Genomic DNA, 55,538 nt, shown 5'->3' with positions numbered 1-55,538 from the left:
TCGCCGTCGGATCAGACCGCGTCGGCGTCGGTCGATCCGATTGCCGCTCCCAGACCGTTCATCAGCGCGACGAAGCCAGGGAAGCTGGTGTCGATCGCCTCGGCCTCGTCGATGGCGACAGGACGCTCTGCGGCCATCCCCAGGACCAGGAAGGCCATCGCTATGCGGTGATCGAAGCGGGTGGCGATCAGGGCGTCTCCGCGCGGCGCACGGCCCTTGCCGTGGACGATCAGGGCATCGGCCTCTTCCTCGACCACGACGCCGCAGGCGGCCAGCCCGCGCGCCATCGCCGCCAGCCGGTCGCTTTCCTTGACCCGCAATTCGGCCAGCCCGCGCATCCGGGTGGTGCCCTCGGCGAACGAGGCGGCCACCGCCAGGATCGGATATTCGTCGATCATCGACGGTGCCCGCTCGGCCGGGACGTCGATCCCCTTCAGCCGCGAGGCGCGCACCCGCAGATCGGCGACCGGCTCGCCCGCCTGATCGCGCCGGTTCTCGTAGCGCAGGTCGGCCCCCATCTCGCGCAGGGTCTGATAGAGCCCGGTCCGCAGCGGATTGATGCCGACGCCGGGCAGAACGATCTCCGACCCCTCGACCAGCAATGCCGCGACGGTGGGGAACGCCGCCGAGGACGGATCGGCCGGAACCTCGAACTGCCGCCCGGTCAGTTCGGGAAAGCCGGTGACGGTGATCGCACGCCCGCCGCTCTCGGTCGCTTCGACCCGGACGTCGGCACCGAAATTACGCAGCATCAGTTCGGTATGGTCGCGGGTGGCCTCGCGCTCGATCACCGTTGTCTCGCCCGGCGTGTTGAGCCCGGCCAGCAGCAGGGCCGACTTGACCTGAGCCGACGCCACCGGCAGTTCATAGCTAATCGGCAGCGGGCTCGCGGTGCCGACCACCGCCAGCGGCAGCCGTCCGCCGTCGCGGGTGAAGAACCGGGCTCCCATCCGCGCCAGCGGCTCGGTGACCCGGCGCATCGGCCGCGAGCGCAGCGACGCGTCGCCGGTGAAGAACGAGGTGAAGGGATGAGTGGCGACCAGACCCATCAGCAGCCGCGCCCCGGTGCCGGAATTGCCCATGTCGAGCAGGTCGGCCGGTTCGGACAGGCCACCGACGCCGCGCCCGAACAGATGCCAGCGCCCGTCCTCGTGGCGGGTGATCTCGGCCCCCAGCGCTCGCATGCAGGCCGCCGTCCGCAACACGTCGTCGCCTTCGAGCAGACCGCCGACAACGCTTTCGCCCACCGCCAGCGCTCCCAGCATCAAAGCCCGGTGCGAAATCGACTTGTCGCCCGGCACCCGCGCCGAGCCGGAAAGCGCCTGGACCCGTCCGGAATGCAGCGTCTTGGCCATGTTCACCCCTTCTTCCCTGCCGTCGCCGCCGCCATGACGGCGGGGGCCAAAGCTCTATCACAAGCCGCGCCGACGTCATAGACCGGCGGCGGTCGCGGCGGCATCGTCACGAATTGGTTTTGACACAGGGTGGGGAACATGGCAAATGCCCCTCCAGACAGCAAAATCACCGGACAACGTTCTAGGAGGATCGCCAGGTGGCCAAGCCGGAATGGGGACACAAGCGCACCTGCCAAAGCTGCGGCTGCCGTTTCTATGATCTGAAGCATGTTCCGATCATCTGCCCGAAATGTGGCTCGACCGTCGAACCCGACGTGCCCTTCAAGGTGCGGCGCGCCGGTGGCGTCCCGGTCGAGACCAAAGCGGCCATTCCCGCAGCCGTCGCGGCCGAGATCATCGAGACCGAAGCCGACGATCTGGTGGAAAGCGGCGATGACGAGGTCGTCGATAGCGAGGACGCCGCCGAGGAGGATGAGGCCGGTCTGATCGAGGACGCCTCGGATCTGGGCGAAGACGATGACGACATGGCCGAAGTGATGGAACATATGGACGAGGGGCTGGAGGACGAGGTCTAGACCTCGTCCAAACGGCCCGGAACCGGCTGTTTTCGGAAGATGGAAAAAAGCGAAATTTTTCGCTTGCAAGGCCAGCCCGAAGACAATATGTTCCGCCTCCACCGACGGAGCCCCAAACCCGCCGGTCCGAAATAAAAGGGGCCATAGCTCAGTTGGGAGAGCGCTTGAATGGCATTCAAGAGGTCGTCGGTTCGATTCCGTCTGGCTCCACCAAGTTAAAGGACTTAGCTGGGAAACTGGCTAAGTCCTTTCTCTTTTCGCCCAAACCACAACACAACCAACACCGTCGCCGACCGTTATCAGACGGTCGGTGGCGGTGTTGGTTCGACGAATGCCCCGGCTTGGCCGCCGGAGCGGGCTACAGGTACGAAACCAGCGACAGGCCGGTGATCTTGCCCAGCGCCGAGTAAGAGGCCTCCAGCGTGTTCTGAAGCTCGGAGATGTTGACCGAGACCTCGGCGATATCGACCGATTTCAGCGCGCTGGCGCGGTCGGCCAACAGCGACGAGGCGGTATCCTGCCGGGCCTTGGCCGATTCGAGCCGAGAGGAGGACAGCGAGATCGTCCCCTGGGTCGCCAATATCTCCTCCAGCGCCTCGGTGGCGAGGTCGTAGGCCGCCGACACTTTGGCCGTATCGACCTCGTCGGTGGTCAGCCCGGTCAGCATGTTGGCGGCGCGCAACGCCTTCTCGAACCCCGAATCGTCGGCGGTGACGCCATAGGTGATCGATTGCTCGCCCGAGACCTGAAGCGCGGCGAGGTTGGAATCCCCCTGGTAATAGGCGGTGTCGGTTCCGCTCGGCGGCGAGGTCAACAGCGAGACATCGACCGGCGCGGTGTCGGTGCGGCCACCGCTGAACAGATAGCGGCCATCGACCTGGGTGTTCATCAACCCTTCGAGATCGTCGAGCAGATCGCTGCCCAGGGCGGCGTAATCGGTTCCCGAGCTGATGTCCGACATCGCCGTCGTCAGGGTCGAGCGCAGGGTCGACATCTTGTCGGCGATGTCGCCGACGGTGTTGTACATCACCTCGACCCGGTCCAGCACGGTCTGGGCGTTGGTCGACCACGCCTTGGTCTGGGCCATCGTGTCCTCGACCGTCACCAGCCGCGCCGTTTCGGTTGCCCCCAATCCGGTATAGGTCGTGGCCTTCAGGCCCGAGGCGTTTTGCAGCTCGGCCTTGGCCAGACGCGATTGCAGCGACATCGACGAATTCACCATCGTCTGACTCAGCCCGAAGGTCGATACGCGTTCCATGATCAGCTCACCGCTTGCAAGAGGGCATCGAACATCGACTTCGCGGTGCTGATCACCTGAGCCGAGGCGGAATAGGAATTCTCCAGCGCCGAGATCGTCGCGCTTTCCTCATCGACGTTGACGCCGTATTTCGACGAGAACGACGATGTCAGGGTCGATAGGGTGGTTTCCTGGCTGGCGGCCTCGTCGCTGGCCGAGGACAGGCGGCTGGAAACGCCTGACACCATGTTGGCCGCCTTGGTGGTCACCCCCGCCGACGTCAGGGCGTCGGCCAGCGACTGAACCTGCGCCCCGGTGCCGTCGCTGACCGCGACGCCGCCCGTCGTCAACGCCGTCGTGGCGGTGTCGAGGGCCGAGGTCGCCAGCAGCGAGGGCGAGGAGAGAATATCGGCGCGGACCGCGATCGTTTCCGCCCCGGTGCCGATCAGCAGATCGTTCAGCCCCAGCGCGGCGGAAAGCGACTTTTCCGTCGATAGCGCGGTGCCGTTCAGCGAGGTCACCGTGCCGCCCGACAGCGCGATACCGGTCGTCGTATCGTCGGCGGTCAAGGTTACGGCCCCGGTCGTCGCGTCGATATCGGCGGTCAGGCCCAGTCCCGCGCCGTTGATCGCCCCCACCAGCGACCCCACGTCGGAATAGCCCGACAGGTCGAAGGTGGCGGCGTGGACGGTCAATCCGTCGGCATCGGTCACCGCGACCGACAAGGTGCCGGTGGCGGTCAGCTCGCTTGCGCTGTCCAGCCCGGTGACGCTGCCGGTCAGGCTGCTGGGCGGGGGAGAGGCGGTGCTGTCATTGTGGACGCCGTTGAGGCTGTCGGCGAGGCTGGTGGCGATCTCGTCCAGTTCGGTCTGAATCGCGGGCAGGGTCTTGTCGCGCAGGGTCACCAGGGCGGAGATGCTGCCGGTCTTGATCGAACTGGTGATGTCGGTGCCGTCGAGCTTGACGCCGGACAGGGACGCGCTTGAGGTCACCGTCCCCGCCTCGCTGAAGGACAGGGTATGGACCGTCGAATTCAGCAGCGGCGCGCCCCCGCTGGTATAGATCACCATCGCCCCGTTGGCCTGGGTGAAATAGCTGACCCCCATCACCGCGGCCAGATCGGCCACCTTGTTGATTCGCTGGTCTTCCAGATCGGCGGTGGATTGGCCGGACGCCTGGGCGCGGACGATCGAATCGTTTAATTCGTCGATTGCGGTCAGCGCGTTATTGGCGGTCTCGACCGCGTCGGCGATATCGGAATCCGCCCCCTGGCGCAGGCTCTGGACCTCGGACGAGGTCGTCCGCAGCGCCGAAGCGGCGTCGTCGAGATCGCCCACGACCTCGCTTTTCAGGGTGCTGCTGTCCGGCGTCGTCGCCAGTTCGGTCAAAACCGAGGACAAAGACGAGATCGACGACGCCAGGGTGTCGCCGCTGCTGTCGCTGTCAGAGGACAGCGAGCCCAGCGCGTCGCCCAGGCGGTCGAGGTAATCGGCGGACACCGACGCGGATTCGTTGGTCGAGGTCGTGGCAACAATGCTCTTCAACAGCCAGGGATCGGCCTTGCTGACGATCTCGGTGATCGTCGCCCCGGTGCCGATTCCCGCCGTGACGTTGGTGACCTTGGTCGCGGATTTGCGGGTATAGCCCTCGACATCCGCGTTCGACAGATTCGCCGACGCCACCGCCATCTGGGTTTCGATCGTCCGCAGCGACCGCGAGGCCGTGGACAGGGCAACATTGAGCGACATCATCGGCCTCCTTCGCGATTCTTCGCCCGCCCCGGGCCGGACTTAGGCGTGAAAATTGGCCCCGGCGGTGGGGAAATGCGCCAGCAGCATCTCGCCGTCCGACCCATAGGTCCGGCCCGTAGAGGCGTCTTCGTGCAGCGCCGCCAGCGCCGCCTCGACCCGGCGCCGCGACGCCGTCATCGCCGCTTCCAGCCGGGCCAGATTTTCGTTGGCGACTTGGCGCAGATCGCCGACCGCCTGCATCAGCGAGCGGGCGAAATCGGGATCGGCGGCCAGGGCCTGGGCGGCCTCGGCGCGGACCTGATCCCACAAATCGGCATATTCGGCGGTCAGCTCGCCCTTGCGGTCCGAGGTGCCGACCAGACCGGCGGGAAAGCCCGCGGCCAGCAGCCGGTTTTCCTCTTCCATCACGGCGGCCAGTTCGGTCACCACATCGAGCAGGGCATGGGCCGAGGTCTCGACGCGAGCGAGGTCCGAAAGATCGGCGGCGGCGGTCTGAAGCATGACGGGGCTCCTTGTCTCGAAATGGGGCACGGGCGGTATCAGGAACGATGGTCGTTGGCGGTGGTGGAGCCCTGGCGATAAGCCTTGGCGGCGCCGTCATGGTGATTCAGCGCCCGCAGATCCTTTGCCAGCGAGGCCAGATCGCTTTCCAGTTCGTCGATCAAAGTTTCAAGATCGCCGATGGCGACCGAGACGCGGCGACGGACCAGCCGACGCTGGTCGTCGGGCAGTTCGGCGATCTGCCGGGCCAGAATCTCGGCGAGCTGGCGGGCGTCGAGATCGGGATCGACCGATTCTCCCGGAGGCGCGGGAGGAAGAATTTCGCGGATTTCCTCGATCCGGCGCTCGAAGCGGCGCTCGGAGAGGGAGATAACCTGGGCGGAAGCGGGTTTCTTGGTCATGGGAAAGTCCTTTCTCGGCGTTCGGTCAACGGATCGCCGCAATCAGGTCGTCGTACATGTCCTTGGCGGTGTTGATGACCTGCGAGGCGGCCGAGTAAGCCTGCTGGGCCACGATCATCCGGGTGAATTCGTCGCCGGTATCGACGGTCGAGGATTCGAGCGAACTCGACTTGACCGTTCCGGTCCCGTCTTCGCCCGCGACGCAATAGACGTTGTGCTGGCCCGACGAGGTCGATTGCTCGTAGACGCCGTTGCTCATCGCGCTCAAACCGTCCGGATTGGGGAAGGTCGCGATCGCCAGCTTGTAGATCGACACCTGCAAGCCGTTGTCGTAATTGGCATAGATCGTGCCGTCCGAACCGATTTCGACGCCGGTGTAGCTGCCCGCCACCGCGCCATCGCCGACGATGCTGGTGATGTTGATGTCGGTGCCGCTGTTCTGCTGGGTCAGGTTGCCCTCGTCGCCGAGATCGAGGGTAATCGTGCTGGTCGCGGTGGCCCCGTTGGTCCAGGTCGCGGTCAGGTCGGTGGTCGCGTCCGAGGTCAGCTTGCCGGTGCCGTCGAAGGTCAGCGAGATCGTCGCGGGCGACAGCGTGCCGGTCGTGGTGGTCCCGTCGGTGGTCGAGACCAGATCGCCCAGGGTCAGATCCCAGGTATTGGTCCCGGTCTTGGTGAAGGTCATGGCGACCGTGCTCGACCCGCCTTGGCTGTCGAACACCTCCATTGAGGTGGAGAAGGTGTCGCCCACCGCCGCGCTGGACGGAATGTTGGCCTTGATGACCTCTTCCGTCGTCGGGATCGGCTGTTTATCGTTGATGTTGACCTTGACCGACTCGGGATTGGCGATGTTGCCGGTGATGTTGCCATAGGCGTCGGTCGCCGCCCCCTGGACGTAGTAATTGTCGCCCAGAACCAGATAGCCCTCGTCGTTGATCGAGAACTCGCCGTCGCGGGTATAGAAATCCTCGTTACCGTTCTGGCCGTAGCTCAGGACGAAGAAGCCGTTGCCGTCGAGGGCAAGGTCGGTGCTGTTGGAGGTCGCCTCGATCAGCCCCTGGGCATCGACGTTCTGCCGCACCGACGAGGTCACGCCGCCGCCGGTATAGGCCGTGGTGCTGTATTGCTGGGTCACCAAGGTGGCGAAGCTGGTGGTCACCCCCTTGTAGCCGGTGGTCGAGGAATTGGCCAGATTGTTGGAAATCATCGACAGCGCCTGGCTTTGAGCCTTCAGCGCGGAGACGGCGGTGTTCATGGCCCCGGCGAGTGACATGGCGATTCTCCCGGTCAGGCCGCAAGGCGGGTGATGTCGGACAGCGAGACGGAGGTTCCGCCCAGCTCAAGCAAGGTGGTGCCGTCGGTGGAATCCACTGCGGTCACCGTCCCCTTGATCGTCGTGGTGGTATCGATCGCCGCGCCGGACGAATCGAGCGCGGTCACTTTCAGGGTGTAGGTGCCGGCATCGACGGTATCGCCGTCCGAATCGGTGCCATCCCATTCGAGCGCGTGGCTGCCCGCGGCGGTGTCGCCGGTGCCGGTCCACACCGTCTCGCCCGAGGAATCGGTGATGGTCAGCTTCACCGAGGACGCGGCCGAGTCGAGGTCGTAGCCCCAGGTGGCATCGACGGTGCCGTCGGACTGGACGGTGATGCTGTCGCCTTCGGCTTCGACGACATGGCCGAGATAGCCGACGCCACTTGAGAAGGTCGACGTCGACAGCGACGACAGCACGCTGTCGAGCTTGTCGTTGGTCGCGATCTGCTGTTCCAGGTTTGAATACTGGACCAGCTGGCTGGTGAACTGAGTGGCGTCGGTCGGATCGAGCGGATTCTGATTCTCTAACTGAGCGCACAGCAGCTGGAGAAAGGTGTCGTAATCAGCCGAGAGGCCAGACGAGCTGGACGTCGATGTCGTCGAGGTCGTGGATGACGTCGTGGATGTGACCGCTGTGGTCATGGCGCACCCCGTTAGATGAAATCCGGCGACAGTCGATCCGTCGCTCTCTGATTTCTTCTACGGTCGCGCCAGGGATATCGGGCGCAGCATTTCCATATCTTTTAAATACGTCCGGTTTAGTCTTAAGCGGACGCACGAAAACATCCGTCGGGCTGGTCCGGCGGATGTTTCAGTCTTAGCTGTTACGGACGGAAAGGAGGATTCGGGCGGTGTTTCTCGCCCGGCCCGGGCCGAACCCGGCGAACGGGTCGGTGCAACGGTTCGCCGGTCCGTGCCTTAAGGGGTCAGCCGACGCTGCGCTTGATCTGTTCGCTCTGCGGCAGGGGAGCGCCGGAGGCGGCGAGAATGCGATCGACGAGCCCCGGCGGGGCCTTGGGCGGCGCGGCTCGCAGGGCATCGCCCAACGCGACGGCCTGGGCCAAAAGCAAACGGGCTTCGGCCGATTGGGTCAACAATGCTTCGGCGGGGACGCGATGATCGGCGGGCCAGTCCGCGATGCTGTCGCCCAACCGATCGAGGAGATCCGAGAACTCCTCCAGAGTGATCGTTCTGGTCATTGATTACGCCTCGATTTCTTCGTCGGCGGTGATAGGGCGGCCCAAGAGAGCCAGTTACAATTGTACCCCAGTTCGTGCGGCGAAAACAGAGGCTCTTCGCCGCCGGACGATCCCGGCGGCGGCACCTGAGGCATACGACCGGTTCGTCGCTCTCAGCCGGGAACAGCGGCCCGCGGCGACGGATTTTCCGGCACACCGGCGATCTGAGCCCAGGCATTGCGGAGCTGACGCAGTCCGTCTTCGATCCGGCGGCTCATTTCCAGAGCTTCCTGACGGCCGACCGAGCGCATCAGCGCCTTCATGTTGGCTTCGTAGGTCTGTTGCAGCCGCCGGGCGACCTCGCCGCCGCGTTCGTAATCGAGCGCCGACAACAGCCCCCGCAACAGATCGACAGCGCGATTGATTTCATCGAACTGCCTGGCCCAATCGCCCTGTTCGGCGGCGATTCCGGCATTCCTGACCCGGACCAGAACGCCGTCATACAGCATTACCACGGCATGAAGCGGCGGCACGGTCATGCTGGCGGTACGGTAGGCGGCGCTGGCTCGCTGTGCATGGTTCATTGGAGTCCTCCGTCCGAACGATTATGAAGAAGAGCTCTCGGCGTCGTTGAGGGCTTCGAGCAAGTCGAGAACCGATTGGGCCTTGGCCAGCTTCGCCTCGATATTCGCGTACTTATCAAGCAGAAAGTCCCGGTAGCTTTCGGCATTGGTCTCGATCGTCGAGATCCGGGTTTCGAGATCGCTGTTGGTCTCTTCCAGGCTGGTGATCTTGTCGGTGATCTGGCCGTCGTCGCTGTTGGCGACGGTATCAATGGCCTGATAGAGCTGATCGGCGATGCCCTGGCTGACTTTGATCGAGACCGTCTGGGTGGTCTTGCCGGTGAAGACAAAAGACAGCCCTTCGTAGATGCTGCCCTCGGCGCCCTTGATCGTGCTGCCGCTGACGGTGAACAGCGAGGAATCCCCGTCGATCGAGGCCGAACTGATCGACCCCGTCGTCTCATCGACCGTGATCTTGAGATCGAAATCGGCCGAGGTCGGGCCATCGCCGTGCGACAGAAGCTGCAAGTTCCCCGACGAGGTGGTCACCTGATACGAGAACAGCGCCTGGACGTCCGACAGCGAGTTGGTCAGGGCGTCTTCGAGGGTGGAATCGTCGATCACCAGCTTGTTGCTGCTGTCGAGCGTGATCCCGATTGTCGCCAGCGAGGTTCCGTCGATCGACGAGCCCAGAATCGATTGCAGCGACATCGACGTACTCCGCAGCAGCGAATCGCCGAACAAGGTGGCGTCGTCGCTGGCGGCGCCGTCGGTGCCGGTGGTCTGGTTGGTCAGGACCAGATCGCGGAAGGAATTGTAGGCGGTGACGAAGTCGTTGATCTGGGTCGAGATTTCCGACAAATCGTTGGCGACCTCCAGCGTCAGGGTGTTGCCTTCCTCGGCCTTGTAGAGGTTGAGGGTCACCCCGTCGATCGCATCGTCGATCTCGTTGGTCGATCGGGTGATCGGCACGCTATCGACCGTCACGATCGCGCCTTGCGCCGCTTGCAATGGATCGACCTTGTCGCCCGACTCGTCGGTCAGGCCGAGATTGTTCAAAACATCGTCGCCGCTGACAGTTGATAAGGTGATGTCGCGGTCGGTCTCGACCCCCGACAGCACGATCATGTAGGCGGTGTCCGAGCTTTTGACCACCGAGGCGGTGACGCCGGTCGTGGCCTTGGCCGCATTGATCGTATCGACGATGTCGTCAAGCGACATGTCGCTGGTGATGGAGATATCAGTGCTTTGGGTGCCGGTCGTGCTCAACCCGTCGCTGGTCGCTTTCGTCCCCAACGAGAACGTGCCGGTCCAGCCGAGATCCTCGGTGCGGCTTTCCACGCTGCCGCCGCCCAGACGCTCGACTTTGGCAACCTGGGTCACCTCGACATCGTGGGTACCGATATCGGTCCCGTCTTCGACCGTGGCCGACAGAATGCCGCTGGCGGCGGTCGAACTCGACGAGGTCAGATAGGTGGTACGGTTAAGAAAGACGTCCGATGCCTTGCCCGCCGTTCCCGGCGCACTGCGCAGGGTGTCCAGCGAGTCTTCGACCGTCTGCAACAGAGTCTGCATATCCTCGTAGGCGGCGATCTTGGTCTCGTTATTGGTCACGCTGACGTTCAGACTGTCCGCTTTCGCCAGCTTGTCCTCGTAGGCGGCTTCGACCAGAGCGTCGGTGTCGAACTCGTTGCGGTTCTGCGAATAGCTGGTGGTGGTCGAAGTGGTGCTGGATGTCGTGCTGCTGACGCTGGTCATGATGTCGCCTCACCGATGGAGAGCCGCCGGGACGGGCGGAGCCGAAGCCCCGCCCACCCCGTTACCGCCAGCCGGCGGCAGGCCGGATATCCTAGCTCTTCAGCAGGCTGAGCAGATTCTGGGGCATCTGGTTGGCCTGGGACAAAGCGGCGATAGCCGCCTGGGTCTTGACGTCGTCCGACGACAATTGCGACTTTTCCGCCGCGACGTCGGCATCCATGATCACCGATTCGGCCGAGGTCAGGTTTTCCGAGGCGGTCGAAATCGTCTCGGAGCGGAACTCGAACCGCGACATCGTCGCACCGATCTCGGCGCGCGCCTGCGACACCTGCGCAATCGCCTCGTCAAGAGCATCGCTGGCCTGCTGCGCCGCGGTCTGGGTGCTGACCGAGGTCGCCCCGATCTTCAACGTGGTCGAGCCCAACGACCCGGTGGTCACCTCGGCGATCGAGACGTTGATGGTGTCAGAGGTCGAGGTGCCGACCATGAAATCGACGCCGGTGCTGGCGCCGACCAGAGTGCCCGCGGTGTTGATCAGACCGAGCGCGGTGGCGGCATTGCCGGTGCCGTTGGCGATCGTGCTGATCGTCTCGTCGCCCTCGGCTGCGGTCAGAACCAGGCTCTGGAGGCCGTCGGCGTCGGTGGTGATCGAGGCGCGGACGTTGGCCGCCTTCGGCGTCGTGGTATCGCCGGCATTGATCGAATCGGCGATGTCCTGGAGGCTGACGGTGCCGGCGGTGCCATCGTAGGAATCGGCGATGGTGTAGGTCACCGGCGTGGGCGTCGTGCCGTCGGTGGTGGTGATGGTGATGGTGTCGCCATCGGCAATCGCTGACAGATCCGTCGCCTGGGCGTCGGTCATGCCTGCGGTCGAAACCGAGGACAGGCTGGTCGCCGACGCGAACGCGCTGGTGCCGTTCAGCAGCGAGTTGCCGTTATAGGTGGTCGAATCCGAGATACCGTCGATTTCTTCGCTCAGTTCGGAATATTCGGCCTGAATGTAGGTCCGCTCCGAGTCGGTGACGGTACCGGAATTCGACTGGGTCGACAGCGACTTCATGCGCTGAAGAATGTCGGCGATACGCGCCAGGCCGCCATCGGCAGTCTGAAGGATCGAACTGGCCTGCGACGCGTTGGTCGAGGCCTGGCTCAACACCGTCACGTCCGACTGAATGCGGGTGCCGATGGCGAGGCCGGCGGCGTCGTCAGAAGCCTTGGTGATGCGCGATCCCGATGCCAGCTTCGACAGAGTGCTGGACTGGTTCGAGGAATTGAGGTTGAGGTAACGGAGCGCCGAATTCGAGGCGGTGTTAGTCGAAATGACGGGCATGGAATGTCTCCTTCTGATCCTTCATGTTCCCGGAAGCGGGACCGGCCATCGTTCGGAAGGCCTTCTTCGGATGGAACGGATCGGGAGACGGTTTCAGGCGGGAATTTTTACTCCTGAGCGAGAAGCTGGCGGAACTCGAGCTCGGAACCCCGTAAAGAGTGGCGGAGTCCCTGGCGTCCCCGCTTCAAAAGACTTTCCACCGCGCTGACGGTGGTGCCGAGAATCTGGGCGATCTCGCCATTGCCCATCTCCTCGAAATAGGCCAGCGTCACCGCCGCCCGCTGCTGGTCGGGCAATTTGCCGATCGCCCGCTCGAGGCGGCTATAGACCTCGCGCCGATGCAGGGTATCGACCGTGTCGGGCAAATCCTCGGCCGGTTCGGGCACGTCGTCGATGTTGGCGTTGTTGGGCAGACGGCGCAAATCGATGCAGCGGTTGACCACCACCCGGTACAACCATGTGCTGAACCGGGCACGGCCGGGCTCCCACGACTGGCGATGGGTCCAGGCCTTGACCATCGAGTCCTGGGCGACGTCCTCGGCATCGGCGACGTTGCGCAGCATCCGCAGCGCCAGCGCATAGGCCCGGTCGATGTGACGTTCGACCAAAACGCGATACGCCTCGCCGTCGTCTTGTTTCATACGGGCCAGCAGAGTCTCGTCGTCCAGCGTTTCGGGAGGAAGGGGATCCCCACTCCGCAAACTCGTCGACTGAATCATCATCGCCATCTGCCTGTCTCCACCGTCAGGACCGATGCCACCCCATCCCGAGCGCAATCCGTCTCATGTCTTACACGGACGAGCGATACGGGTCAGGCGCTAAAAATGACTTTTTTAACAATGAGTTAATAGGGAATATTTTGCCGACTGCCCGGCAATTCCTGCCCAGTGGGCGGGCGACCATCCGGGCTTGGTGCTTTTTTGCGCATGGATAGCCGATGCATCTCCGTGCAGACAGTTAAGCCTTCGTGTATCTTGCAAAAAACAGGGGCGATTCCATGGTCGAGCGCATCGGCAACACCCCCAGGACCGAAGACCTGCTGGCCGAATTATCGGCGGCGCGGGCCGATCTGGCAAAGGTCGATCACGCCACCCGCCTGGTCCGGGCGCAATCCAGGCTCGAATCGATCTTGCAGGCGGTCCGGCTCGAAGGGGCCTCGGCCGACCCGCACCGGGTCGATGCCCTGGCTGGCGAAGCGATGCGAATCGCCCAGAGCCTGGGCGACGGACTCGCCGCCCGCTATCCCGCCGAGGTTGAACAGGCCCGCTCGCTGGCGCTGCGGATCAAAGACATGGCCAAGCCGCCCGCCGATGGATCGGTCAAGATCGAGGTCTAGATCGCCCGAAACCGGCGCGAATGTCGCTGACTTTAGCCGGAAGGCGCGATCGCGACTTGACGCGTCTCGAAGCCGCCGTCGCGGAGCGTCCAGCGTAGCGTCAGCAATCCCGCACGCTCCACCTTGAAGGAAAACGAAAACATCACGTTGCGGGAAATGCCGGGACCGAAGCGGGCCCGCATCAGGGGACGGCCGTCGAGTTCGGCGTCGAAACCGACATAGTGGGGGATCGGGATACCGTCGGAATCGAATTCGGCGTCCGCGTTGGGCAGGGGGGGAGCCAGGGCCAGCGTCATCACCTCGACAACGTCGCCATGGCGGATGGGATCGGGGAGGCGGATTTTGATTTCGGCCATCGCGTTAGGTCCTGTCCCCATAAACGTCACGGTCGCGACGCGAGGAATTTTGGCGGCCGGGCAGGCGATTGACCCGCCGTGGACCCGTCGTCCACAAGGGGCAAGCAACGAACCCGGCCACCAAAAGGCCCGCGTCCCTTCGGGCTGCGGAAAAAACGACGCACTGGGGCGTCGAAACGCTTGTCCATAGCACCACTATGCCCATCGCGTTTCTCCTGCCATTGCGCCATTTTTTCCAGCAGCGCGGCGCGCGAGGTTTATGAGGACAGGACCTAGGACCTGCACCCGCCGCCGACGGTGACGCGCACCTCGGCCATCGCCCCAACCACCCGGCCATCGCGCAACTGCGCCACCGCCGCAATGGTCTGACTTTTCGACAGACGGACCCGCAAACGCCAGACCGGGCGGACCAGATCGGACAACGGCTCCACACTGGTTAGCACCTGACGGCGGTTGGCCGGAGCAAACAGGTGCAAACGCGTGACCTCGCTCTCTGCGCCAAGCCCGACCGTCACCGGCACCGCGGCACCATCGTCGGCGATGGCCGGGGCGGTCAGGGTGACCAGGGGCGACCAGACAACCGCCTCCGGCACGATCCCGGCCCCACGCAGCGCCTCGGCCAGCGGGCCATCGACCGCCACCGCCGCCGCTTTGGCGGCAAGGGGAAACAACGTCAGCCCGACCAGAACGCTTCGTCGTCCGACCGCCGCCGCCCGGCTATGCCCCGGAAGCACCGCCATCATCCCCCCTTGCGGATTTCGACCGTGAAGACCCCGCCCTCTTCACGCTGGCTGATCAGGGCACTGCCGCTGCTGCGGCAATAGGCGTCGATATCTTGAACCACGGCGGGATCGGTCGCCTGGATTTCGACCACCGCCCCGGGAGGCAGACCCTTCATAGCTTTCTGAGCGTGCAGGACGGGAAGCGGGCAACTGAGGCCAGTGACGTTCAGTACGGTCTTCGACATAGCCTATCCGTTGGGTAGATATATTGATGGACTTCGCTAATTCGAAGTGTAAAATAAACTGTAATAACGATTTTTTCCAGTCTTTTATGGGAGCCGCCGTGCCGGATATCGCCCTCACCAGCATCGTTGGAGCCGGAGCTTTCGCCCTTGCCTTCGCGTTCGGAGCCGTCACTCAGGCCACCGGATTTTGCACCATGGGCGCGGTCGCCGACCTTGTTCTCGTCGGCGACGGGCGTCGCTTCCGCGCCTGGATGCTGGCTCTGGCCGTGGCGATGGCGGGATCGCAGGGACTGGCGGCCGCCGGATGGATCGATCTCGGCCAGTCGTCCTATCTGAGCGGCGGCATACCGCTCGCTGGCGCGATCCTGGGCGGCGTGGCGTTCGGCATCGGCATGGTTCTGGCGGGAGGATGCGGGGCGAAAACCCTGGTCCGTCTCGGCGGCGGCAACCTGAAATCCCTGGTGGTCGTGCTGGTGATCGGGCTGACGGCGATGGCGACGATCAAGGGCGTGCTGGCCCCGCTGCGGCTGGCCCTCGACCGCGCCACCACCGTGCCGCTAAAGGCGACCGGCTTGGCCGCCCCCAGCTTTCCTGCCGTGCTGGAAAAGCTGGGCCTGGAACCGGACCCGGCGCGCTGGCTGCCGGTGGCGGTGATCGGCGGCGGCCTGGTCCTGTGGTGCTTCAAGGACGCCGCCTTCCGCCGCTCGTCGCGCCATTGGGGCAGCGGCCTCGCGGTCGGCGCGCTGATCTGTGCGGGATGGGCGGTGACCGGAATTCTGGGAGACGACCCGTTCGAGCCGGTTCCGCTCGCCTCGTTCTCGTTCATCGGGCCGATCGGCGACAGCCTGATCTATCTGATGACCTATACGGGGGCGACCCTCACCTTCGGCATCGCCTCGGTGGCGGGCGTGGTGGCGGGCGCGTTCGCCGCAGCCCGAACACGCCGCGAATTCCGGTTGGAGACCTTTACCGATCCCGACGATTTGGCACGGCACCTGACCGGCGCGGTGCTGATGGGCGCGGGCGGCGTCCTCGCGATGGGATGCACTATCGGCCAGGGTCTGAGCGGTTTCTCCACCCTGTCCCTTGCCTCCCCCCTCGCCCTGGGCGGCATCCTCCTCGGAGGATTGATCGGGCTTAAACGTCTGGAAGAAGGCTGTTTCACCGCCGCATTGGCGGCATTGCTGAAACACCGGTAACGCGGACGCCCACCCAGGTTTCGATGTGAGGACGCAGACATGCACCAAGCGGGAGTGTTCGCCGACACCGAATCCGGTTTCATCACCCCCACCATCGACGACGACGGACAAAGCGTATCGGGCCGCTTTGCCGGTCTTGTCCTGCGGTCTGTGTTTCAGCCGCTGTTTCGCGCCGACACCCTGCTCCCTGTCGCCCACGAAGCCCTGTTGCGGGTGGTGACCCTGGACGGCGCGGCAATCGAGCCGCCGGACGCCTTCGCCCGCATCGAACGTCTGGGCCGCTCGGTGATGTTCGACCGGCTGTGCCGGATGCTGCATGTGCTGAACTTCCTGCGCCGCTCCGGCATCGACGGCGACCTGTTCCTCAACGTCCATGGCGATCATCTGCTCGGCCTCAGTTCCGGCGAGCACGGCAGTTTCATCGGTGCCCTGATCGCCCACCACGATCTCGACCCGGCGCGGGTGGTGTTGGAAATCATCGAGGACAGAATCGACGATCTGCCCCTGCTGCAATCTGCGATCCAGCATTACCGGCAGCGCGGCCTTCGCATCGCCATCGACGATTTCGGAGCCCGCCATTCCAATTTCGACCGGCTGTGGATGCTTGCCCCCGACGTGGTCAAGCTCGACCGCACTCTGATCCTTCAGGCGATGAGCAACCCGATGGCCCGCCGCATTCTGCCCAAGGTGATCGACATCATTCACGAATTGGGAGCGGTGGTGGTCTGCGAGGGGATCGAGACCGAGGACCAGTTCAAGCTGGCCCGGGAGTCCGGTGCCGACCTGCTCCAGGGGTTCCTGTTCGCGGTGCCCTCGGAGCATCTGACACCAATCAACCTCGATACCGGCCCGTAAGGGCGGCCGATGCACATCCCCTCTTCCGTTCGCCGTGGGAGGCTCGGCGATGTTGTCGCATCCAAACAAACCATATATCTTATAGATTGATGGATATTTAAACCGGAGCCTCCCATGCGCCTCCTTCTCCCTCTTGCCATTCTTGCCGCCACCCTGGCGGTCGGCACCGCCCACGCCGCCGACCTTCCTGCCGCCGCCGCCGTCTGCGCCAATTGCCATGGCACCGACGGGCGCAAGGATGGACCAATCCCCGCCATCGCGGGCAAGCCCGCCGTTCTGATCGCCAGCAAGCTGCGCGACTTCAAGGCCGACAAAATCGCCAACGCCACGGTGATGCCGCGCCTTGTCAAAGGGCTGACCGAGGCGGAAATCGACACGGTCGCCACCTATTTCGCCGCCATCCGCTGAGGGGGACTCTGGTCATGAGCCGTTTCGATCGTCGTTCCTTCCTTGCGCTGGCCGGAGCCGCAGGCATTGCCTCACTGACTGGGGCTTGCGCCTCGGGACCTGTCGGCACCGGGCCGCGCGTCGTCGTGATTGGCGGCGGCTTTGGTGGCGCGACCGCTGCCAAGTATCTCCGCCTGCTTGACCCGACGTTGCGCGTCACCCTGATCGAGCGCAACCGGACCTTCACGACCTGCCCGTTCAGCAACGCGGTGATCGGCGGCCTGCGCGATCCCGCCCGCAACACCTTCGGTTATGACGGGATTCGGTCGCACGGAATCGAGGTGATCCACGCCGAAGTCACCGCCATCGACGTTGCGGCGCGGTCGGTGGTTCTCGACGGCGGCGACCGCCTGCCCTACGACCGGCTGGTGCTGTCGCCCGGCATCGATTTCAAATGGGGCGACCAGGGCTACGACGAAGCCTCGGCCGAACTCGCCCCGCACGCCTGGAAGGCTGGGGCTCAGACCCTCCTGCTGCGCCGCCAGCTCGAAGCGCTCGACGATGGCGGACTGGTCATTCTGTCGGTTCCGGGCAATCCCTATCGTTGCCCGCCCGGCCCCTACGAACGCGCCAGCCTGATCGCCCATTACCTCAAGACCCACAAACCGCGCTCGAAATTGTTGCTGCTCGACGCCAAGGACAGCTTCTCGAAGCAGGGGCTGTTCCAGGAAGGGTGGGAGGCGCTCTATCCCGGCCTGATCGAATGGGTTCCGGCAGCCAAGGACGGCAAGGTCGCCCGGGTCGATGCCAAGACCCTGACGGTCGAGACCGAGTTCGGAACGAAGCACAAGGCCGGTGTGCTCAACTTCATCCCGCGTCAGACCGCCGGAACCATCGCGATCAAGGCCGGTCTGACCGATGCCTCGGGCTGGGTTCCAGTGGTGCCGAAGACTTTCCAATCGACCAAAGCGCCGGAGATCTATGTCATCGGCGACGCCACCATCGCCAATCCCCAGCCGAAATCGGGCTTTACCGCCAATTCCCAGGCCAAGGTCGCCGTCGCCGCGCTGATCGCGTCGCTGCGGGGGGTCGAACCGGCCGATCCGATCTGGATGAACACCTGCTACAGCCTGCTGTCACCCAGCTATGGCATCACCGTCGCCGGTGTCTACCGGGTGATCGACGGCAAGGTGGCCGACGTGCCCGGATCGGGCGGAGTCAGCCCCAAGGGAGCGAGCCCGCAATTCCGCGCCCTCGAAGCCGCCTACGCCGAAAGCTGGTACACCAACATTACCCAGGACATTTGGGGCTGAGAGCACTCCTGCCGACGGCGGAATCCTTGTCCGCCGTCGGCCGTCTTTCCGTCCGTCCTCTACAACTTGCGAACCACCGGCAACGACAACGCCACCGCCGTCAGCGGGCGAGTCAACAGGGTTGTCGTCACCGCCATCAGCAGCAAACCGGAAAATGCCGACGCGCCGATGATCCCGGCATCGCGCAGAATTACCAGTACGATGACCTCCATCAACCCCTTGGTCTGCATCAGCGCGCCCAAGGCCCAGGCCTCGCGCGGCGGCAGTCCGGTCAGCAGGCAGGGAATGGCCGTCCCCGCCAGCTTGCCGACCAGCGCCACCCCGGTGCCGACGGCAAAGACGAGAAGGGTGCCGGAATTGCCCAGCCCGATCTCGGTCCGCAGCCCGGTCATCAGGAAAAAGAACGGCAGCAGCACGATCACCGTCGCCGGTTCGATCTGGCGGCCGATATCGGCGGCGAACTGACGCGGCAGGACCAATCCGGCCAGGAAGCCGCCGAAGACGAAATGCAGCCCGATCAGATCGGCGGCCAGGGCCGAGGTGAAGATCAGCAGCACCACCCCCGCCAGCCTCATTTCCGGCTCGTCGTGGACCCGCTCCAACCAGCGCGGCACCAGCGGGCGGACCAGTCCCATCATCCCGGAGATGTAACCGACCGCCAGAACCAGATCGGTCCAGGGGCTGGCCTCCGGCCGACCATGACCGTAGGCCAGCACCATCGCGGTGAGCAGAACCCAGATCACCGCGTCGTTGCAGGCGGCACAGCCGATCGCCAGCCGACCGAGCGGACTATCATGCATTTCCATTTCACGCAGGATCGCGCCCATTACCGGCAATGCGGTGACGGCGACGCACAGGGCAAAGGCCAGGGCGAACATCGCCGGCGTCCCGTTGGGGCCGACCGCATCGGGCACCAGCGGAGCCAGCCACAGACCGGCGGCGGCTCCCAATCCCAGGGGAACCAGCACGCTGCCCGACGCGGCGGCCAGCGCGGTCTTTTCGTAGCCGCGAAAATCCTCGGCATCGACATGCAGCCCGGTCAGGAAGGCGAACAGCGCCACCGCCAGCCATTGCAACCCCGACAGCGGCGACAATTGGGTCGGGTCGAACACCAGACGCCAGAAATCGGGAAAGAGCTGGCCGAGACCGGACGGCCCCAGGGCCAGACCGGTGAGAATTTGCACCACCACCAGTGGCACCAGCCCAATCCAGCGGAGGCTCCGCCACATCAGGAACGGCAGCCCGACGACCAGGACCGCCTGGATGAAAAAAATCGAAATTTGTGTCATCGCTGGCACTGAAGGGTTGAGCCACCCTTCCCTCCCTGACGTTTTGCACGCCCCAGTCCCGATATAAACGCAAATCGTGATATCTGGCGCGCGCCTCTCTTCTTTCGAAGATCATGCCTAAAAATATTCAACCTTAAAAGAGCGTATCGACCACCACGGTCATGTCCGGAACGCTCCGGCCTCAAGCGGAATATTCGTAAATAATCCAGGCATCGACGACGATATTGGTCGCAATCTGCCCTGTCGCCCGGCGGGGCCGACTCTCCCCCCGACACGGTCACAATCAAGAAAAGGTCACACACGTCGCCGCACTTTTGGCAATCGACTTTGCCTTTTGATTTGAATTGAATCGGGCAATCAAATTACCTCTCATTCCTTCACAATTAAATTGTGTCACTCTATAACTTTTGCACTGCCGGATGATCGCCCGAGATGATCAAAGATTATTTACCAATTTCGACAATTGGAGTCGGGGCGATGTGCTGACAGAGGCCCAATCGTTCGGTTTCTTCCCGACATTTATCGCCACCCAATCAATGTCTTGACAAACCAGATAAACCGGTTCAATTAGCAGATATGAAAGCGCCGCAGGAATTTCGTTTCAATTCTGGACGTCTGTCGCTCGACCTTCCCGCGACGGTACGACGGCGCGCGTCCGTCCCCAACGACGTGCTGGCCCCGCCAGGGGCTCCGGCGCGCTGGCTGCGCGACGCCGCGCTGGTGGCCGATCTGCCCGACCTGTCCCTGGCGCAGGAAACCGCGCTGCGGCGGCTGCGCGAAACCATCTGGTCCCTGGCCGATGCGGTGACGCGGAGCGCGTCCTTGCCGACCGAGGCGGTCGAGCACCTCAACGCCGTCGCCGCCTTTCCGCCGCCGCTGCCCCAACTCGACGCTGCCACCGCGACAATCCACCGGATCGCGACCGACCCGTTCCAGGCGGCGCTGGCGACGATTGCCCAGGACGCGATTGATTTGCTGGGCGGGCCGCTGCGGACCCGGATCAAAGCCTGCGCCCAGCCGGATTGCCGGATGCTGTTTCTCGACATTTCGCCCAGCGCAAGGCGGCGCTGGTGTTCGATGGACCGCTGCGGCAGCCGGGCCAAGGGCGGCGCATTCCGCCTGCGCCTGAAGGAATCCGACCACACCTGCTGAGGGTGCATCTGGACCGAGCGGCATCGCCCCCCTCCTCTCTTTCGATCACGTCGCCACAGCAGACTCCCGCCCGGCACCCGCCGGGCGCTGGGCGTCGGCGGCACTCTGCGACCTGCTACCCGCGATACCTGTGGCACCAGGATCGTTTCGCCGGTTGCTTTACAAAACTATACAAACCGGTTTATATGGTTTGCAAGAGGCCATGGCGGCCCGCTCAACAAAACCGGATCAGGTCCGAACGCGGACCGAAAGGGGGAGGCATGACGATCCAAACGGAAGAAACCCGGTCGGTCGCGGTCGGTCCGCACCATCTGTCGGTGACGCGGCGAGGCAGTGGTCCCTCGATTGTTCTGCTCCACGGCATCCCGACCAGCGCCTTTTTGTGGCGCGAGGTGGTCCCGCCCCTGCTCTCGGCTGGCTTTGAGACCATCACGATCGACCTGCTTGGTTATGGTGCGTCGGATCAGCCGGAAACGGCCGATCTCGGTCTGGCGGCCCAGGCCGGATGGGTCGCCGAGGCTCTCGGCCAGATCGGCTGGACGGGGGGAACCCTGATCGGCCACGATATCGGCGGCGGCGTCGCACAACTGATCACGCTCAATTATCCCACCCTGGTCGGTGCGCTGATCCTGGTCGATTCGGTGATGTACGATTCCTTTCCCGAACCCGGCATCGCCCGACTGAACGACCCGGCCTGGGACGACATCCTTGGCGCGCCCGATTTCGACCTGAAGAAAGGCTTGGCCAAGGGATTCCGTCGCGGTCTGGTGCAGACCGACCGCATCACTCCGGCGCTGATCGACGCCTACGAGCGCCCGTTCGCCGGGATCGAGGGCCGCCGCGCCTATCTGCGGGCCGCCCGCGCCCTGCGGACCGAGGATTTATCGACACGGATGGACGAAATCGAACGGCTCGACACCCCGACCCTGATCGTGTGGGGGGAGAACGACGTGTTCCAGCCGCTGCGCTATGGCCAACGGCTGGTAGCCGCGATGCCCAACGCCTGCCTCGCCATCCTTGATCAGGCGGGCCACTTTCTTCCCGAAGACGCCCCCGAGCGTCTGGTCAGCCAAATCCTCGATTTCCTGCCGCGCTAAGGCTCCGATCTATCGCTTTGGATGTGCGCCAAATCCGCGCTCTCCCTATGATTGACAAAACCTGTTTAACCGGTTTATACAGTTTTCTCACAACAGGGACTTTGCGTCGGGTGACATCACCCCCGCCGTCTGGCGGTGCGTCCAGACGGGTGGGCAGAGGTGAGTGTCGTCGATGCCGATCAGGTTTCCGCCGGAACAATAACAATCAATCCGGCTGATAGAATTAAAAGGGCGATCGACCAATCCAAATCAATTGGTGTGCGTCAGCGTATCAGTGCGTGTCCAGTTCTTGTATCTGCACCGGACGGGGCTCTGCCGTCATGCCTTACGATTTGGAGATCACCGAGACGATACCGCAAGGTCTCCCGCATAAATGTTATCTGGATTCAAACAAGACTCCATTTCGCGAGGGATAACATGAGCATCGAACTCAAAGACACGTCCGAGGCCGTCGAAACCAGATCGCGCGAATTTTATCAAGGTGTCGGCGACGGCATCAGTTCGACCAGCGCTGCCTGGACCTTCGGGGGAGAAATCCCGAAGAAATTCGAAAGTCACGTCGCCCGCTCGGTACCGCGTTACGCCGATGGACACGACATTGTTCTTGAAGTCAGCGACTATTTCGTCAAGGCCAACTCGGTTTGCTACGAGTTGGGATGCTCGACCGGAGCCTTGACCCGCAAGATGGCCGCCCGCCACCCCGAATCCGTCCGCTGGGTCGGCATCGACGTCGAGCAGAACATGGTCGATCACGCCAAGCATCTGCTGCAAAAGGACATGCCGCATATCGGCAATATCAGCTACATCAAAGACGACATCCTGACGCACCCGTATGAACCGTCTGATTTCATCGTGTCCTATTACACGATCCAGTTCGTTCATCCGCGCATTCGCCAGGAAATCTACAACCGACTCTATCAGGCCCTCAATTGGGGCGGTGCGTTCATGCTGTTCGAGAAGGTCCGGGCACCCGACGCCCGCTTCCAGGACATCGCCAGCAGTATTTACGTCAATTACAAGCTGAACCAGGGCTACTCGCCCGCCGAGGTGATCGCCAAATCGGCCAGCCTAAAGGGCGTGCTGGAGCCGTTCTCGACCCATGGCAACCTCGACATGCTGAGACGGGCCGGGTTCAGCGACATCATGACCGTCTTCAAGCATGTCTGCTTCGAAGGCTTCTTCTGCATCAAATAACTGCGCATCTCCGCCGCAAGATTGCGCGCGACCTCCACCGTCTTTCCTCGTGCCGAACGGAGCCAAGCGATGGACCTGAGCCGCTTCAAATCCCCCACCAGCGCCTTTGTCGCGACAATGATTCTCTGCACCGCCTTCATGGGATCGTCCTTTCCCAGCGGCAAATACATCATCAGCGACGTCGCCATGCCCGCCTTCTTCGCTGGCGGGTGGCGCTTTCTGCTTGCCGGACTGTTGATCCTCGCCTTTGCGGCGGCCCGACACGGACTAGCCAGCATCGTCCCCGCCTCGCACGGGTCGATCGTAAAAGGCACCGCGTTCGTGTTCGTCGTCGGCTGCCTCCAGACCGCCGGAACGATGGGCTTCCTCAACCTGTCGCTCGGCACGCTGAGCGCGTCGATGGCGTCGATCCTGCTGTTCACCAACCCGCTTTGGACCGCGATCCTGGCCCACTTCGTCCTGGGCGAGCATCTGTCGCGGCACAAGATCGCCGCCCTGCTGTGCGGCATCGTCGGTGTTTCGATCTGCCTGGGCGTCAGCGCCGACCAAAGCCTGAACGGCATTTTGATCGCCCTGGCCGGGTCGGTCTGCTGGGCGCTGTGCACCCTGGTGTCGAAGAAGCACAAGTTCGACAAGTCGGTCTTCGTCTTCACCGGATGGCAACTGACCCTGGGCGCACTGGTGATGCTGACGATCTCGGCGCTGTCGGGCGAGCATTACGACATCGGCCAGATCAACGATTGGGGCATCGTCTGGTTCGCCTGGCTGGTGATTCCGGCCTCGATCGGATCGTTCAGTCTGTGGTTCCACGCCTTGTCGAGCAAGGGGGCCACCCTGACCAGTTCCTACCTGTTCCTGGTCCCGCTGTTTTCGACGAGCTTCTCGGTTTTGTTCCTGGGCGAAGCGCTCAATTACAAAATCCTGTTGGGAGGCTCGGTGATCATCTTTTCCCTTTGGCTGATCAACGTCCCCCAGGCCAATGCCGCCGTCTGGCGCGAGCGGTTCCGGCAGTGGAAAAGCCGCCGGATCGACTGGCGGGCCGATCCGCGGATCAGTGAGGTTCCCGTCGCCTCGGAATAACCGCGCCGTTTCCTTCGACCGTCCCGTCTTCACCATCCAGAGGAATCGACCTCCATGCCGACCACCACACTTCGCGATGAAAACCACACCCGCTGGACCGCGCTGCACCAGAAATCGACCCAATTGGCCACCCGGGTCACGCCGAGCTATGCCATCAAGCGCATTCTGGCCCATAAGGCGGCGATCCGGACCCAGTCCGCCCGCCGCGAGATCCTTGAAGTCGGATGCGGGTTCGGCCGCAACTTGCTGTACCTGATCGAGAACGGGTTCTGCGACGTGATCCATGGCATCGACCAGACCCCGGTCGCGGTCGAATCCTCCCGCGCCCTGCTGTCCGATTATGTCGAGCGCGGACTCTGCTTCCTGTCGGTGATGGATGCCGGACGCGGGTTGGCGTTCGCCGACAACCGCTTCGATTGCGTCTTCGACATCATGTCGGCGATCACCTTCATTCCCCAACCGGAGGACCGGCAACGCTATTGGTCGGAGATCGCCCGCATCTTGAAGCCGGGAGGAGTCTATATGTTCCTGACGGTGCGGGCCGAAGCCGAGGCGCAGATCAAAGACCGTCTTGCCAGTTCGGTCGAACTCGACACGGGACTGTTCCGGCGCGAGCAGGACGGAATGATCGAAAAGTGCTACACGGCGGCGGAAATCCGCGACCTGACCCAGGGCCTCGACGAGGTCGAGTTATCCATCACCTCAGAACACATTCGAGCCTTTGGCGACGAACATTTCGACCGTCAGGACGGTTTTTGGTTCGGCATCTTCCGCAAGCCCTAAATTGGCGGGGATACGTCAGGCCGCGTTGAGAGAGTCTCATCGCGGCCTGTCACGCCACGACGCCCTCTCGGGACTTATCCCCGGATTCTGTGGATAAGTCCGGGGAGTTCGACGGGACAAGCTGGGGGAATCCCACAAAGCGGGGGATGTCCGGAAATTGCCCGTTTTTCAGGCAGGGGGACGGGCGGCGCCCGACGCATAAGCCAGTCCCCCAGGCCCAGACCGGGCGTCACGCCGTCTTCGTCATGCCGACCATCATCGGCATCCCGTTGCACATCATCATCATCGGCATTCCCATCGCCATCAGCGTGGTGATGCGGTCGCACAGTGCCGTCATCATCTCCATGGTCATGCCGGCGGTCGGCGTCATCTTGCAGACCATCCCCTCGGCGGTCATTTCACAGGTCATCGCGCAACACGGGGTCGGCATCATCATCGGCATCATCATGCCGTTGTTCATCATCGGCATCGTCATGCCGTTCATCATCGGCATCGGCATCATGGTGGGCATTGTCGCAGTCGGCATCGGCATCTGCATCGCGGTCATCATGGTGGTTCCCCTTCTTACCGCTTGCGAACCCTCGGTTCGCTCTGTCTTCGAAACCAAGGTTGCTCCGGTCGGGGGATCGTCTCAACCGAAGGCGGTGCCAGATGGTCGGTTTCCTCCGCTGCCGCATCGGGACGTAAACACATATCTCTAGTGATCTTGTAGATTGACACTGCGGATCGCGGAATGTACTATCTTACTACAGCGCCGATTTGATGTTTTCAGCTTGCGGGCGCTCAAAAAATGCAGCTAAAGAGGTTGGTCCGCCCAGCCGGTATGCTGCGGCGGACGTCCCGAGAGACCGGACCCCGCCTTGACAGAGCATGAGGAGGGGTATGCCATGAGCCGGTCCGCCACCATCATCGATTTCGTCGAAATCCGCCGCCGCCGCCAGATCGAACGGACGGCGCCCCCCTCGCTTCCCGGAATGGTGTGGGTTCCCGTCTGGGTGATTCTTCCCCTGTGGCCGGTCGGCTGAAAGCGGGCGGAGCGATGAACGAATCCGTCTCCCACCTGCCTCCGTCGGCAGCGGCCGAGGATCTGGCGACCAGCGATTTCACCGCACTGGTCGGCGAGAATCTGCGGCGGCTGCGCACCCGCAACGGCCTGTCGCTGGAACGCCTGGCCCGGGCCTCGGGCGTCAGCCGGGCGATGCTGTCGCAGATCGAACTGGGACGCTCGGTCCCCAGCGTCGCGGTGCTGTGGAAGGTTGCCCGGGCGTTGGACGTGCCGTTTTCGGCCTTCACCGCCGCGACCGGCAGCGGCGAGGTCAGCGTGCTGCGCGCCCACCGGGCCAAGCTGCTGACGTCGCGCAGCGGACGGTTTTCGTCCCGCGCTTTGTTCCCGTTCAGCGGGCCACGCCGCGTCGAATTCTACGAGATGCGTCTCGCCCCCCAGACCGTCGAGGACGCCGACCCCCATTCGCCCGGTACCACCGAAAATCTGGTGCTGGCCCAGGGCTGCCTGGAAATCTCGGTTGCCGACGAGCGGTTCCGTCTCGAATACGGCGACGCGATCCATTTCGTCGCCGACCGCCCCCATTCCTACCGCAATGCCGGGCCGATCGAAGCCCTGTTCTATCTGGTGATGACCTATCCGGAACATGCCGAATGACCGAAGCCAGCAAAGTCCGGGGATTGCCCGACACTCTTGAGGCCCTGCGCGGCGAAGCCGACGCGTTCTGGGTCCGTCTGCGCGCCGAAGCGACCGAGGCCCTGGCCCGCTCGCCGATGCTGGCCGGCCTGTTCATCGGCTCGATCCTCGATCAGGCGACGTTCGAAGCGGCGGTGTTCCACCGCATCGCCGGGCGGCTGAAGAACGATCAGGTATCGCAGACCCTGCTGACCGAGACCTTTGCCCGCGCCTTGGCCCACGATCCCGCGATCGGAACCGCGCTGCGCGCCGATATCGCCGCCGTGCTCGACCGCGATCCCGCGACGGTGCGGCTGATCGAGCCGTTCCTCTATTTCAAGGGCTTTCACGCGGTGCAGACCCACCGTCTGGCCCACTGGCTATGGCGGCGGGGCGAGCGCGATTTCGCACTGTACCTGCAAAGCCGCTCCTCCGACGTGTTCCAGACCGACATCCACCCGGCGGCGATCTTCGGGCGCGGCATCTTCCTCGACCATGCCACCGGACTGGTGGTCGGCGAGACGGCAGAGGTCGGCGACGACGTCTCGCTGTTGCAGAACGTCACCCTGGGCGGCACCGGCAAGGATAGCGGCGACCGCCACCCCAAGGTTCGCCAGGGGGTGATGGTCGGGGCCGGGGCCAAGATCCTCGGCAATATCGAAATCGGAGCCTTTTCCCGCATCGCCGCCGGATCGGTGGTGCTGCGCGCGGTTGCCCCCAATTCCACCGTCGCCGGAATCCCGGCGAAGGTGATCCGCACCAGCACGTCGGCAGACACCCGCCCGCCGGGCGAAGTGCTGGGCGCGCTGGCCTACGAATCGTTCGATTATTCCATCTGACGCACTGGGAGACATCGATGCATCCCCCTCTCGAAAGCCTGTCCGCCAGCGGACCCGACCTGTCCGGTCGCCTGATCTTGTATGTCGGCGGCCGCCACCAGCATGTCAGCCACCTGCGCCGCATCGTCGAGGCGCATAACGGCGCCTTCGTCCACCATGACGGCGGGGTCGAACAGAGCCTGAGCAAGCTGTCGGCGCAGCTTGAACGTGCCGACGCCGTCCTGTTCCCGGTGGGCTGCGTCAGCCATGCCGCCCAGGACCGGGTCAAGAGCCTGTGCCGCCGCCTCGACAAGCCGTTCCGTCCGCTCCGCAGCACCGGGATCGCCGCGATCATCGCCGCTCTCGATTCGGTCTCGGCGCGGACCGCCTCCGCTATCTGAGAACCGCCCTCCACTATAGCGGAGGAAACCGACCGGAAGCGCCACTTCCGGGTTCGGCACGGGAGCTATTTGACGAAAATAAAGTGTAGAAGAAACCGCTGTTCAGAGGATTTCGATCCTCACCACTTTCCGAGGGAGTCGTCTGCATGTCCGAGGACAACGAGGTTCGCCGCACATTGAACGAGCAAGCGGCGCGCCAGCTTGCCAACGCCACCAAGACCCGGGCGCAATGGTCGGGAATCACCCCGCGCTGGTTGGTGTCGTTTCTGCCCTGGACCCCGGTCGAGGCCGGTATCTACCGTCTGAACCGCGTCAAGGAAGCCGCCGCCGCCGGAGCCTCCGACGTGACGTGCAGCCCGCGCAACGACGCCGACCTGCCGGAAAGCTACGTTCCCTACGAAGAACATCCCCGCGAATATTCGCTGAACGCGGTGACCTCGGTCCTCGACGTCCAGACCCGAGTCTCCGACCTTTATTCCCATCCGATCGACCAGATTCAGGAACAGCTCCGCCTGCTGATCGAAAAGGTGAAGGAAAAGCAGGAACACGAGCTGATCAACAACAGCGAGTACGGCCTGCTCAACAACATCGCGCCGCAGCAGCGGGTCCAGACCCGCACCGGAGCCCCCACCCCCGACGATCTCGACGAACTGATCGCCCGGGTGTGGAAGGAACCGGCCTTCTTCATCGCCCATCCCCGCGCCATCGCCGCGTTCGGACGCGAATGCACCAAGCGCGGCGTGCCGCCCGCGACGATCAATTTGTTCGGCAATCCGTTCATCACTTGGCGCGGCCTGCCGATCGTGCCGTCCGACAAGCTGACCATCGGCGAGGATGGCAAGACCAATATCCTGCTGCTGCGCACCGGCGAGAAGAAGCAGGGTGTCGTCGGTCTGTTCCAGCCGGGAGTTCCGGGCGAAGTCGCGCCGTCGCTGTCGGTCCGCTTCATGGGGATCAATCGTAAGGCGATCGCGTCGTATCTGATCTCGCTCTATTGCTCGGCGGCGGTGCTGACCGAAGACGCGATCGCGGTTCTCGACGGCGTCGAGGTCGATCACTACTTCGATTACGACAAGAAATTCGCATGAGCGACCCCGTCCCAACCCTTCCCTTCGCGGGGGCGCCCGACCCGGCTTTGATCGCGCAGATGGCCAACGCCTTCTTCGCGGCCTTGCCGGGTCAGACGGCGCCGTCGCTGGGAGTGGCCCCGCCCTCGATACCGCTGGTCGAGACGGGGCCGAGCGGGGGCTTCGTGCCCCCGGGAGCGCCGACCCCGCCCTCGGTCGGCCATCTCACCACCACCCCGACTCTGCCCGGCCTGGGACCGCTGGCGGCCGCCCCCAAGCCGCCACCGGTCAACCCGACCTCGGTTCCGCCCGCCCCGGCACCGGGCAACGGCGATCTGCGCAACGTCCCCGCTTTGCTGGGAGCGGTGCTGTCGCTGGTGCCGCCCGACCACGCCGCCGGTCCGTCGGCCCCAATCGGCAGTCCCGATCTGCCCGAAGCCTCGGCCCCGGATCTGCCCGGACTCCCGGCGGCTCCGGCCTCTGCTCCACCGGTTCCGGCGGTTCCGGCGGTTCCCGACGCCGGGGGCTTTTACTTCATCGACGATGCCGAGGGTGTCAGCCTGCGCGAGGCTCCCACCGCATCGCTGCCGACCCGCGCCGATACGCCGTCGCTGGGGGTCGATCTCGCCCCCTCCAGCGGGGTGCGGGGGTTCGACGCCGCCGCGATCCGCCGTGACTTTCCGATCCTGTCCGAACAGGTTCACGGCAAGCGACTGATCTGGCTCGACAATGCCGCCACGACCCAGAAGCCGCGCGCGGTGATCGAACGGCTGGACCGCTATTACGAGCACGAGAACTCGAACATCCACCGCGCCGCCCATACCCTGGCGGCCCGCTCGACCGACGCCTATGAAGCGGCGCGCGACAAGGTGCGGCGCTTCCTGGGAGCCGGATCGGTCGAGGAAATCGTCTTCGTCCGGGGCGCGACCGAGGCAATCAATCTGGTGGCCAAGGCGTGGGGCGAGCGCACCGTCCGCGAAGGCGACGAGATCGTCGTCTCCTGGCTCGAGCATCATGCCAACATCGTTCCCTGGCAACAGCTCTGCGCCCGCACCGGGGCCAAGCTGAAGGTCGCGCCGGTCGACGATCACGGTCAGGTGATCCTCGAAGAATACGAGCGGCTGTTCACCGACCGCACCCGGATCGCCTCGTTCACCCAGGTCTCGAACGCACTTGGCACCGTCACGCCAGCCGCCGAGATGGTGGCAATCGCCCACCGTCACGGCGCGCTGGCCCTGGTCGATGGGGCTCAGGCGGTGTCGCACATGCCGGTCGATGTCCAGGCGTTGGGCTGCGATTTCTATGTGTTCTCGGGACACAAAGTGTTCGGGCCGACCGGGATCGGCGTGCTGTACGGCCGCAAGGACATCCTCGACGCGATGCCGCCGTGGCAGGGTGGCGGCAACATGATCGCCGACGTCACCTTCGAGAAAACCGTCTATCAGCCCGCGCCGTCCCGGTTCGAGGCCGGAACCGGCAACATCGCCGATGCGGTGGGGCTGGGAGCGGCGATTGATTATCTCGACGGAATCGGGATGGCCAACATCGCCGCCTGGGAACACGAGTTGCTGGGCTATGCCACCGCCGGGCTGCGGTCGATTCCGGGACTGCGCCTGATCGGCACGGCGGCGGAAAAGGCCGGGGTGCTGTCCTTCGTCATCGACGGGTGCCCGCCGATCGAGATCGGCAAGGCGCTTGACCGCGAAGGAATCGCGGTCCGGGCCGGACATCACTGCGCCCAGCCGATCCTGCGCCGGTTCGGACTGGAGGCGACGGTGCGGCCCAGTCTGGCCCTCTACAACACCCGCGAGGATATCGACGCCCTGGTCGATGCCCTGCGCCGCAACCACGGAGCGCGGCGAACGATTTAGTCTCCCGTGAAAAAGTCCCTCGCTGTCGCTCGGTGTACTTTTTCCCGTTGGATTAAAAGGAGAAAAATGGGCTAGGGGCGGCCCAGCGCCCATTTTTCGTGTTATTCGTTTCACCAGCTTTGCGTCACTTATGCGCGCAAAGCTGGTGAAATCCAGCCTCCGAAGCCGTGGGCGTCGCCCATCGGCCTCGGAGGGAAGCAAATCCATCCCCGCGCGGAAAGCTTGATTGAGCACGGGGATTCTTTTTGAACCGGGGAAAAGTACACTGAGGCCAAAGGCCGAAGGACTTTTTCACGACTGACGATTTAGCGGGACTGTGACGGTCGGACAGGGGGAGACGGCAGGGTCTCCCCCTGTCTGGCGCTGGAAAACCCACTTATCCAGTGCTCTTTTGATCTGTTGGACTTGACGTGCGCCGGGTTTCAGCACTATCTACCAATTCGATCTGTTTATAGAGTTCTGGAGTCGTCCCATGTCCCGCGAAGCCGACCCGTTGAAGCACATCGGCGATACCCCGTTGATCGAGCTGACCCGGCTTGATGCCGGGCCGTGCCGATTGTTCGTGAAACTGGAAAACCAGAACCCGTCCGGCTCGATCAAGGATCGCATCGCCCTGTCGATGATCGAGGCGGCCGAGGCGGATGGACGATTGGCTCCGGGCGGACAGATTGTCGAGGCCACCGCGGGCAATACCGGCCTGGCTCTGGCCTTGCTGGCGATCCGGCGCGGCTATCGCCTGACCCTGGTCATCCCCGACAAGATGAGCCGCGAGAAGATCGCCCATTTGCGGGCGATGGGGGTCGAGGTGGTTCTGACCCGCTCCGACGTCGCCAAGGGTCATCCCGACTATTACCAGGATCTGGCCGAACGGATCGCCCGCGACAGCGGCGCCTTCTTCGCCGACCAGTTCAACAACCCGGCCAATCCCGCCGCGCATGAAACCACCACCGGCCCGGAAATCTGGGACCAGATGGACGGCAAGGTCGATGCGGTGGTCGCCGGTGTCGGCTCGGGTGGGACGCTGACCGGTCTGTCGCGCTTTTTCGCCCGCGTCTCGCCCTCCACCGACATCGTTCTGGCCGACCCCAAGGGATCGATCCTGGCCGAATACACCCGGACCGGCGAGGTCGGCACCGCCGGTTCGTGGCTGGTCGAGGGAATCGGCGAAGATTTCGTCCCGCCGGTCTCCGATCTGTCGCGGGTCCGGCACGCCTATACCATCACCGACGGCGAAAGCTTCGCGGTGGCGCGTCAGGTGCTGCGCGACGAAGGGCTGCTGATCGGCTCGTCCTCGGGTACCCTGCTGGCGGCGGCGTTGCGCTATTGCCGGGAACAGACCACGCCGAAGCGGGTGGTCAGTTTTGTCTGCGATTCCGGCAACAAGTACCTGTCCAAGATGTACAACGATTTCTGGATGGCCGATCAGGGCTTGCTGACGCGGCCGCGTCACGGCGATCTGCGCGACATCATCTCGCGCCGCCACGACGAAGGCGCGGTGGTGACGGTGGCCCCCGAGGATTCGCTGCTGGTCGCCTATCAGCGGATGAAGCTCCACGACGTCTCGCAGGTGCCGGTGCTGGCGGGTGACCGTTGCGTCGGCTTACTCGACGAATCCGACGTCCTGATCGCACTCGGCGAATGGTCGGCCGGATTCAACCTGCCGGTCCGGGTGGCGATGACCGGCAATATCGAAACGGTCGGCATCGACACTCCACCGGAACGACTTCTCCCCCTGTTCGATCGGGGTTGGGTCGCCATCGTCGTCGATGGCGAGCGGTTCCTTGGCCTGATCACCCGGATCGACCTGCTTAACCATTTGCGGCGGAAAGTAGCAGCATGACCCAACACGGTATTTCCACCCTCTCCGTTCATGCCGGCCCCGGCCCCGATCCAGCCACCGGGGCGGTGATGGTGCCGATCTACGCCTCATCGACCTTTGCCCAAAGTGCCCCTGGCGTTCATTCCGGCTGGGAATATGCCCGTAGCGGCAACCCCACCCGCGCCGCCTTCGAGCAAGCGGTGGCCCAGTTGGAAGGCGGCGGCTTCGGCTTTGCCTTCGCCTCGGGTCTGGCGGCCGAGACGACGATTCTCGACCTGCTCGACCAGGGCGGCCACATCGTCGCCGGTGACGATCTTTACGGCGGGTCGTGGCGACTGTTCCAGCGGGTGCGCAGCCGCACCTCAGGGCTGACCGTCACCTTTGTCGATCCGACCGACCCCGCCGCGATTGAGGCGGCGATCCGGCCCGAGACGAAGCTGATCTGGATCGAGACTCCCAGCAATCCGTTGCTGAAGGTCGCCGATCTGGCCGCGATAGCCGCCATCGGCCGCAAGGCCGGGGTGCTGACCGTCGCGGATTCGACCTTCGCCTCGCCGGTGGTGCAGCGGCCGCTCGATCTGGGCTTCGACATCGTGGTTCATTCGGCGACCAAGTATCTGAACGGCCATTCCGACATCATCGCCGGAATCGTCATCGTCCGGGATGCCGATCTGGCCGCGAAGCTGGGCTTTCTCCAAAACGCCACCGGGGCGATTCTCGACCCGTTCGCCGCCTTCCTGGCGTTGCGCGGACTGAAAACACTGGCCTTGCGGGTCGGGCGACATTCCTCGAACGCTCTGGCGATTGCCCGCGCCTTCGAACACCATCCCAAACTGACCCGGCTGATCTATCCCGGTCTGGCCAGCCACCCCCAACATGCGGTCGCGGCGCGGCAGATGAACGGGTTCGGCGGCATGGTGACGCTGGTCCTGAACAGCGACGAAGCGGGGGTGACCCGCTTTCTGACCGGGCTGTCCCTGTTCACCCTGGCCGAAAGCCTGGGCGGCGTCGAAAGTCTGGTCGGCCACCCCTCCAGCATGAGCCACGGCTCGATCCCGCCCGAACGCCGCGAGGCGCTGGGCATTACCCCGCACGTGGTGCGCCTGTCGGTCGGGATCGAGGACGAAGCCGACCTGATCGCCGACATCGCCCAGGCGCTGGAGCGGGTTTAAGCGCGAACGCCCGGCACTTCTTGCCGGATCGGCGGGAGCGGGTGGCAGTCACTGCCGCCCGCCTCCTCCTCCCGATCGCGCAAACCTATATAAATCAAAAGGATAGGCACCTCCGCCCACTGGCGCACGGATTGCTTGTTGTCTGGAAAGAGTCCGCTCCTTCGGAGACCCTGACATGAGCACGACCGGAACCGCCGCCCTGCCCTCTTCGCTCGCGACCCTGCTGAGCAAATACGGCAACACCACCGCCAACTCGACCGAGGATTCGTCGTCGCACAGCGCGCCGAAGCCTACCGGCGGACGATTGGGCGCCGATCCGGCCTTCACCCTGTCGCTCAGCACCCAGGACACCAGCGCGGCCCTGGTCGGCTATAACCGGCTGGCCCAACTGGGCGACAAATTCGAGACCGAGGTATCGAAGCTCGAAACCGCCCCGGACACCAAGACGGCGGCATCGACGATAACGGTGACCGTGTCCCAACTGGCCCAGGCGCAAAGCGTCGCCACCAGCCCGATCGGCAATCCGGACAAGGCATCGCTGGGCACCGGCACGCTGACGATCCAGACCGGCACCTTCAATCCCGACACCAACGCCTTTACCGCCGGGTCCAGCGCCCAGGCGGTGTCGATTCCGATCACGGGCGGCACGCTGAACGACATCGCCACGTCAATTAATGCCGCCAAGGCCGGAGTGACCGCCCAAGTGGTCGAGGAAGGCGGCGGCTATGCCCTGCACCTGACCTCGTCCGCGACCGGGGCCAGCAACGCCTTTACCATTTCCGGTCTGTCCGACCTGACCTACGCCCCCGCCAACCCCAACGATTCGGCCCTGGTCACGGTGACCGAGGCCCAGGATGCCCATTTCTCGGTTGGCGGCAAGGATTACACCTCGGCCACCAACAGCAATGTCCCGGTCGCGATCGGGACCCGGACCAATTTCACCGCAATCGGAACCCAGACCGTCGCAACCTCGAGCGCCAGCGATCAGGTCCAGTCGCTCGCCAACACCTTCAACGCGATGCAAAAGGCGATCGTTTCCCTGACCTCGAAAGATGGCGGGCTGGACAAGGATGCCAATCTTGCCGCCGGTCTGTTCAAAAATCTGGGCGATGCGGCGACGGCGACCGTCGATACCGCAGGCCCGTTCAAATCGCTGGCCGACATCGGGGTGACGCTTCAATCCGACGGCACCCTGAAAATCGACCCGACCAAACTGGACGCGGCGATCACCCAGGATCCCGACGGGGTGCAGGCCCTGGTCAATCAGATCGCCAGCACCATCGACGATACCGTCAAGCCCTATACCGGCTCGTCGGGCAGCCTCAAATCCCAGGTCAATCTGCTGAGTACGATGGTCGCGCGCGGCGGCCCCAGCCTGCTCGATTATCTGAACGGCACCGCCGATACCCAGAGCCAGTCGAGCAGCCAAAACGGTCTGGCCTCCCTGCTGGGCGGCAACAGCGCGAGCAGCGGAACGGCGGGGCAAAACAATCTCGCCTCTTACCTCAGCAGCAGCAATGCGACCAACCCCGACCTGTCGGCGCTGTTTTCCTAAAGCGTTTGACCTATCCCCTCGGCCGTGGCCGCAATGGCCGCCGCCGACCTAGGGACTATACCTATTCTGCCGTTTCTGAACCGGAAGTGACGCCGAGATTCATCTCTGGTTCATCATTAGAGGACGACACTCCGACTCATGTTCCAGCATGAGGATGGACCTTCGTCATGAAGAAATACGACTCGCTGTCTCGACTACTCCATTTATTCCTGGCCGCAGGTATTACCACGCAGATGTTTGTCAGTCTGGTGATGATTACACCGAAGCCGGGCAGAATTCCCAATAACTGGTATTCGGTTCATGAAACTCTCGGTATCGTCCTGTTCGCAATTCTGGTGGTCTATTGGCTGCGCGCGGTGCTGAAGACTATCCGCACCGGCGATCCCCTGATGCTGTTTCCCTGGTTCTCGGCCGCCCGTCTTGGCGCGCTGGGCAAGGATATCGGCGCGACCCTGGCCGATGCGGTCCGCTTCCGCCTGCCCCCCGACGGCGATGACATCCGGCCGCTGCCTGCCGCGATCCAGGGCCTTGGCCTGCTGATCGGTCTGTTCCTCGGCCTGACCGGAACCGTGCTGGCGCTGACCATCACCCCCGGCGTGGCCCTGTCGCCGATTCTGCACGACATCAAAGAGCTTCACGAAGCCTTTGGTCCGCTGATGTGGGGGTATCTGGCAATTCACCCGACGCTGGCGATCATTCACCATTTGGCCGGGCACAAGACCCTGAACCAGATGTTCGGCCGCGAGGTCTGATCGTTCGAACGCGGGAGCGGGGCGAGGACTCTCCCCGTTCCCGCCGCGACGAAAGCGGGGCTATTTGCCCGGATTGCGGCTGGTGGCGTAGACGCCGCGCTGCTCTGGCACCGGCTTGAACTTATCCGAGATGCCCAGCACCGTCTCGGCCCCGCCGAGATAGAGATAGCCGTCGTCCGACATCACCCGGTCGATATTGTCGAGCACGCGGCTCTTGGTCGGCTGGTCGAAATAGATCAACACGTTGCGACAGAACACGACGTCGAACTGGCCGAGCGGCTTCAGATCGTGGAGCAGATTGTATTCGCGGAACTGGACCATCGCCCGGATCGCCGGGTCGATCTGCCACATGTCGGCGGTCTTCTTGAAATATTTGACCAGCAACTGGATCGGCAGGCCACGCTGGACTTCGAATTGCGAATACAGCCCGGCCTTGGCCTTCTCCAGCATCTCGTTCGAGAGGTCGGTGCCGACGATCTCGATCTTCCACCCCGCCAGCCGAGCACCCTCTTCCTTCAGGATCATCGCCAGACTATAGGCTTCCTGACCCGACGAGCAGGCCGCCGACCAGATACGGAAGGATTTGCGGGCGGCCCGCAGCTCCAGCATCTTGGGCAGGACCAAGGTGCGGAACTGGTCGAACGGCTTGATGTCGCGGAAAAAGAACGATTCGTTGGTGGTCATCGCCTCGGTGATCTCGCGCAGGAGATCCTCGCCGGCCGAGCGCAGGCCACTCATCAATTCGTCCAGACCTTTAAGGCCGCGCTTGCGCGCCACCGGGGTCAGGCGGCTTTCGAGCAGATAGGATTTGTCGGGCGTGATGATCAGACCCGACCGGTCCTTCAGCAATTTGGCGACGTATTCGAATTCATCGGGCCGCATCGTTCTAGCGCCTCGCCGCCTGCTTCATGATCCACGGAGCGATCTCGGGCAAGGGCAGCACCGCCGAGCAAACGCCCGCCGTCGCCACCGCTCCCGGCATCCCCCACACCACCGAACTGGGTTCGTCCTGGGCGATCACCGTACCGCCCGAGGCCACCACCGCCTGACCGCCCTTCAATCCGTCCGACCCCATCCCGGTCAGGATGCAGGTCATCACCCGTCGGCCATAGGCGGCGGCAATGCTGCGCAGCATCGGATCGACCGAGGGACGGCAGAAATTCTCGGGCGGGTTCTTGTTCAGCCGCACGATCTTCTCGGTCCCCCGGACCTCGACCACCATGTGGAAGTCGCCCGGCGCGATATAGACCCGGCCCGAGCGCACCACTTCGCCATCCTGGCCCTCGCGCGCCTCCCACCCCGACACGCGCGAGATATGCTCGGCCAGGATCATGGTGAAGGTCGCGGGCATATGCTGGGTGATCAGGATCGGCTGGGTCACCGTTCCGGCCCGCATCGTGCCGAGCAGGGTGAACAGCGCTTGCGGCCCGCCGGTCGACGAGCCGATCGCGATCACGTCAAAGGACTCGATCGCGGCGGTCCGCAGCGTCACCGTGGAGGAGGGATGGATCTGAACCCGGGGCGGAGCGCCAGTCGAAGCCGGGCGCGGCACCGCCGCCGCACCGGTGGCGGCAGGACGGGGGGGACGGTTGGCGCTGCGCTGCCGGGCCTGGCCCAGCGCGCGGATCTTGCTTAAAAGCTCGGTGCGGAAATCGGCCCCGCCCGCCAGTTCGCGCGTCGCGGTCGGCTTGGGGATGTAATCGGCCGCCCCCATCTCGAGCGCCCGCAACGAGACGCTGGCCCCCTTCATCGTCAGGGTCGATTGCATGATGATCTTGAGGCCGGGATCGGCCTGGAGCAGCTTGGGCAGCGCGGTCAGCCCATCCATCACCGGCATTTCGATATCGAGCAAAACGACATCGACCGCGACGCGCTCCAGGGTCGAGAGGGCCATCTGGCCGTTGCCGACCGAGGCGACGATTTCGATGTCGGTCTCGGCTTCGAGAATACGGGTCACCAGACCGCGCACCACCGCCGAATCATCGACCAGCATGACCCGGATCGGGTCTGAGGCGGAAGCGGCCATGGGGGGGACAGGGGGCATTGCGTTGCTTCCAGCGGCCTAGAGAAGACCGACCTGGGAGAATTTAGCCTGAAGAATCTCGCTGTCGAAAGGTTTCATGATGTATTCGTTCGCCCCTGCGGTAATCGCTTCCTGGATGTGCTCGATATCGTTTTCGGTGGTGCAGAACACCACCACCGGATGATCGCCACCGGGCAGATTGCGTAATTGTCGAAGGAAGTCGATTCCGTTCATCACCGGCATGTTCCAATCGAGCAGCACTGCATCGGGCATCGCGCGCTTGCAGGCTTCGAGCGCCACCAGACCGTCTTCGGCCTCTTCGGTGGAGAAGCTCATCTCGTGCAGGATTTTCCGGGCCACCATGCGGATGACCTTGGAATCATCGACGATCAGACAGGACTTCATGCCCAAGCTTTCCTCCGATGGCGAACCACGCCCCCGATCCGCGGACCGGGTTGTCTCGATGGTCACACGAACGCATCATTACGGACGGAGCCGCCCGATCTATTCGTTACGGGTAAAGTCCAACAGCTTGGCGACGTCGAGCACCACCAGCAGCTTATCCTCCAATCGATAGATTCCGATCGAGAATTCGCGCCAGTGCAAATCGAGCGTCGGCGGATTGCGTTCGAACTTCGCCGCGGGCAATGACAGAACCTCGCCGACCGAATCGACCATCAGCGAGTACAATTCGCCGCCCATATCGACGACGACGCTCATCCCCTTCTTGTCCTCGACCCGTTTGGGCAGGCCGAGGCGAAGCCGGACATCGATCGCGGTGACGATCCGGCCGCGCAGATTGAGGCTGCCCGCGATCTCGCGCGGTGCCAGCGGAATGCGGGTGATCTTCTGCGGCCCCAGCACGTCTTGCACCGTCAGCACCGGGATGCCGAACAGCTGCCCCTCGATGAACATGGTGACGAAATCCTGGGTCTCGGGAGCGACGAGATCCGTGGACGGGCGTTTCCCCGCGGGGACGATCTGCTGGGTCATGCGGCACCTTTGGCGGTGGCGATGGTCGAGGCCAGGGACTGCAACAGCGCATCGCGGTCGAATTTAGCGATGTAGTCGTTGAAGCCGACCTGCCGTCCCCGTTCGAAATCCTTTTCGGTCGCGTGCGATGACAACGCCACCAGCGGCACGTTGGCCCAGCGTGGGTCGGAGCGGACCGCGTCGGCGAAGTCGAACCCGCTCATCCCCGGCATCTCGATGTCGCTGATGATCGCGTCGAACTCGTTGCCCTGTTCGCGCAGCGCCAGGGCGCGGTCGGCCCCTTCGACCGCGATCACCTCATATCCGGCGACCGACAGCAGCGGGGTCAGCAGATTGCGGAAGAACGGCGAGTCATCGACCAGCAGGATGCGAGGCTGATGGACGTCCAGCGTCCCGAATTCCTTGTCGTTGCGACCGAACCAATCGCCGAAAGCCTGGGGCAGATAATAACCGGCATCGATGATCGTGGTCGCCTTGCCCGCGATCACGGCGGTCCCGATCACGCCGGTTGCCCCGGCGCTGAGTTCGACCTTGAGGCGATCCTCGACGATATCGACAATCTCATCGACCACCAGCCCCATCGTGTGTTCGCGATCCGAGAAGACCAGCACCGGCTGGCGGCCCTCGTCGCGGAAGCTGGTCGAGCCGTCGATCGAGACCAGCGGCATCAATTGGCCGCGATACTGGACCATCGGCTTGCCGTGGCTGTGCTCGATATCCTTGACGTCGAGTTCTTCGAGGCGGGCGACCAGGGCCAGCGGCACCGCCTTGAGATCGTCGCCCCCGGCGCGGAACACCAGCAACGAGGTCTTGGCGTCGGCGTGGGCTTCGCGCGGCAATTGGGTCTCGGCGGTCTGGGCGTTGGTGACCATCCCGGATTCGCCGGGGGCGCTGCCCGCGATGCCGTTGGGGTCGAGGATCATGATCACCGAACCGTCGCCCAGGATGGTATTGCCCGAGAACATCGAGATGTTGCGCAGGATCGGAGCGACCGGCTTGACGACGATTTCCTCGGTATCGAACACCCGATCGACGATGATGCCGAAGGTGTAGGTGCCGACCTGAGTGACGACGATAAAGGTTTCCTGCCGCTCTTCGGTATCGTCGGCGAGGCAGAGCAACCGCTTCAGCGACACCAGCGGCAGCAACCGGTCGCGCAGCCGGAGAACCGGCGCGCTGTTGATCATCTCGATCCCATGCTCGGAATTGGCGGTGACCCGAACCAGTTCCAGCACGCTGATCTGGGGGATCGCGAACCGTTCGACCGCGCATTCGACGATCAGGGCGGACACGATCGCCAGCGTCAGCGGGATTTTGATGATGAAGGTCGAGCCCTTGCCGGGCTGGCTCTTCAATTCGACGGTGCCGCCGATCCGCTCGATGTTGGTGCGGACGACGTCCATTCCGACGCCGCGGCCCGACACGCTGGTGACCTTTTCGGCGGTCGAGAACCCGGCCTTGAAGATGTATTGGTAAATCTGCTGGGAGGTCATCGTCTCCAGCTCGGACTCGGTGGCCAGTCCGTTCTGCACCGCCTTCTGCTTGATGCGGTCGAGGTTCAGTCCGCGCCCGTCGTCGGAAATCTCGATGATGATGTGACCGCCCTCGTGGAAGGCGTTCAGCACGATCTTGCCGACCTCGGACTTACCGTTCCGCTTGCGCTCGTCCGGGCCTTCCAGCCCGTGATCGGCCGAGTTGCGGACCATATGGGTCAGCGGATCCTTGATCAGTTCCAGCACCTGACGGTCGAGTTCGGTCTCGGCCCCCAGCATCTGGAGGTCGATCTTCTTGTTCATTTCGACCGCAAGGTCGCGGACGATGCGGGGCAGCTTGGCCCAGGCATTGCCGATCGGCTGCATCCTGGTCTTCATCACCCCTTCCTGAAGGTCGGTGGTGATGTGGGACAGGCGCTGCAACGGCGTCGCAAATTCGCTGTCGTCCTTGCCGCGGACCATCTGGAGGAGCTGGTTGCGGGTCAGCACCAGTTCGGACACCAGGGTCATCAGATTTTCGAGCAGATCGACGTTGACGCGGATGGTCTGGGCGGCGACGGCGGATTCCTTGGCCTCGCCCAGCGGAACCGGCGCGGCGGCGGCGGCAGGCTGCGCCGCGGTCGCGGGCAGATTGACATGAGCCGGTTCGGGCTCGGGCTCGTGCACCGGTTCGGGATGGTAGGCCGGGGCGGGAGCCGGAGCCGCCTCGAACACCGGCTCGGGGTCCGGCTCGGGCGCGGCCTCGAACACCGGGGCGGCGGGCGGCGGCGGTGGGGGAGGCGGCGGCGCGGCGGCGGCACCAGCCGACACGGTCCGACCTTCGGCCATATCGTTCAACCGGGCGATCAGCGCGCTGTCGTCGCCTTCGGGTTCGACTTCGTTTTGTTCAAGGTGCGAGAGGATTGATTTGATGCAATCGATTGATTGCAAAATCAGGGTCACCGCATCGGGAGTGACTTCCAGTTCGCCGTCGCGGAACTTGCCCAGCACGTTTTCGCCAGCGTGGGCGACATGCTCGAGTCGGGGCAGACCAAGAAAACCGCAGGTACCCTTGATCGTATGAACCAAACGGAAGATGTTGCCGAGGATCTTGGGATCGTTCGGGTTCTGCTCCAAGGTCACCAGGGCGACATCGAGTACGGAAAGGCTTTCCGATGTCTCGGTCAGGAATTCGCTGAGGAGATCATCCATGGTCGACTCCAGTAGGGTCCTCGCGGGCACTGGCCTCAAGGGCACCGAATCCTCCCGCCTCCCGGATGGAATCGCGAAAGGCAGCTCGGATTAGTCATAACACGGTCGGGATGGCTCTGGAAGAACCGTCTCAACCCTCCGATGGCAATAAAACCGTTTGCGCAACGAAGTCGATGGCGGCGGTTTCATGCCTTTATCCATCCGCCATCAACCTGATCTTCGACGACGAGCGAACTGTGTGCTCGCGCCGCCAATCTCGATACCCAACAGGCCAGGACGACCCGAGGTCCAATCGGTCCGCCCGCCCCGCCCAGGGCCACCCGGCTGTCCGGATCGAGCCGGGCCGACGGGCCGTGAAACCCGACCGCCAACCCCAGAGACCCGCCCGGCGGAACCGCCTCGATCTCGACCGAAAGCCGCCCGCCGCGCGGCAGGGACTCCCGCGCCACCATCGCCAAAGCCAGCACCAGCCGCACCGTCTCGCCCGCCAAATCGGGCCGACCCGAATGCCAGATCAGATCCAGCCGGACCGCCGCCGACGCCCCGGCCTCCAGATAGGCCTGGAGCAGGGCGCGCACATCCTCTTCGGGCCGAGGCCCCCCGGCACCCCCCAAGGCCACACGCAGCAGTCGCAATCGCGACACAGCGCCAGCGGCGGTGGAGGCCACCAAACCGGCTGTCTCGGGATCGGGATCGTCGCCGAGCAATTCCGCTCCCGACGCCACCGCCCCCAGGGGACCGGCCAAATCGTGGCACAATCGGGCGCACAACATTTCGGTCAATTCGAGATCGTTTAACACCGCCCCGCACCTCGACCGATCAGCGCCGAACAATCGCCACAGCCTCAAGATGGGCAGACCAAGGGAACTGGTCAATAGGCATAATTCGGATAAGGGTCCATCCGCCGTCAATCAGCACCCGCAAATCGCGCGCCAGCGTCGCCGGATTGCACGAAACCATCGACGCCAGACCCGGCCCCTTGCGGGGATCGGCGAGGCGGGCCAGCTCGGCGACCTGGGCCGCCGCCCCGGCGCGGGGCGGGTCGAGCACCACGGCGCGGTACGGCGCCAAGTCGGCCGGACCGAGCGGACGGCGGGCCAGATCGCGGATTTCGGTGGTCACCGCCAGACCGGCCGCCCGCGCCGCCGCTCCCAGCGACTCAAGCGGTGCCGCCTCGCCCTCGACGGCATGGACCGCGCCCAGCCGCGCCAGCGGCAGGGTGAAGCTGCCGCATCCGGCATATAGATCGGCGATCGGGCCGCCCGCCTCGGCCAACGCCTCGACCACCCGCTCGGCGATCGTGCGCTCGCCCTCGGGGCTGGGTTGCAGGAACGCGCCGGGCGGCGGTTCGACCGCCACGCCGCCGAAGCGGACCAAAGCGGGGCGGCGACAGGCGATCGGCTCGGCAAAGCCGGTACCGGGACGGCGCCAGTGCAGCCGGGCCAGATCGGCGGTTTCGGCGAAGCGGGCCAGACTCTCGCGCCCGAACAGGTCCAGCCGGGCCTCGCCCTCGATCAACAGATCGGGACCGCCCTCGGTGAGCGTCACGGTGGCGTCGCCGCTGCCATCCTTAACCATTTCGCCCAGCATCCGCCGCACCGGCCCCAGCAAGGCCACCAGGGCCGGATCAAGCAGCGGACAGGACTCAAGGTCGATCACGGCGTGGCTGGCCCGCGCGTTGAAGCCCAGCACCGCCTCGCCCCGCCGGACGCTCCAGGCGAACACGGCGCGGCGGCGGGTGCCGGGCGGCACCGACACCAGCGGCGCCATCGTCTCGTCGCCGATCCCGGCGCGGGCAAGATGAAGCGACAGCAGCCCGGACTTCCACGCCGCATGGGCCGCGGCGTCGAGATGCTGGAGCGCGCAGCCGCCGCAGCGGCCGAAATGCGGACAGACGGGATCGGCCCGACCCGGTCCGGGGTTTTGCACCTCGACCAAAGCGGCGGTCAGTCCGTCGCCGCGCCGCCCTTCGATCCGGGCCAGGACGCGGTCGCCCGCGACGGTGAAGGAGACGAACACGACGTTGCCTTCGAACCGGGCGACACCGTCGCCCTGCGCGCCCACCTGTTCGATCTCCAGCTCGACCAGACGGGGCGAAACCTGACGCTGGGCGGGGGCACGGGAACGGCGGGCGGGTTTTCTCAAGACAAAGGCTCTCCCGGAGAAGCGACGACGGCAATCGGCTCGACGCTGTCGACGATCGTAAACACGCGGTCCAGGCGGGCCAGGCGCAGCACGCGCAGGACCGGCGCGCTGGGGGCCGCCAGAATGAAACGGGTGCCGTTGTCGCGTGCGCCCTGATAGGCCTCGACCAGCCCGGCGATCCCGGAACTGTCGATATAACCCACTCCGGACAGATCGACCATGATGTCGCGCCGCTCGAAGGTTCGTTCCAGCAGCGCCTTGCGCAGGGCCGGACTGCAACTGAGATCGACGTCACCGTCGAGGACGAGTACGGCCATTTCGTTGTGCAGGGTGGAGGTGATGTTCATGACGCTCCGATCCGCTTGACCATTTCCAACAGATTGCCGACCCCCGCTGGCGGCGGCCGGAACCCGACCTTGTCCATCACCGACCGCATCAGATGGGTGCCGAGCCCGCCCGGACGCACGTCTTCGAGCGAGCGCGAAACGATCTTATCCGGATCGACCGGGGCGGCGAAATCCATCAGTTGGATTACAATATCGTCACCCTCACGGGCGACGTGCAGGACAATGTCGCCTTCGCCCCCTTTATAAGCATGGCGGATGATGTTTTGACACGCCTCATCGACCGCCAGCACGCAGGCTTCGACCGCTCCGGCCGCCGCTCCCAGCCCGGCGACGGCGACGGCGACGGCGGAGCGAATCGCCGCCAGCGCCTCGGGCCGGGCGGGAAACATCCGCTGCGCCGGGCCGGAGGGGGGGCGAAGACGGTCCTCGACCACCATCAAGGTGACGTCGTCGCCCAGGCTCACCGCGCCGCCCAGCGCATGCAGAACGGTCTCCAGCCGCTCCGCCGCGGGCATCGCGGCAAAGGCGGCGAGCAGCCCCAGCACCCCTTCGGCCCCCAGCATCACGCCGCCGACCAGCCCGCGCGCCTCGGTCAGCCCGTCGGTAAACAGGTACAGCGCGCCGCCGTCGAGATCGACGACGGTCTCGGGCACGCCGTTGTCGAACAAGCGGGGGTCGATTCCCAGCGGCGGCATTCCCTCGGCGATCTCGACGAAGCCGCCGCGATGATAGAGCACCGGCGGCTCGTGCCCGGCATTGGCCAGCACCACCCGGCCCCGTGCGGGGTCGAGCAAACCGGCGATCATCGTGACAAAGGTCCCAACCAGCCGGGTTTCGTGCAATTCGGACTCGATCGCCGCCAACACCCGGCCGGGACCGGCCTCGCGCTTGACCAGACAGCGGAACAGGCTGGCGATGCGGGCCATCAGCAGAGCCGCCTTCATCCCCTTGCCCGAGACGTCGCCGATGGCAAACGCGATCCGCCCATCGGGCAGAGGCACGATCTCGTAGAAATCACCCGACACCCGGCGGGCAGGCCGATTGATTCCGTGCACCGGCGAGTCCGCCCCCTGGGGCGGCGGCAGCATCGCCCGCTGAATCTCGGCGGCAAGGTCGAGATCGCGCTGCATCGCCTCTTGCTCGGTCAGTTCGGCCAGCAGACGGGCATTGATCATCGCCAGCGCCGCCGAGGCGGCCAGCGCCTGCAACAGCCCCAGATCGGATTCCGAAAAGGGCTGGCCGCCCCGCTTGTTGAACAGCTCGATCGCCCCCAGCCGTTCGGCCCCCGCCGTCAGCGGCGCGCACAGGATCGAGCGGGTGACGAAGCCGGTGGCGTCATCGACGGTGGGGGCGAAATCGGGATCGCGGCCGGTATCGGCCACCCGTTGCGGCCAGTTGCTGTCGATGGTACGCCAGACGATCCCGGTACCGGGAGCCAGCCGCAGCCCGACGACATTGACCGGCCCGACCGCGGCGCGGCAGTGCAGCGAGCCGTCGGATTCAAGCAAAAACAGCGATCCGGCCTCGGCTTCCAGCCGCTCGACCGCGCGGACCAGACCCAGCCGCAACGTCGCCAGGACATCCTGCGAGCGGGCGAAAGCCGCCATCATCTCGGCGATCAGATCGAGATGGCGGGACGGGCCGTCCGCGACGGCTCCGGGCGGGTCTGGCGGCATCATCCCCCCATCATGCCGCGACTGGGGCGAACAGGCGAAGAGGCTTCTGTACATCGGGCGCAGAAAAGCCCACAAAACCACTCCCCAGGCGGGGGGACTTCGTGCTTTATTGGCACCCTTTCACCGCCCAGGCCCATGGGAAACTGATGCAGAGCTTGAACACCTACCGCGCCGGACCGGACGAGCGTGGTCATTTCGGCATCTTCGGCGGCCGCTATGTCGCCGAGACGCTGATGCCGCTGATCCTCGACGTCGAACGCTCCTATGCCGCCGCCAAGGCCGACCCGGCCTTCGAGGCGGAATTCCGCCAATTGCTGGCCCAGTATGTCGGACGCCCCAACCCGCTTTATCACGCCCGTCGGCTGACCGAAGCGTTCGGCGGCGCCAAGATCTTCCTGAAGCGCGAGGATCTCAACCATACCGGCGCGCACAAGATCAACAATTGTATCGGCCAGATCCTGCTGGCACGACGGATGGGCAAGAAGCGGATCATCGCCGAGACCGGCGCCGGTCAGCACGGCGTCGCCACCGCCACCGTCTGCGCCTTGTTCGGGATGGATTGCGTCATTTATATGGGCGCGACCGACATCGAGCGGCAGCAGCCCAACGTCTACCGCATGAAGCTGCTGGGGGCCGAAGTCCGCCCGGTGCAGTCCGGCGCGGCGACGCTGAAGGACGCGATGAACGACGCCCTGCGCGATTGGGTCACCAACGTCCACGACACCTATTATCTGATCGGCACGGTGGCCGGGCCGCATCCCTATCCGGCGATGGTCCGCGACTTCCAGTCGGTGATCGGCGATGAAGTCCGCGCCCAGATCCTGGCTCAAGAAGGTCGGCTGCCGGATTCGCTGGTCGCCTGCATCGGCGGCGGCTCGAACGCGATGGGGCTGTTCCACCCCTTCCTCGACGAAACCGGGGTACGGATCATCGGCGTCGAAGCCGCCGGTCACGGCCTCGACAAGGCCCATGCCGCCAGCCTGAGCGGCGGCCGCCCCGGCGTGCTGCACGGCAACCGCACCTATCTGCTTCAGGACAATGACGGCCAGATCGCCGAGGCCCATTCGATTTCGGCCGGTCTCGATTATCCCGGCATCGGCCCGGAACATGCCTGGCTGCATGAAACCGGTCGGGTCGAGTATGTCTCGGTCACCGATACCGAGGCGGTCGAGGCGTTCCAGCGCTGCACCCGGCTGGAAGGGATCATCCCCGCGCTGGAATCCAGTCACGCCATCGCCTATGCCGGCAAGATCGCCGCCAGCCTGCCCGCCGACCATCTGATGGTCATCAGCCTGTCCGGGCGCGGCGACAAGGACGTCGCCACCATCGCCCGCGCGCTGGGTGACATCCATCTGGGGGGATTGGTGTGATGAGCCGTATCGAAACGCGTTTCCAGGATCTGAAGGCAGAGGGCCGTGCCGCCCTGGTCACCTTCATCACCGCGGGCGATCCCGACATTGCCACCTGCCAGAGCATCCTCGACCGGCTACCCGCCGCAGGCGCGGATCTGATCGAACTGGGAATGCCCTTCACCGATCCGATGGCCGACGGCCCGTCGATCCAGCTGGCGGCACAACGGGCGCTGGCCGCCGGGGCGTCGTTGGCTGCCACCCTTGAGATGGTCGCCGCCTTCCGCAAAACCGACAACAGCACCCCGATCGTGCTGATGGGCTATTACAACCCGATCCACACCTGGGGGGCCGAGCGTTTTGCCGTCGATGCGGCGCGGGCCGGGGTCGATGGGCTGGTCATCGTCGATCTGCCGCCCGAGGAAGCCGACGAACTGGTGCCGCATCTGCGCGCCGTCGGGCTCGACTTCATCGTTCTGACCACGCCGACCACCGACGATGTCCGGCTGCCCGCCGTGCTCGCCAATGCGTCGGGCTTCGTCTATTACGTCTCGATCGCGGGCGTCACCGGCACGGCGTCGGCGTCGGAAAGCGCGATCGAAGAGGCGGTGAGCCGCATCCGCCGCCACACCAGCCTTCCGATCTGCGTCGGCTTTGGCATCCGCACCCCTGCCCAAGCCGCCGGAGTCGCCCGGCTGGCCGAAGGCGCGGTGGTCGGATCGGCTATCGTCCAGGCGATCGCCGACACGATCGGAACTCCCGCAACGGTCACCGCGCCGCTGGCGCTGGTCGAGGAACTTGCCGCCGGCGTCCGCGCCGCACGGCGGTAACGCACTTAGAGAAGGGCCCTGTCGATGAACTGGCTGACCAACTTCGTCCGCCCCAAATTCCAGCGTCTGGTCGCGCCGCGCGAAGTGCCGGAAAACCTGTGGCACCGCTGCACCATTTGCGGCCACATGGTGTTCCACCGCGATCTTGAAGCGGCGCTGAACGTGTGTCCGCATTGCGGCCACCACCTGCGCCTCAAGGTCAAGGCGCGGCTTCAGATGCTGTTCGACGACGGATTGTACCAGCGCATCGAACTGCCGAAGGTCGCCGACGATCCCTTGAAGTTCAAGGATCAGAAAAAGTACATCGACCGTCTGAAGGACGCCCGGACCAAGACCGGCGAGATTGATGCGATTATCGTCGCCCATGGCCGGATGGGCGGTCAGGCGGTGGTGGTCGCCGCGTTCAATTTCGATTTCCAGGGCGGGTCGATGGGCGTTGCCGTCGGCGAGGGTCTGGTCGCCGCCGCCGAACTGGCGGTGGTCCAGGATGCCGCCCTGATCGTGATCCCCGCGTCGGGCGGGGCGCGGATGCAGGAAGGCATCTTGTCGTTGATGCAGATGGCCCGCTCGACCGTCGCGGTCGATAAGGTCAAGGAAAAGCGGCTGCCCTATATCGTGCTGCTGACCGATCCCACCACCGGCGGCGTCTCGGCCAGCTTCGCGATGCTGGGCGATATCGCGATTGCCGAACCGGGCGCGGTGATCGGCTTTGCCGGAGCCCGCGTGATCGAGACGACGATCCGCGAGAAGCTGCCCGAAGGCTTCCAGAAGGCGGAATACCTGCTGGAACATGGCATGGTCGATATGGTGGTGCCCCGGCGCAACCTGCGCGACACGATGGTCCGGGTGATCTCGCTGCTGCGTAACCGCACCCCGGCCGCGCCGGTGGTGCCGCTGCCGATCGACGCTCCCGACCCCGAGGTCGCCGGAGCGTGATTTCGGCGGTCCTTGACCGTCTCGGCCGCCTGCACCCCTCGATCATCGACCTGTCGCTGGATCGGGTGCGGCGGCTGCTGACGGCGGTGGGCGATCCCCACCGGCGGCTGCCGCCGGTGGTTCACGTCGCCGGGACCAACGGCAAGGGCTCGACCATCGCCACCCTGCGCGCCCTGGCCGAGGCCTCGGGCCTTCGCGTCCACGTCTATACTTCGCCGCATCTGGTCCGGTTCGCCGAGCGGATCCGAATCGCCGGAACCTTGCCCGACGACGAGACGCTGGAGGCGCTGCTCGAAGAGGTCGAAGCCGCCAACGCCGAAAACAGCATCACCTTTTTCGAAGCGACCACCATCGCCGCTTTGCTGGCCTTCGCCCGCTCTCCGGCCGATCTCTGCCTGCTCGAAACCGGGATGGGGGGACGGCTCGACGCCACCAACGTCATCGACCGCCCGGCGCTGACCGTGATCACCCCGATCGCGCTCGACCATCAAAGCTATCTGGGCGACACCCTGGCCGCGATCGCCGGGGAAAAAGCGGGTATCTTAAAGCCCGGCGTTCCCTGCATCCTGGCCGCGCAGCCCGACGAGGCGCGCGCCGTGATCGAGGCCCGCGCCGCCGCGCTGGGGGTGCCGCTGATCGTCGAAGGGCACGACTTTTCCGCCACCTCCGCCCCCGACGGCTCGCTGCTGTACACTGGCCGGTCCGGCCCGGTCTCGCTGCCCGCGCCCATCCTGCCCGGCGCGTTCCAGCGCCAGAACGCCGCCGTGGCGCTGGCCGCCGCCGAATATCTGGCCCGGACCGCCCGGCCGGCGCTCCTGCCCGGCTTCGACCGCGACCGCCTTGCCGCCGGACTGGGTCGGGTGGCGTGGCCAGCCCGAATGCAACGCTTGCCTGCCGGGGCGCTGGTCGATCATTTACCGTCTGACTGGGAGATCTGGCTCGACGGCGGGCACAATCCTCATGCCGCCGCCGCGCTGGCATGCCACCTCGAGTCATGGCGCGACCGCCCGCTCGGCGCGGTGATCGGGTTGCTCTCGACCAAGGATGCCGATGGCATCCTTGGGCCGCTGGCCCCCCGCATCGCCCAGTTGCGCACCGTCACCATTCCGGGCGAGCCGTTATCGCTGTCGGCTGAAGACACGCTGGCCGCCGCCCGCCGTGCCGGATTTAGTCAGGCCGAAACCGCCCCTTCGGTCGCGGCGGCGCTGGACGATCTGGCCGCCCGCCTGCCCGGCCCCGCCCGTATCCTGATCTGCGGTTCGCTCTATCTGGCCGGGACCGTGCTGGCCGAAAACGGCGCGGCGTAACCCGTCGGTCGTGAAAAAGTCCTTCGGCCTTTGGCCTCAGTGTACTTTTCCCCGGTTCAAAAAGAATCCCCGTGCTCAATCAAGCTTTCCGCGCGGGGATGGATTTGCTTCCCTCCGAGGCCGATGGGCGACGCCCACGGCTTCGGAGGCTGGTGAAACAGACAACACGAAAAATGGGCGCTGGGCCGCCCCTAGCCCATTTTTCTCCTTTTAATCCAACGGGAAAAAGTACACCGAGCGACAGCGAGGGACTTTTTCACGGGAGACTAACCCCCCCGCCGTTATCGCAACCGGCTGCGCTGCAACAAAATCCGACTGTCGGCGACGGCCTTACGGCTGGCGGACAGGGAGGCGTCGAAATTGGTCCCAGCCTGTCGGGCCGAATCCTCAGCCATTTTTGCCGAATCCGCCGCCATTTTGGTCGAGTCCGCGACCATCTCCCTGGCCTTCAGAACGGCCCCACGAAACCTTGGCATCGACGGCGCTCCGGTATCGAGTGAAGGGATATCCCCCACAGGCCCTGACGGAAAGCTGCCGTGTCGATGGGGTCCGCCCACGAAACCCGGCGTCATCGGCTGTCCGTGCCGATGACGATACGCCCTTCTCTGCCGGACCGGGCCTAGAACTTGGTGAGGATCACGTAAAAAGCGGCGACGACCGCGACGAAAGTTACCCCAAAGACGAGAATCGGAGAGAGCGTCCTTCTGTCTGCCTGATTCCGTTCCCCCTTGGGCAGTCCAAAATGACGATGAAAGCTCATTTTCCCTCCATTGACTGACGGATCGGTCCGATTGGTCTTCACCCCGCCCCGTTCGGCGCATAACGGGGAAATTTGTTGGTGGGGACGGCGGGACTTGAACCCGCAAGGCCGAAGCCGGACGATTTTAAGTCGTCAGTGTTTACCATTTCACCACGTCCCCGCGCGGCCTTCCGCGCTTGCATCTTTTCGCCTGAATGCAGACCTGTCAATCGCCTCTCGGCGTCAGTCGCGCGCCGCCGCAATCCACTCCGCCAGCGCGGGCCACGCCAGCACGGCATCGCGATAGGCGGCGGCGACCGGCCCGAGCGGCAGGTGGTAGGTGGCAAAGCGGGTGACCACCGGGGCATACATCGCGTCGGCGATGGTGAAGCGGCCGAACAGAAACGGACCGTCCGCGCCGAAATGGCCGCGGCACGCGCTCCACAGCGCATCGACCCGGGCGATTTCGGCCAGCAACTCGGGACTGGGCTCGGCCAGGGCCTCGTCGAGCAGAACATCCATCGGGCATTGCTGGCGCAGGACGGGAAAGCCCGCATGCATCTCGGCCGCAACCGAGCGGGCGACGGCGCGGGCGGACCGCTCGTCGGGCCACAATCCGGCGGCAGGGAAGCATTCGGCCAGATACTCGCAGATCGCCAGCGAATCCCACACCAGATGGCCGTCGTCGATCAGCACCGGCACCTTGCCCGCCGCCGACCATTTCAGGATCTCGGCCTTGGTGCCGGGCTGGCGCAAGGCGATCTCGACCTCCTCGAACGGCGCCCCGGTCGCTTTCAGCGCCAGCCAGGGCCGCAGCGACCACGACGAAAACCGCTTGGTTCCGATCACCAGAATCAGGGTCATGCCGACATCCTCCCGCAGAATCAGGCCCGCTCACTGTCGCATCGTCGCCAAAGCGCATCCAGCCCTCTTTTCAGCGGACGGCGTCTCGGCCATCCTGGGGAACGGACATGACGGTTGGCGGGAGAGGCACGGTGACGGAACACCTGATCGAGCAGGATACGGAGACGAAACCGGTGGCGCTGGTCCCCCTGACCAAGACGCAGTTGGGGCCATGGCTGGATTCCCATGACTCGGCCCGGACCTGGGTCGAGGCGGTCGGCTTTTCCGCCGAGGCCGGATCGCTGTGCCTGCTCCCCGGACCGGACGGGGGATTGGCCGCCGCGCTGGCCGGGCTGGCCGATCCCGCCGAAGACCCGTGGAGTCTGGCCGCCCTGCCCGCCCGGCTGCCGCCGGGGCGCTATCGGCTCGATCCCGAACCGGACACGCCGCGCGCCGCGTCATGGGCGGCGTTGGGCTGGACCCTGGCGGGCTATAGCTTCGACCGCTACAAAAGCGCCCCGCGCCGCGATGGTCCCGATCTGGTCTGGCCAAGCTTGGCCGATCGCGGCTGGGTCGCCCGTTGCGCCGAGGCGACCCGGCTGGTCCGCGATCTGGTCAACCTGCCCGCCGCCGATCTCGGTCCGGCCGAGCTGGCCGGAGCGTCCGAAGCCCTGGCGGCGCGGTTCGGCGCCACCTGCCGCACCATCGTCGGCGACGGGCTGCTGGCCGAAAATTACCCGGCGGTTTATACCGTCGGCCGCGCCGCATCGACCGCCCGGCGGCCGCGCCTGATCGACCTGACCTGGGGCGATCCCGAGGCACCGCGCGTCACCCTGGTCGGCAAGGGAGTCTGCTTCGACAGCGGCGGACTGGACTTGAAGCCGTCTTCCTCGATGAAGCTGATGAAGAAGGATATGGGGGGCGCCGCCCACGTCCTGGGCCTCGCCCTGATGATCATGGACGCGAAGCTGCCGGTGCGGCTGCGGGTGCTGATCCCGGCGGTCGAGAACGCGGTCTCGGCCGAGGCGATGCGCCCGCTCGACGTGCTGACCACCCGCAAGGGGCTGACCGTCGAGATCGGCAACACCGACGCCGAGGGGCGGCTGATCCTCGCCGACGCCCTGACCGAGGCGGCGGGCGACGCGCCCGAAATGTTGATCGACATCGCCACCCTGACCGGGGCGGCCCGGACCGCGCTGGGACCAGACCTGCCCGCTTTGTTCAGCAACGACGACCGGCTGGCCGAGGACATCCTCGCCGCCGGACGGGCCGAGGCCGACCCGCTGTGGCGGCTGCCGCTGCACGCGCCTTATCGCCGCCTGCTCGACAGCAAGGTCGCCGACATCGCCAGCGTTTCGGACGGCCCCTATGCCGGGGCGATCACCGCGGCCCTGTTCCTCCAGGAATTCGTCGGGCCGGGCCTCGCCTGGGCTCACCTCGACGTGATGGCCTGGAACGGCGCGGCCCGGCCCGGCCGCCCCGAAGGTGGCGAAGCCCTGGCTCTGCGCGCTCTGTTCGCGGTGATCGCCGCCCGGTATCCCGCCCGAAGCGATACCGACGCCGGTTAGGTCACTATTTGTTTCCGTCCGGCGGCACAAGCGGGCAAGATGAAATCGGTCGTTGCCGAGTTGAACCGGCTCGGCTAGAATATTTCGTCGCCGCAACGATTATTGGGCCCAAGATGAGTGTGGAACTCAAGGCCGTACAGGCTCTTGATCTTTGGCGTGGAGCCATCGTCGAGAGCGTTCGCCGCGATGCCCCGGATTTGTCGGCGCGGCAGATGGCTCTGTTGCTGACCGTCTATCTGATCCCGCCGCCGCACACGGTGCGGGGGCTGGCGGCTCATCTCAACGTCTCGAAACCGGCGATCACCCGCGCGCTTGACCGGCTGACCGAATACGGCCTGATCAAGCGCAAGGTCGATGACCACGACCGCCGCTCGGTGCTGATCCAGCGCACCGTCAAGGGCTCGGTGTTCCTGCGCGAATTCGGCGACATCATCGCCACCGCCGCCAGCGCGGCCGAAGCGGGCACCGCCAACCCGAAAGGGGACGCCGTCTGACATGACAGAAGAAGACGGCCTGAAGCCGATCAATGACAGCGACATGGATTCCCTGTTCGTCCTGCCGCTGTCGATCATCCCGCTCCAGACTCCGGCCCTGCAAGCGGCACGGCTGATCAAGAACGTCCGTCTTCGCAGCGTCGTCGAAATCTTTTCGGACATCCAGACCGGATCGGGCCAGATCGAGGTCGAGGCCCTGCCCGCGATGTTCAGTTGGCCAGCCGATCAGGTTCATCCCGACCTGATGATCCTGCGCCGCCTCGCTTTGCTACCCAGCTACGACGTTTACTCGTTGCGGATTTCGCTGCGCGAGCACGGGATCATGGTCAACGATTATGCCGCGCTGAAACTGTCGCCGGAAAAAGCGGCCGAGCTGACCCGCTACATGGTGATGTTCACCCGCCCGCTGATGAAGATGATCTATTCGGGCGAGGACGTGAATTTCGAAAGCTACGACGATCTGTTGCGGCTGTTCCGCGATCCCGACGTCAAGAAGGCCCGCGTCCGCCTCGAATCGATGGCGAAAAGCCTCAATATCGAGGTGTTCGACGTCCCCCGCTTCCTGGAAGATTACGGCGACACCTTCATGTCGCTCAGTTACTTCCGTCATTGCCTCGACCGGCTAGAGCCCTATTTCACCGCCTGCGTCCGTGCATTGGCTCCGATCCGCAGCCACTTTCAGTTGAAGCAAAACGTCAATCTGATGAAGACCTGCGATATGGTCGAAGAAGTCATCAACTCGATGAGCGCGACAATCACCGGGCGCCTTGAAGTCTTCGAGAAACGCACCCGTGAAATGTGGGAAAACATCAGTCAGGAAGAATTTCGCGCGATCCGCACCATGGTCGAGCGCTATCACATCACCATCGGGGCTGCCCTGTGTGGCCTGACCGTTATCATGAGTTCCTTTGCCCGAATGTTCCCCCGCCCCAATTCCGGCGGACCGATCAAGCGGGCCGACTTCATCATGACTGAAATGATCCAGGGGATCGAACTGATCCGAGACGTCGAAAAGCGCTATATGGGCACTTGACCCGCTTTCCTCTGTCGCCTGGGGTGGCGTTGACATCGCCACCGCCCGCCTTTATTGTGCATCGCAATACCAATTTTCGTCGGGCGACACCGGATCACGGGCCGCCGGGCGGGTCTGCGAGGTCGTGTCGAATATGAAGATCCTGGTCGCGGTCAAACGGGTGGTCGATTACAACGTCAAGGTCCGGGTGAAATCGGACAAAAGCGGGGTCGAGACCGCCAACATCAAATTCAGCATGAATCCGTTTGACGAGATCGCGGTCGAGGAGGCGGTGCGGCTGAAGGAAGCGGGAATCGCGACCGAAATCGTCGCGGTTTCGGTCGGGCCGCAGACGGCGACCGAGACGTTGCGGACCGCGCTGGCGATGGGGGCCGACCGCGGCATCCTGGTCCAGACCGACGCCGAAATCCAGCCGCTGGCGGTGGCGAAGATTCTGAAGCGTCTCGCCGACACCGAACAGCCGGGTCTGA

Annotated in this window: 57 protein-coding genes, 2 tRNA genes and 1 riboswitch; of the genes, 31 read left to right on the top strand and 28 right to left on the bottom strand. The window is 64.6% G+C overall.

The genetic code is table 11. The features are described from left to right. Positions 1–11 precede the first annotated feature (11 nt). Positions 12–1,355, bottom strand: coding sequence for a 3-phosphoshikimate 1-carboxyvinyltransferase (gene aroA / locus BLW40_RS15955; RefSeq protein WP_074770335.1), 1,344 nt, complete (start codon positions 1,353–1,355; stop codon positions 12–14). Between the two features lie 197 nt (positions 1,356–1,552). Here aroA and BLW40_RS15950 point away from each other — a divergent pair, with 197 nt between their 5' ends. Continuing rightward, positions 1,553–1,930: a TIGR02300 family protein gene (locus BLW40_RS15950; RefSeq protein ID WP_074770333.1), complete on the top strand. Its 378-nt coding sequence runs from the start codon at positions 1,553–1,555 to the stop codon at positions 1,928–1,930. Between the two features lie 137 nt (positions 1,931–2,067). Beyond that, a tRNA-Ala gene (locus tag BLW40_RS15945) sits at positions 2,068–2,143 on the top strand. 145 nt (positions 2,144–2,288) lie between these two features. Here the strand turns inward: BLW40_RS15945 and BLW40_RS15940 are convergent. From BLW40_RS15940 to BLW40_RS15890, 11 genes are all read right to left on the bottom strand, one after another. Beyond that, positions 2,289–3,188: a flagellin gene (locus tag BLW40_RS15940; RefSeq protein WP_074770331.1), complete on the bottom strand. Its 900-nt coding sequence runs from the start codon at positions 3,186–3,188 to the stop codon at positions 2,289–2,291. A 2-nt stretch (positions 3,189–3,190) separates the two neighbouring features. Beyond that, positions 3,191–4,918, bottom strand: a complete 1,728-nt coding sequence (gene flgK / locus BLW40_RS15935; RefSeq protein ID WP_083386833.1) for a flagellar hook-associated protein FlgK — start codon at positions 4,916–4,918, stop codon at positions 3,191–3,193. A 39-nt stretch (positions 4,919–4,957) separates the two neighbouring features. After that, positions 4,958–5,419: a hypothetical protein gene (locus BLW40_RS15930; RefSeq protein ID WP_074770330.1), complete on the bottom strand. Its 462-nt coding sequence runs from the start codon at positions 5,417–5,419 to the stop codon at positions 4,958–4,960. Between the two features lie 38 nt (positions 5,420–5,457). Further along, positions 5,458–5,820, bottom strand: a complete 363-nt coding sequence (locus BLW40_RS15925) for a hypothetical protein (RefSeq protein ID WP_074770328.1) — start codon at positions 5,818–5,820, stop codon at positions 5,458–5,460. Positions 5,821–5,845: 25 nt separating this feature from the next. Further along, positions 5,846–7,090: a flagellar hook protein FlgE gene (flgE, locus tag BLW40_RS15920; RefSeq protein ID WP_074770327.1), complete on the bottom strand. Its 1,245-nt coding sequence runs from the start codon at positions 7,088–7,090 to the stop codon at positions 5,846–5,848. Between the two features lie 14 nt (positions 7,091–7,104). Then, positions 7,105–7,773, bottom strand: coding sequence for a flagellar hook assembly protein FlgD (locus BLW40_RS15915; RefSeq protein WP_074770325.1), 669 nt, complete (start codon positions 7,771–7,773; stop codon positions 7,105–7,107). 284 nt (positions 7,774–8,057) lie between these two features. Continuing rightward, positions 8,058–8,330 carry a hypothetical protein gene (locus BLW40_RS15910; protein WP_074770324.1) on the bottom strand — a complete coding sequence of 91 codons (273 nt, stop codon included), beginning with the start codon at positions 8,328–8,330 and terminating at the stop codon, positions 8,058–8,060. A gap of 152 nt (positions 8,331–8,482) precedes the next feature. After that, on the bottom strand, positions 8,483–8,893 hold the full coding sequence (gene fliS, locus BLW40_RS15905; RefSeq protein WP_074770322.1) for a flagellar export chaperone FliS: 411 nt from the start codon (positions 8,891–8,893) through the stop codon (positions 8,483–8,485). 21 nt (positions 8,894–8,914) lie between these two features. Further along, complete coding sequence (gene fliD / locus BLW40_RS15900; protein WP_074770321.1) at positions 8,915–10,630, bottom strand: flagellar filament capping protein FliD; 1,716 nt, start codon at positions 10,628–10,630, stop codon at positions 8,915–8,917. A 91-nt stretch (positions 10,631–10,721) separates the two neighbouring features. Then, entirely contained in the window at positions 10,722–11,960 is a 1,239-nt protein-coding gene (locus tag BLW40_RS15895) for a flagellin N-terminal helical domain-containing protein (protein ID WP_074770319.1), read from the bottom strand. A gap of 107 nt (positions 11,961–12,067) precedes the next feature. After that, entirely contained in the window at positions 12,068–12,688 is a 621-nt protein-coding gene (locus BLW40_RS15890) for an RNA polymerase sigma factor (protein WP_083386831.1), read from the bottom strand. A gap of 269 nt (positions 12,689–12,957) precedes the next feature. Here BLW40_RS15890 and BLW40_RS15885 point away from each other — a divergent pair, with 269 nt between their 5' ends. Further along, complete coding sequence (locus BLW40_RS15885; protein WP_074770317.1) at positions 12,958–13,296, top strand: hypothetical protein; 339 nt, start codon at positions 12,958–12,960, stop codon at positions 13,294–13,296. Positions 13,297–13,328: 32 nt separating this feature from the next. On the opposite strand, the gene BLW40_RS15880 is transcribed toward BLW40_RS15885, so the two are convergent. The 3 genes from BLW40_RS15880 to BLW40_RS15870 form a co-directional block, all read right to left on the bottom strand. Beyond that, a complete protein-coding gene (locus BLW40_RS15880) occupies positions 13,329–13,652 on the bottom strand; it encodes a thiosulfate oxidation carrier complex protein SoxZ (protein WP_074770315.1) in 324 nt (107 codons plus the stop codon). 272 nt (positions 13,653–13,924) lie between these two features. After that, the gene (locus BLW40_RS15875) at positions 13,925–14,386 is read right to left on the bottom strand and encodes a thiosulfate oxidation carrier protein SoxY (RefSeq protein ID WP_170834601.1); all 462 of its coding nucleotides are present in this window, start codon (positions 14,384–14,386) and stop codon (positions 13,925–13,927) included. Between the two features lie 5 nt (positions 14,387–14,391). Next, positions 14,392–14,619: a sulfurtransferase TusA family protein gene (locus BLW40_RS15870; protein WP_074770311.1), complete on the bottom strand. Its 228-nt coding sequence runs from the start codon at positions 14,617–14,619 to the stop codon at positions 14,392–14,394. Between the two features lie 98 nt (positions 14,620–14,717). Here BLW40_RS15870 and BLW40_RS15865 point away from each other — a divergent pair, with 98 nt between their 5' ends. The 4 genes from BLW40_RS15865 (at position 14,718) to BLW40_RS15850 (ending at position 18,373) form a co-directional block, all read left to right on the top strand. After that, positions 14,718–15,818, top strand: coding sequence for a YeeE/YedE family protein (locus tag BLW40_RS15865; protein ID WP_211656790.1), 1,101 nt, complete (start codon positions 14,718–14,720; stop codon positions 15,816–15,818). Positions 15,819–15,857: 39 nt separating this feature from the next. Continuing rightward, positions 15,858–16,673: an EAL domain-containing protein gene (locus tag BLW40_RS15860; RefSeq protein ID WP_074770307.1), complete on the top strand. Its 816-nt coding sequence runs from the start codon at positions 15,858–15,860 to the stop codon at positions 16,671–16,673. 114 nt (positions 16,674–16,787) lie between these two features. Continuing rightward, complete coding sequence (locus BLW40_RS15855) at positions 16,788–17,081, top strand: c-type cytochrome (protein WP_074770306.1); 294 nt, start codon at positions 16,788–16,790, stop codon at positions 17,079–17,081. Between the two features lie 14 nt (positions 17,082–17,095). After that, the gene (locus BLW40_RS15850) at positions 17,096–18,373 is read left to right on the top strand and encodes an NAD(P)/FAD-dependent oxidoreductase (protein WP_074770304.1); all 1,278 of its coding nucleotides are present in this window, start codon (positions 17,096–17,098) and stop codon (positions 18,371–18,373) included. Between the two features lie 59 nt (positions 18,374–18,432). Here the strand turns inward: BLW40_RS15850 and BLW40_RS15845 are convergent, their stop codons facing one another. Further along, positions 18,433–19,662, bottom strand: a complete 1,230-nt coding sequence (locus tag BLW40_RS15845; protein ID WP_074770302.1) for a cation:proton antiporter — start codon at positions 19,660–19,662, stop codon at positions 18,433–18,435. A 576-nt stretch (positions 19,663–20,238) separates the two neighbouring features. Here BLW40_RS15845 and BLW40_RS15840 point away from each other — a divergent pair. The 16 genes from BLW40_RS15840 (at position 20,239) to BLW40_RS15770 (ending at position 36,101) form a co-directional block, all read left to right on the top strand. Then, positions 20,239–20,814: a CGNR zinc finger domain-containing protein gene (locus BLW40_RS15840; protein ID WP_074770300.1), complete on the top strand. Its 576-nt coding sequence runs from the start codon at positions 20,239–20,241 to the stop codon at positions 20,812–20,814. A gap of 260 nt (positions 20,815–21,074) precedes the next feature. Beyond that, a complete protein-coding gene (locus BLW40_RS15835) occupies positions 21,075–21,911 on the top strand; it encodes an alpha/beta fold hydrolase (RefSeq protein WP_074770298.1) in 837 nt (278 codons plus the stop codon). Between the two features lie 417 nt (positions 21,912–22,328). Beyond that, entirely contained in the window at positions 22,329–23,105 is a 777-nt protein-coding gene (locus tag BLW40_RS15830) for a methyltransferase domain-containing protein (protein ID WP_074770296.1), read from the top strand. A gap of 69 nt (positions 23,106–23,174) precedes the next feature. Next, positions 23,175–24,185, top strand: coding sequence for a DMT family transporter (locus BLW40_RS15825; RefSeq protein ID WP_074770294.1), 1,011 nt, complete (start codon positions 23,175–23,177; stop codon positions 24,183–24,185). Between the two features lie 54 nt (positions 24,186–24,239). Further along, complete coding sequence (locus BLW40_RS15820) at positions 24,240–24,968, top strand: class I SAM-dependent methyltransferase (protein ID WP_074770292.1); 729 nt, start codon at positions 24,240–24,242, stop codon at positions 24,966–24,968. Positions 24,969–25,213: 245 nt separating this feature from the next. Continuing rightward, complete coding sequence (locus BLW40_RS17715) at positions 25,214–25,669, top strand: hypothetical protein (protein WP_170834600.1); 456 nt, start codon at positions 25,214–25,216, stop codon at positions 25,667–25,669. Positions 25,670–25,709: 40 nt separating this feature from the next. Further along, positions 25,710–25,789: riboswitch (SAM riboswitch) on the top strand. A 66-nt stretch (positions 25,790–25,855) separates the two neighbouring features. Continuing rightward, complete coding sequence (locus BLW40_RS17710) at positions 25,856–25,993, top strand: hypothetical protein (protein WP_170834599.1); 138 nt, start codon at positions 25,856–25,858, stop codon at positions 25,991–25,993. A 14-nt stretch (positions 25,994–26,007) separates the two neighbouring features. Continuing rightward, entirely contained in the window at positions 26,008–26,628 is a 621-nt protein-coding gene (locus BLW40_RS15810; RefSeq protein ID WP_244511229.1) for a helix-turn-helix domain-containing protein, read from the top strand. Then, positions 26,625–27,485 carry a serine O-acetyltransferase gene (cysE, locus tag BLW40_RS15805; RefSeq protein ID WP_083386828.1) on the top strand — a complete coding sequence of 287 codons (861 nt, stop codon included), beginning with the start codon at positions 26,625–26,627 and terminating at the stop codon, positions 27,483–27,485. The genes BLW40_RS15810 and cysE overlap by 4 nt, the downstream gene beginning before the upstream one ends. A gap of 17 nt (positions 27,486–27,502) precedes the next feature. After that, positions 27,503–27,865 (top strand): DUF2325 domain-containing protein, encoded by a 363-nt coding sequence (locus BLW40_RS15800; protein WP_074770288.1) that lies wholly within the window; start codon positions 27,503–27,505, stop codon positions 27,863–27,865. A 146-nt stretch (positions 27,866–28,011) separates the two neighbouring features. Further along, complete coding sequence (locus tag BLW40_RS15795; protein ID WP_074770287.1) at positions 28,012–28,953, top strand: family 2A encapsulin nanocompartment shell protein; 942 nt, start codon at positions 28,012–28,014, stop codon at positions 28,951–28,953. Next, positions 28,950–30,803 carry a family 2A encapsulin nanocompartment cargo protein cysteine desulfurase gene (locus BLW40_RS15790; protein ID WP_074770285.1) on the top strand — a complete coding sequence of 618 codons (1,854 nt, stop codon included), beginning with the start codon at positions 28,950–28,952 and terminating at the stop codon, positions 30,801–30,803. Before BLW40_RS15795 ends, BLW40_RS15790 begins: the two co-directional genes overlap by 4 nt. 472 nt (positions 30,804–31,275) lie before the next feature. Continuing rightward, positions 31,276–32,643 (top strand): pyridoxal-phosphate dependent enzyme, encoded by a 1,368-nt coding sequence (locus BLW40_RS15785; RefSeq protein WP_074770283.1) that lies wholly within the window; start codon positions 31,276–31,278, stop codon positions 32,641–32,643. Next, positions 32,640–33,794, top strand: a complete 1,155-nt coding sequence (locus tag BLW40_RS15780) for a trans-sulfuration enzyme family protein (protein WP_074770281.1) — start codon at positions 32,640–32,642, stop codon at positions 33,792–33,794. Before BLW40_RS15785 ends, BLW40_RS15780 begins: the two co-directional genes overlap by 4 nt. Before the next feature lie 175 nt (positions 33,795–33,969). Then, positions 33,970–35,349, top strand: coding sequence for a flagellar filament capping protein FliD (gene fliD, locus BLW40_RS15775; protein WP_083386827.1), 1,380 nt, complete (start codon positions 33,970–33,972; stop codon positions 35,347–35,349). Positions 35,350–35,516: 167 nt separating this feature from the next. Continuing rightward, positions 35,517–36,101 carry a cytochrome b/b6 domain-containing protein gene (locus tag BLW40_RS15770; RefSeq protein WP_074770279.1) on the top strand — a complete coding sequence of 195 codons (585 nt, stop codon included), beginning with the start codon at positions 35,517–35,519 and terminating at the stop codon, positions 36,099–36,101. Between the two features lie 60 nt (positions 36,102–36,161). Here the strand turns inward: BLW40_RS15770 and BLW40_RS15765 are convergent, their stop codons facing one another. The 9 genes from BLW40_RS15765 to BLW40_RS15725 form a co-directional block, all read right to left on the bottom strand. Next, positions 36,162–36,983, bottom strand: coding sequence for a CheR family methyltransferase (locus BLW40_RS15765; RefSeq protein ID WP_074770277.1), 822 nt, complete (start codon positions 36,981–36,983; stop codon positions 36,162–36,164). 4 nt (positions 36,984–36,987) lie between these two features. Continuing rightward, a complete protein-coding gene (locus tag BLW40_RS15760) occupies positions 36,988–38,127 on the bottom strand; it encodes a protein-glutamate methylesterase/protein-glutamine glutaminase (RefSeq protein WP_074770275.1) in 1,140 nt (379 codons plus the stop codon). 36 nt (positions 38,128–38,163) lie between these two features. Further along, positions 38,164–38,529, bottom strand: a complete 366-nt coding sequence (locus tag BLW40_RS15755) for a response regulator (RefSeq protein ID WP_074770273.1) — start codon at positions 38,527–38,529, stop codon at positions 38,164–38,166. A gap of 99 nt (positions 38,530–38,628) precedes the next feature. Further along, positions 38,629–39,117: a chemotaxis protein CheW gene (locus BLW40_RS15750; RefSeq protein ID WP_074770271.1), complete on the bottom strand. Its 489-nt coding sequence runs from the start codon at positions 39,115–39,117 to the stop codon at positions 38,629–38,631. Continuing rightward, complete coding sequence (locus BLW40_RS15745) at positions 39,114–41,801, bottom strand: hybrid sensor histidine kinase/response regulator (protein WP_074770269.1); 2,688 nt, start codon at positions 41,799–41,801, stop codon at positions 39,114–39,116. Before BLW40_RS15745 ends, BLW40_RS15750 begins: the two co-directional genes overlap by 4 nt. Before the next feature lie 185 nt (positions 41,802–41,986). Next, positions 41,987–42,601: a histidine phosphotransferase family protein gene (locus tag BLW40_RS15740; RefSeq protein WP_074770267.1), complete on the bottom strand. Its 615-nt coding sequence runs from the start codon at positions 42,599–42,601 to the stop codon at positions 41,987–41,989. Between the two features lie 19 nt (positions 42,602–42,620). Continuing rightward, on the bottom strand, positions 42,621–43,946 hold the full coding sequence (locus BLW40_RS15735) for a class I SAM-dependent RNA methyltransferase (protein ID WP_074770265.1): 1,326 nt from the start codon (positions 43,944–43,946) through the stop codon (positions 42,621–42,623). Further along, positions 43,943–44,293: an STAS domain-containing protein gene (locus tag BLW40_RS15730; protein ID WP_074770263.1), complete on the bottom strand. Its 351-nt coding sequence runs from the start codon at positions 44,291–44,293 to the stop codon at positions 43,943–43,945. The genes BLW40_RS15735 and BLW40_RS15730 overlap by 4 nt, the downstream gene beginning before the upstream one ends. Continuing rightward, on the bottom strand, positions 44,290–45,972 hold the full coding sequence (locus BLW40_RS15725) for an ATP-binding SpoIIE family protein phosphatase (RefSeq protein WP_244511228.1): 1,683 nt from the start codon (positions 45,970–45,972) through the stop codon (positions 44,290–44,292). Before BLW40_RS15725 ends, BLW40_RS15730 begins: the two co-directional genes overlap by 4 nt. Positions 45,973–46,115: 143 nt before the next feature. On the opposite strand from BLW40_RS15725, the gene trpB reads away from it, so the two are divergent. From trpB to BLW40_RS15705, 4 genes are read left to right on the top strand one after another with little or no spacing between them, the layout of a single operon-like run. Next, positions 46,116–47,339 carry a tryptophan synthase subunit beta gene (trpB, locus tag BLW40_RS15720; protein ID WP_074770261.1) on the top strand — a complete coding sequence of 408 codons (1,224 nt, stop codon included), beginning with the start codon at positions 46,116–46,118 and terminating at the stop codon, positions 47,337–47,339. Then, positions 47,339–48,148, top strand: coding sequence for a tryptophan synthase subunit alpha (gene trpA / locus BLW40_RS15715; protein WP_074770259.1), 810 nt, complete (start codon positions 47,339–47,341; stop codon positions 48,146–48,148). The genes trpB and trpA overlap by 1 nt, the downstream gene beginning before the upstream one ends. Before the next feature lie 24 nt (positions 48,149–48,172). Next, positions 48,173–49,084, top strand: coding sequence for an acetyl-CoA carboxylase, carboxyltransferase subunit beta (accD, locus tag BLW40_RS15710; RefSeq protein ID WP_074770257.1), 912 nt, complete (start codon positions 48,173–48,175; stop codon positions 49,082–49,084). After that, positions 49,081–50,391, top strand: a complete 1,311-nt coding sequence (locus BLW40_RS15705; RefSeq protein ID WP_074770255.1) for a bifunctional folylpolyglutamate synthase/dihydrofolate synthase — start codon at positions 49,081–49,083, stop codon at positions 50,389–50,391. Before accD ends, BLW40_RS15705 begins: the two co-directional genes overlap by 4 nt. A 281-nt stretch (positions 50,392–50,672) precedes the next feature. On the opposite strand, the gene BLW40_RS17495 is transcribed toward BLW40_RS15705, so the two are convergent. The 3 genes from BLW40_RS17495 to BLW40_RS15695 all read right to left on the bottom strand — a co-directional run bounded on the left by BLW40_RS17495 (position 50,673) and on the right by BLW40_RS15695 (position 51,994). Next, positions 50,673–50,867 (bottom strand): hypothetical protein, encoded by a 195-nt coding sequence (locus tag BLW40_RS17495; RefSeq protein ID WP_139305630.1) that lies wholly within the window; start codon positions 50,865–50,867, stop codon positions 50,673–50,675. Positions 50,868–51,227: 360 nt separating this feature from the next. After that, a tRNA-Leu gene (locus BLW40_RS15700) sits at positions 51,228–51,311 on the bottom strand. Between the two features lie 62 nt (positions 51,312–51,373). Beyond that, positions 51,374–51,994: a glutathione S-transferase family protein gene (locus BLW40_RS15695; RefSeq protein WP_074770253.1), complete on the bottom strand. Its 621-nt coding sequence runs from the start codon at positions 51,992–51,994 to the stop codon at positions 51,374–51,376. A 131-nt stretch (positions 51,995–52,125) separates the two neighbouring features. Here BLW40_RS15695 and BLW40_RS15690 point away from each other — a divergent pair, with 131 nt between their 5' ends. The 4 genes from BLW40_RS15690 to BLW40_RS15675 form a co-directional block, all read left to right on the top strand. Next, complete coding sequence (locus BLW40_RS15690) at positions 52,126–53,541, top strand: leucyl aminopeptidase family protein (protein WP_074770337.1); 1,416 nt, start codon at positions 52,126–52,128, stop codon at positions 53,539–53,541. A gap of 113 nt (positions 53,542–53,654) precedes the next feature. Beyond that, the gene (locus BLW40_RS15685) at positions 53,655–54,035 is read left to right on the top strand and encodes a MarR family winged helix-turn-helix transcriptional regulator (protein WP_074770251.1); all 381 of its coding nucleotides are present in this window, start codon (positions 53,655–53,657) and stop codon (positions 54,033–54,035) included. Between the two features lies 1 nt (position 54,036). Further along, positions 54,037–55,068 carry a hypothetical protein gene (locus BLW40_RS15680; RefSeq protein WP_074770249.1) on the top strand — a complete coding sequence of 344 codons (1,032 nt, stop codon included), beginning with the start codon at positions 54,037–54,039 and terminating at the stop codon, positions 55,066–55,068. 133 nt (positions 55,069–55,201) lie between these two features. After that, positions 55,202–55,538 (top strand): electron transfer flavoprotein subunit beta/FixA family protein (locus BLW40_RS15675; RefSeq protein WP_425283722.1); only part of this gene is annotated, 337 nt, incomplete at its 3' end.

This window comes from Magnetospirillum fulvum (genome assembly GCF_900108475.1).
Classification (GTDB): Bacteria; Pseudomonadota; Alphaproteobacteria; order Rhodospirillales; family Magnetospirillaceae; genus Phaeospirillum; species Phaeospirillum fulvum_A.
The sequence above is the reverse complement of the archived record's forward strand: the minus strand, read 5'-3'. Positions and strand labels throughout refer to the sequence as shown.

Excerpts from the sequence above, each read along its gene's own strand:
- aroA (WP_074770335.1), bottom strand. The coding sequence starts at position 1,355 with ATGGCCAAGACGCTGCATTCCGGACGGGTCCAGGCGCTTTCCGGCTCG.
- BLW40_RS15940 (WP_074770331.1), bottom strand. The coding sequence starts at position 3,188 with ATGGAACGCGTATCGACCTTCGGGCTGAGTCAGACGATGGTGAATTCG.
- flgK (WP_083386833.1), bottom strand. The coding sequence starts at position 4,918 with ATGATGTCGCTCAATGTTGCCCTGTCCACGGCCTCGCGGTCGCTGCGG.
- BLW40_RS15930 (WP_074770330.1), bottom strand. The coding sequence starts at position 5,419 with ATGCTTCAGACCGCCGCCGCCGATCTTTCGGACCTCGCTCGCGTCGAG.
- BLW40_RS15925 (WP_074770328.1), bottom strand. The coding sequence starts at position 5,820 with ATGACCAAGAAACCCGCTTCCGCCCAGGTTATCTCCCTCTCCGAGCGC.
- flgE (WP_074770327.1), bottom strand. The coding sequence starts at position 7,090 with ATGTCACTCGCCGGGGCCATGAACACCGCCGTCTCCGCGCTGAAGGCT.
- BLW40_RS15915 (WP_074770325.1), bottom strand. The coding sequence starts at position 7,773 with ATGACCACAGCGGTCACATCCACGACGTCATCCACGACCTCGACGACA.
- BLW40_RS15910 (WP_074770324.1), bottom strand. The coding sequence starts at position 8,330 with ATGACCAGAACGATCACTCTGGAGGAGTTCTCGGATCTCCTCGATCGG.
- fliS (WP_074770322.1), bottom strand. The coding sequence starts at position 8,893 with ATGAACCATGCACAGCGAGCCAGCGCCGCCTACCGTACCGCCAGCATG.
- fliD (WP_074770321.1), bottom strand. The coding sequence starts at position 10,630 with ATGACCAGCGTCAGCAGCACGACATCCAGCACCACTTCGACCACCACC.
- BLW40_RS15895 (WP_074770319.1), bottom strand. The coding sequence starts at position 11,960 with ATGCCCGTCATTTCGACTAACACCGCCTCGAATTCGGCGCTCCGTTAC.
- BLW40_RS15890 (WP_083386831.1), bottom strand. The coding sequence starts at position 12,688 with ATGGCGATGATGATTCAGTCGACGAGTTTGCGGAGTGGGGATCCCCTT.
- BLW40_RS15885 (WP_074770317.1), top strand. The coding sequence starts at position 12,958 with ATGGTCGAGCGCATCGGCAACACCCCCAGGACCGAAGACCTGCTGGCC.
- BLW40_RS15880 (WP_074770315.1), bottom strand. The coding sequence starts at position 13,652 with ATGGCCGAAATCAAAATCCGCCTCCCCGATCCCATCCGCCATGGCGAC.
- BLW40_RS15870 (WP_074770311.1), bottom strand. The coding sequence starts at position 14,619 with ATGTCGAAGACCGTACTGAACGTCACTGGCCTCAGTTGCCCGCTTCCC.
- BLW40_RS15860 (WP_074770307.1), top strand. The coding sequence starts at position 15,858 with ATGCACCAAGCGGGAGTGTTCGCCGACACCGAATCCGGTTTCATCACC.
- BLW40_RS15855 (WP_074770306.1), top strand. The coding sequence starts at position 16,788 with ATGCGCCTCCTTCTCCCTCTTGCCATTCTTGCCGCCACCCTGGCGGTC.
- BLW40_RS15850 (WP_074770304.1), top strand. The coding sequence starts at position 17,096 with ATGAGCCGTTTCGATCGTCGTTCCTTCCTTGCGCTGGCCGGAGCCGCA.
- BLW40_RS15845 (WP_074770302.1), bottom strand. The coding sequence starts at position 19,662 with ATGACACAAATTTCGATTTTTTTCATCCAGGCGGTCCTGGTCGTCGGG.
- BLW40_RS15840 (WP_074770300.1), top strand. The coding sequence starts at position 20,239 with ATGAAAGCGCCGCAGGAATTTCGTTTCAATTCTGGACGTCTGTCGCTC.
- BLW40_RS15835 (WP_074770298.1), top strand. The coding sequence starts at position 21,075 with ATGACGATCCAAACGGAAGAAACCCGGTCGGTCGCGGTCGGTCCGCAC.
- BLW40_RS15830 (WP_074770296.1), top strand. The coding sequence starts at position 22,329 with ATGAGCATCGAACTCAAAGACACGTCCGAGGCCGTCGAAACCAGATCG.
- BLW40_RS15825 (WP_074770294.1), top strand. The coding sequence starts at position 23,175 with ATGGACCTGAGCCGCTTCAAATCCCCCACCAGCGCCTTTGTCGCGACA.
- BLW40_RS15820 (WP_074770292.1), top strand. The coding sequence starts at position 24,240 with ATGCCGACCACCACACTTCGCGATGAAAACCACACCCGCTGGACCGCG.
- BLW40_RS17715 (WP_170834600.1), top strand. The coding sequence starts at position 25,214 with ATGCCGACCATCATCGGCATCCCGTTGCACATCATCATCATCGGCATT.
- BLW40_RS17710 (WP_170834599.1), top strand. The coding sequence starts at position 25,856 with ATGAGCCGGTCCGCCACCATCATCGATTTCGTCGAAATCCGCCGCCGC.
- BLW40_RS15810 (WP_244511229.1), top strand. The coding sequence starts at position 26,008 with ATGAACGAATCCGTCTCCCACCTGCCTCCGTCGGCAGCGGCCGAGGAT.
- cysE (WP_083386828.1), top strand. The coding sequence starts at position 26,625 with ATGACCGAAGCCAGCAAAGTCCGGGGATTGCCCGACACTCTTGAGGCC.
- BLW40_RS15800 (WP_074770288.1), top strand. The coding sequence starts at position 27,503 with ATGCATCCCCCTCTCGAAAGCCTGTCCGCCAGCGGACCCGACCTGTCC.
- BLW40_RS15795 (WP_074770287.1), top strand. The coding sequence starts at position 28,012 with ATGTCCGAGGACAACGAGGTTCGCCGCACATTGAACGAGCAAGCGGCG.
- BLW40_RS15790 (WP_074770285.1), top strand. The coding sequence starts at position 28,950 with ATGAGCGACCCCGTCCCAACCCTTCCCTTCGCGGGGGCGCCCGACCCG.
- BLW40_RS15785 (WP_074770283.1), top strand. The coding sequence starts at position 31,276 with ATGTCCCGCGAAGCCGACCCGTTGAAGCACATCGGCGATACCCCGTTG.
- BLW40_RS15780 (WP_074770281.1), top strand. The coding sequence starts at position 32,640 with ATGACCCAACACGGTATTTCCACCCTCTCCGTTCATGCCGGCCCCGGC.
- fliD (WP_083386827.1), top strand. The coding sequence starts at position 33,970 with ATGAGCACGACCGGAACCGCCGCCCTGCCCTCTTCGCTCGCGACCCTG.
- BLW40_RS15770 (WP_074770279.1), top strand. The coding sequence starts at position 35,517 with ATGAAGAAATACGACTCGCTGTCTCGACTACTCCATTTATTCCTGGCC.
- BLW40_RS15765 (WP_074770277.1), bottom strand. The coding sequence starts at position 36,983 with ATGCGGCCCGATGAATTCGAATACGTCGCCAAATTGCTGAAGGACCGG.
- BLW40_RS15760 (WP_074770275.1), bottom strand. The coding sequence starts at position 38,127 with ATGGCCGCTTCCGCCTCAGACCCGATCCGGGTCATGCTGGTCGATGAT.
- BLW40_RS15755 (WP_074770273.1), bottom strand. The coding sequence starts at position 38,529 with ATGAAGTCCTGTCTGATCGTCGATGATTCCAAGGTCATCCGCATGGTG.
- BLW40_RS15750 (WP_074770271.1), bottom strand. The coding sequence starts at position 39,117 with ATGACCCAGCAGATCGTCCCCGCGGGGAAACGCCCGTCCACGGATCTC.
- BLW40_RS15745 (WP_074770269.1), bottom strand. The coding sequence starts at position 41,801 with ATGGATGATCTCCTCAGCGAATTCCTGACCGAGACATCGGAAAGCCTT.
- BLW40_RS15730 (WP_074770263.1), bottom strand. The coding sequence starts at position 44,293 with ATGAACATCACCTCCACCCTGCACAACGAAATGGCCGTACTCGTCCTC.
- BLW40_RS15725 (WP_244511228.1), bottom strand. The coding sequence starts at position 45,972 with ATGATGCCGCCAGACCCGCCCGGAGCCGTCGCGGACGGCCCGTCCCGC.
- trpB (WP_074770261.1), top strand. The coding sequence starts at position 46,116 with ATGCAGAGCTTGAACACCTACCGCGCCGGACCGGACGAGCGTGGTCAT.
- trpA (WP_074770259.1), top strand. The coding sequence starts at position 47,339 with ATGAGCCGTATCGAAACGCGTTTCCAGGATCTGAAGGCAGAGGGCCGT.
- accD (WP_074770257.1), top strand. The coding sequence starts at position 48,173 with ATGAACTGGCTGACCAACTTCGTCCGCCCCAAATTCCAGCGTCTGGTC.
- BLW40_RS17495 (WP_139305630.1), bottom strand. The coding sequence starts at position 50,867 with ATGCCAAGGTTTCGTGGGGCCGTTCTGAAGGCCAGGGAGATGGTCGCG.
- BLW40_RS15695 (WP_074770253.1), bottom strand. The coding sequence starts at position 51,994 with ATGACCCTGATTCTGGTGATCGGAACCAAGCGGTTTTCGTCGTGGTCG.
- BLW40_RS15685 (WP_074770251.1), top strand. The coding sequence starts at position 53,655 with ATGAGTGTGGAACTCAAGGCCGTACAGGCTCTTGATCTTTGGCGTGGA.
- BLW40_RS15680 (WP_074770249.1), top strand. The coding sequence starts at position 54,037 with ATGACAGAAGAAGACGGCCTGAAGCCGATCAATGACAGCGACATGGAT.